Origin of the sequence: Vibrio bivalvicida (assembly GCF_001399455.2) — a bacterium.
GTDB lineage: Bacteria > Pseudomonadota > Gammaproteobacteria > Enterobacterales > Vibrionaceae > Vibrio > Vibrio bivalvicida.
In genome coordinates this window covers 57,672-115,342 of record NZ_LLEI02000006.1, presented here as the reverse complement: position 1 = coordinate 115,342, position 57,671 = coordinate 57,672, and the positions used below count along the sequence as shown (strand labels likewise).

Sequence of the window (57,671 nt, the reverse complement as noted above, 5' to 3'; positions counted from 1 at the left end):
TTCAAATTCCAGTGACGGTACTATTTCTTTGCACATACCCTGAAAGGCAACTACTCGAAGAAAAACTAATATCCAACCAAATTCCTACTAAGCATTTAGACGGTGATAGCAATAGCTATTTCAAAACACTGCTTCATTTCGTTCGCATGCATAGACCTGCCCTTTTACACGCTCATGGATACAAGGCGAGTATTACAACTAAGCTGATTCGTTTGTTAACGGGTGTAAGACAGATTTCAACCTACCATGCGGGCGAGACTCCTTCGGGCAAGGTATGGTTGTATGACTTTATTGACCGCTTCACTTCGTTTGTTTCAAATCACTCGATTGCTGTTAGTGACAAAATTGCTGAAAAACTTGTTTCTAGAACGGTTTGTTTTAATAACTTCATTGATACAAGGGAAACTCAGCATTCAAAAGGAACGCAAATTGCTTTTGTGGGTCGACTCAGCCACGAAAAAGGACCAGACAGATTTATCGAACTTGCAAACGCGAATAGCCTACTTAAGTTCGATATCTATGGTTCAGGCGTTCTCGAAGATGAACTCAAACAACTTGCGACCGATAATGTTCGTTTTCACGGCCACCAGAACAACATGAATGCCATTTGGCCAAATGTTGGTGTTTTGGTCATTTGCTCTCGGTATGAAGGCTTACCTATGACAGCGTTAGAGGCCATGGCACGCAGCATACCCGTCTTCTCTCTCAAGGTCGGCAACATGCCTAGTTTAATTAATCATCAGACAAACGGTTATTTGGTCAATAGCATGGATGAGTTAGGCTTGGTTTTAACCAATTTCCTTTCCCAAGATGAAAAACAAACAGCCCAATTAAAACAACAGGCAGTCGAAACCATAGAGCAGAGCTTCTCTCAATCAGCGGTCATTCCCCAGATACTCGAACTATACTTTCATAGCACTCAATCTGATTGTCAAATTGAGAAATAATCTTCCTCAAATTCAAGAAAGTCATAAAACCCCAACAAAACAACAACTTAAAAAACCCCTCTAATTGGCACTCCATTTGCGTTATCTAACTCAATAAACCTATTAATCCGTTTTATGAGAAAGTTACGTAAGGGGTCAGCCATGAAAAAGAAGATTCTATTTGTACATTATGGTGACGATTGGGTTCGAGGCAGTGAGAAATGTCTGCTTGATCTGATTAAGTACATGCGTAATCGCAGTTACGAAGCATTCGTGTGGACAAACAATCGTGAGCTTTCAAAACAACTAGAACTGTTTAATGTTCCAAACGAACTCGACAGTTTCCCACTGTTGCTCGGTTGGAAAGCGCCTAAGTACAATGTATCAAGCTGGCTCGGTCTCATTGACTATGGACAAGAATTAATCGAACGAGAGGAAATTGACCTCGTTCACATCAACAGCGGCGCTCCATGCCAATGGATGTTAGCGGCTGCGCGTCTGAAAAAAGTCCCTTTGGTGACTCAACTGCACTGCCCTTATCCTGCAAGAGACCGACTTACTCTCGGGTTGCACCTATCCCCGCATATTATCTCTGTAAGCAACTATGTTGCACAATCTATTGTGCGAGACGGATACCCAACGGAGAAAGTCTCAATAATTCACAATGGTATTGATACCGCTGCGCTTACCGCTCAAGAAAAAGTTGATGTACGGCAAGAGCTTAACATTCCAGGTCAAGATTTCATATTCGCTACGGTCGGATCCCTGATCCACCGCAAAGGCGTCGATCGAATCATGACGGCAATGCGCCATGTCGTTCTAGAGTACCCAAACGTGAGCCTTGTCGTCATTGGGGATGGTTCGATGATGGATAAGCTCCACCATCAAGCTGAATATCTACACCTTGCTGAGCGCATTCATTTCGTGGGAGAGCAAACCAATGTCGTTGGATGGTTAAAAGGATGTGATGCTTTCATCAGTGGTGCTCGAAGCGAAGCATTTGGTCTTGCTGTAGCAGAAGCAGTTCTCGCCAAAATCCCTGTTATCGCGCCGTTCGAAGGAGGAATCCCTGAGTTTATCTCACATGGTAAGACCGGCGTACTCTACCCAAATCATGGGGTTGGTCCTATCGCAAAATCTATGCGTATTCTGGTCAACAATCCGCAGCTTTGCAGCAAACTAGGGCTAGCGGGCTACGAGCATATCACTAAGCACTATGATCTCTCTGTCAGTTGCCGAAAAATCATCAATGTTTATCGTGACTTACTTGAACAGCCGTTTGTCTCAGAGCGTTCTATCTTCAGCACTTTTTCACCAATTAAGACCTACGTAGCGAATCGCCTTTCACTAGGAGGTCAGCATGGCTAGCAACAAGAACAAAACATTGATTTTTGACCCTATCACGTTCAAAGGCGGTTCTAAGATTGCGACCAGTGACGCGCTTAATGTTTGCCGAGTCACCAGCAATGAATTTATTGTGCTGACCGTCGATCCAGAGTTCTGGAAAGCGACAGAGTTCTATGCCAAACACAATGTCACTTTACGCAAAGTTTCTGCGGTTTCTTGGCTGATGAAAAAGCATAACGGTGCCTTCTACTGGTTAAACCAACTCTACCTTTTGCTCATTATGCTCAAAACCATGGTGATGGAACGCGGTATAGCCAAAATAGTGGGCGCTTCCGGTCCTGGAATCGACATGCCAATGTACTTTCTTAAAGCTTTCTTAAACATTGAAGTCACCCAATTTATCCACGGTAATGTGGGGCTATCACGCTCTATCGGCTACTGCCTGACAATAGCAGATGCAGTTTTCTATTTGCCATCTACTCGCAAAAGTCTAAAGGTTGCTCTTGAAGCCTATCTTCAACACGCAACAAAGATTGAAGATACCTCGGCCTTAGCTGAAAGCTATTTAAAATCCTCAAGCTATCAGTCATTTGTTAATGGCATCCCTGCGCAGCGTTGGCCTACAGAATGTCAGAAGAGTGTTCCTATCTGCTTCTGGGCCGCTTCGCTGTTAAAGTGGAAAGGTCTCGATACGCTTATTGAAGCCTCCAAACTTGCCGCTCGCTGTAAACCTATCGCGCTTAATGTTTGCTTTATTCGCCCCGTCGACACCTGTCTACCAGTGTCTAAGGCGCCAGTGTTACTAAAACACACAGAATGGTACGAAGATCCTGACAATCTTGATGAAATCAGAGGCCAGTCTAACATCTTTGCCTCTACCAGCTGTAACGAACCCTTCGGTCTTTCAATCCTAGAAGCATTAGCCGCCGGTATGTGCGTAGTGATCCCACAAGACGGCTCCTTCTGGGATCAGCAATTGACGCACAATGAAAATTGCATCAAGTATCAACCAAACAACGCAGATTCATTGTGTGATGCTCTGCTTTACGCAACGAACGATAGCCAAGCATTTGAACGTTGCTGCACAAACGCCCGAGTCGTCGCTGAACAATACAAAGCTGAATACCGCTATCAGAGATTTGCGCAGCATATAAACGGTGACATTGTCACATCAATGATTCGTGCTTGTGACTAGGGTCTTTTGACCGAAAAATGGATAACTGATTGGAGATTCGCTATGAACACAGAACATATTAAAAGCATTAGCCTATACGCCGTCAGCTTGTTCTTAATTAAAGGTGTATCCCTGTTCACATTGCCTTTGATGGCACACTATTTATCGCCATCTCAAATCGGTCACTTAGAGCTACTAGGGGTCACGACTGTGTTTTTCAGCCTCATCGTCGGTCTCGCCATGCATGAAAACCTTTATCGCTTTATCGGCACAGTCAGTAGTAAAGTAGTTAGAAAGAGAAAGGCATCTCAACTGTACAGCGCAACACTTCTTCTCTCTATGTCTCTTAGCGCTTTGTTGCTCATAGGTTACTACTTATTGCCTTTCAAAGCGGATTCGATCACTCATGAACAAGTCCTATTTATGGCGTTGGTCCTCTGCTATGAAGCTCCTTTAGCGATAAGTCTAGCGTGGCTTAGGCTGCACAATCAGGCAGGGTTGTTTTTTAAGATTTGTGTCAGCACTGTTATTGCCCAAGTGTCATTACTTATCATCGCGTTGTTACATAAGCCTGATGTGACGGTGATATTCGCGCTTAACGTCATTTGCACATTCGTACAGTTTCTGTTTCTTCATATCTATATCAACTTCCCGCTTATGCTGCCTAACAAAGAGCGCATTAAACGATACATTCGATACTCGGCACCGTTAATGTTATCTGGGGTTGTTGCTTTCGGATTAAGTGGCGCAGAGAGATGGCTGATTGCAGGAGCAACAAACTTAGAAACTTTGGGTATGTATGCTATCGCAGCTAAGTTTGCGTTGGCTGTCGGTATCCTAATTCAACCTTTCCATATGTGGTGGATGCCAAAAAGATTTGAGGCAATGGACAACAAAGGCGCCGGTTACGTCGCCAACGTCACGACGCAAGGCGTGGTATTGTTGTGCGTCATTTCGGTTACCGTCGCTTGGTTAAGCCAAATTTTTATTACAATCGCCCTACCCGAATCCTACCAACCCGCGGTCGCTTTGGTAGGTATGACCATTACTATGATGCTTTTCAAAGAGCTCGTTGAGCTGACGAACTTCGGTATTTTGTACAAGAAAAATACCACTCAACTGTTATATATCAACGTTACATCAACAGTTTTAGCCTTCATCGTTTGCTTCGCTTCCATAGAATCAGGTATAGAGGCAATACTTTGGGGACTGATTGCCGGGCAGCTTTGCCGTTTCTCTCTTACAACCTGGTTTAGTCAAAAAGCACAATACCTCAACTATCAAACTGCTAATATCATGGCACTGTTGATGCTAACTGCGTTATTTCTACTAACCAGTCGTTACCATCAAAGTCTAGAAATTTCCCTGCTAATGCTACTTCTTCAACCGTTAGGTATTGTTGCTCTTTCGCTGCGTTTTCAGTTGATTTCGGGTGTCTATTTAAAGACCTTAACTCATACTGTGCATCGCTATTTGGGTAAATCACTATGAATAGCTTCCACCGTTCAGCGCCTATAACAATGATGACAATGCTTAGCTTAGGTTTGACAATACTCTGGTATCTGATGCCACACCCTGCACTTGTAGTGGTCTTGTGCTTTATTCCTTTAGCAGCACTATTCGTGCTTAACCAAGCATTTTGGTTGGTCAGTCTGTTTGTGCTGTTTTCGTTCTTTCGTATTCACGAAGCAGTTCCTGCACTTTATTCACTTAAAATTCCTCTACTTCTGTCTTTAGGGGCGCTTTCGGCATTAATGTGGCATACCCTAGTTAGCAGGCAACTGCAAACATTCTGGCACCCTAGCATGACATGGTTAGCCTTGTTTTGGGGCTTGGTAGTCGTCGGAATCGTGCTCTCTTCAAACCCAGGAATCGCAATTACTTATTTTAAGAATATTTACTGGAAAATCATTGTCATGACGCTCGCTATCGCATGGTTAGTGAACACTGAAGATGCGGTTCGTAAAATAGCCACACTGATTATCTTGGCTGGTGGACTCATTGCGGTAGTTGCTTTATACAATTCATCAGCGGGCATAGGGTTAGTCGAAGGCACTAGGGTTACAATCGGTCGTCAGTTAGGTTCAGTACTCGGCGATCCGAATGATTTATCGCTAGTGCTAATGTTCCCTCTCGCGTTCGCTATTAGTTTTGCCTCCACCGAAGGCATTGGCTTTTCACGTGTACTCGGGATAATAGGGCTTGTTCTTTCGATGGCAGCGGTTATCGCTACTCAAAGTCGCGGCGGCCTACTGGGTTCAATAGCCGTGTTTGGCATATTTGGTCTTCGACTTATACGCTCTAAATCACTACTTATTTTCATCGGAGTGATCGGATTAGCCATATTATTTGCAGTCGCGGGCATATCAGATCGCCAATCGGGGGGAGCTGCAGAAGCAGGCATCGACGCATCTGCGATGGGCCGTTTATACGCCTGGGAAGCGGCATTTAAAATGGCACTAGACAATCCCTTTAGCGGCGTAGGATTAAACAACTTTTACTCTAACTATTACTACTATAGTTCGCACTGGGACGGACTTAACCACGCCGTACACAGTACCTGGTTTGGCGTACTTGCTGAAATGGGGTTCCTAGGACTGATCGTATTCATCGGCATTATTTTTTCGTTAGTCAAAACCAGCAGAAAAACTCTTTCACTATTGTCTGAATTGAAGCACTCCGTTTCTCCATACCTAACAGCTACCGCGCTTGCAGTTTATGCAGGTGTTATTGGCACCGTGGTCTCTGGCACCTTTTTAACTCAGGGTTTTACCTGGCCTATCTACATACTCGCGGCTTTATGCATCGCCATTTCTCGAATTACTCAAAACCATTCTCAAATTGAGAATCTTAGCAAAATCACATCCTAACTATCACTATCTAATTGTTTTAATAGATTTTATATTTTGGCACATTACGTGAAGTAGTCCTTAAACAGTTTAAAAGTAAAGGACGAAATCATGTTGGCTCAACAGTTAAACCATTTCAAAGTCTGGTTGCAGCACCACGAAAAACCCGCATATCGCAAATTGTTTCTCATTTTGAAAGCGAGTCGTGCATGCGACATCCCGACGCCAAAGCTATTAAATAAATTCATTGGTGTCGCCTATTCAACTTGTACTTCTATTTGGGGTAACCTCTTACGCGTCTCTGTCCACACACCTGCATTTAAAGGTCGACTGTCTAAATACGGCAGAGGCCTCTATTTGTTTGGTGGCGTGCCTTTTGTTTCTGGCCCTCTTTCTATCTCGTTAGGTGACGATTGTCGTATCTCGGGTCAATCGACTTTCAGCGCTAGGCCCCAGTCGGAGAGCCCGCAACTTCTTGTCGGTAGCAATGTCGATATTGGTTGGCAAAGTACGTTTGCGATAGGTCGTAGGATTGTCATTGGCGACAATGTTCGCATCGCAGGTCGCGCCTTTTTATTTGGATATTCTGGCCACTCTTTAGATGCACACCTTAGAGCCAAGGGCTTTGGAGATTTAGATTGTGATGTCGGTGATATCGTTTTGGAGAAAGATGTATGGCTTGGTACCAACGTTACTGTCTGCCCAAACGTCACGATTGGTGAAGGTACCATTGTTGGCACCGGGAGTGTCGTGACCAAAGATCTCCCTGCACATGTCGTGGCCGCAGGTAATCCGGCAAGAGTCCTACGTACCCTTAACAACGAAGGAGTTCATCATGCGTGATCTTATTGTTTTTGGTGAAGACTTTGGTGGTTTACCATCCAGCACTCAACACCTTGTCACACGATTGGCAAAGCAGCGCAAAGTACTTTGGGTAAATTCTATTGGATTACGCCAACCTAAGCTTACACTGCACGATATCAAGCGTGCATCGAACAAACTTTTGGGTAGAAGTAAGGGCGGGTTCAGCGACCACAACGCTCAATTAGCAAATATCACCGTCGTTAATATTAAAACGATTCCCGCTCCTAGGTCTTGGTTTGCACGCCAGCTAGCTAAAACGATGATATGTTCTCAGTTGATACCAGTGATTAAAAAGCTTGGGTTAAACAAGCCAATACTATGGAGCTCTCTTCCTACCACTGCAGACCTGTGTGGAACACTTGGAGAATCCGCTATTATTTACTATTGCGGTGATGACTTCTCATCACTGGCTGGGGTTGATCACGAAGTTGTTGCAACGCATGAAGGCAAGCTTGTCGAACGCGCTGACCTCATCCTTGCTGCTAGCGCGAATTTGCTAGCAAAGTTCCCTCAAACCAAAACGCACTATCTTCCTCATGGCGTCGATACGCGTCTCTTCAGTACACCAACGGAGCGAGCAATAGATTTGCCTTCTGGAGATAAAAAGATAGCAGGTTTTTATGGCAGCTTATCCAACTGGTTGAATTACGAACTTATTGAACAAGTTTGCTTAGATAGTCCCACTTGGCAATTCGTATTTATCGGTCCAATAGAACTCCCTTCTAATCCGTTGCCTAAATTGCCAAATGTACACTACCTTGGTCCTAAACCACACAATGTGCTACCAAGTTACAGCCAACATTGGGACGTAAGTTTATTGCCGTTTAAGTCTAACGGGCAAATTACTGCATGCAGCCCTTTAAAACTGCTCGAGTATTTAGCCGCGGGTAGCAAGATTATCGCCACCCCATTTCCTGCCCTCTCTCCTTATCGACAGCATGTTACTGTTATTAACAACGATCGGCAGTTTACACGAGCGCTTAACCAATTAGGTTCAAGGTCGGTAAACCAGGGCCAACTGTCAGTTGCCGGAGAAAGTTGGGACGCTAGAGCGCTTAAACTTAATAGTATGTTGGAGTCATTATGAATGAGCTAAAAACGAGGTTTATCGTCATACTCAACTCAGCATGGCGACAGCGCTACACAATCGTAGTACCGATTCTAATTCTTCCTTTTGTCGGCTATTTCATTGGAAAGGTAGCTCCAACAAACTACGTATCACATACCTCAATGCTGATTCAGGAAACTGCCAAGATGAACCCTTTTCTCGAGGATATTGCTGTTTCAACCATGTTAAAGGAACGACTCAATGCGCTAAGCACGCTACTTAAAAGTCGTCATGTCCTAACTGCTGTAGCAAAAGAGCACGGTTTGATAATTGATACGATGCCCCCAGCGGAACGCGATTATATCATCAACAAGCTTTCAAGCAGCCTGACGGTCACTCAACCGGGTAAGGATTTTCTTGAGATCACACTGACAGCATCTCAACCCGACGGAATGAAAGCGCTTTTGGAGTCCATCAGTGAGCACTTTATTGAACAGCTTCTTGCTCCTGAACGCTCTTCAATTCAAGACTCTTCAGAGTTCCTCGCAATTCATATTGAAAAACGCAGAGAAGAACTTGATTTTGCTGAAAATGAACTTGCAGATTTTAAAAACCGCTACGCGTCTGTCACGCCTGAAATGCAAAGTCAGGCGTTAGGTAGACTCGCCTCCTTAAAGCAAAGCTATGCTGAAAAAAAGGCGGAACTTGCAGGTGTCGAACGAAGTTTGGGTTCGCTCGACCAACAACTCTCTAAGACAAACCCAGTGGTGGGCAAAATTGAAGATCAGATCATTGAAATACGCAGTGAACTAACACTGCTGAAAGCAAAATACACCGAGAGCCATAGTGCAGTTCAAGGCAAAGAACGCGAACTGCGACGCTTAGAAAATGAGCGCACCATTCTGCTTCAAATGGAACAACCCAACATCAGCAGTGATCAACTATGGGATATTGCCAGTAGCAATAAACTGAAGGATTTTGGTGAAGTCCAGCCTTTGCTAGTTACCCAATTACAAAGCCTACAGTTGGTTCGAGGTCGCTATGAGTCACTGACAGAAGAGACCAAAAGCCTTAAAGAAATGATCGCCCGACTCGAACAAGAAGCGAATAGATTTGGTGACAATGCAAAAACAATGCACCGTCTGGTACGAAATGCAGAGATTAAACGCGAGCTGTATGACGAATTGATTCAACGTTACGAAATGGCTCAGCTAACCGGATCTCTAGGCATATTTGAACAGAACAAACGCGTCAAGATTATCGATCTCCCATACACCCCAAGTCGCCCTACTAATTTACCTGTGATTATTTTCGTCATCGCGGGTTTAGTTGCTGGAATTGGGTTAGGTGCGGGCATCGCAATCTTGATTGAGCTCTTTGACTCTTCGATTAGACGCAAAGAAGACATCGAAGCAATCACGCGAGCTCCAGTGATTACCCATATTCCTAGGATCAAACCTACTCAATCATAAAGATTTTCAATTTGATATCAGCTTGAGAACCAACCAAACATCACCATAACCCATTGAAATGATAGAACTTAAAACCTGGCATACTATGTGCTTTACTACTCTAAAGGAATTATTCATTTAGGAGCTAGTATGAGCACACCTTGCAAAACTATTATCCATGTGGTTCAACACCTCTCTCCCGGGGGCCTAGAGGCGCTTGCGCTCAATATGCTGGCTTTTTCCAACCCTAAACAGAAAGTAATTATCATTAGTTTGGAAGGAACAAAACAAAAGTCTATCTCCAAGTGGTCAAAGTTAGAAGCAGTGGAAAGCCAACTGATCTTTCTAAACAAGCCTTCTGGCTACAGTATCAAGACATTGGTACAACTGTTCAGACTGTTTCGAACGTTAAAGCCTAGTGTGGTACACACTCATCACATTGGCCCAATCCTTTACGGCTCAATTGCTGCTCGTTTAGCTGGAGTGAAAACCAGAATACACACCGAGCACGATGCGTGGCATTTATCGAATCAAAAACATCGCTCTCTACAAAACTTTGCGTTGAAAATTGCTAAGCCTCGAATCGTTGCCGATGCTGCGTTGGTAAGAAAGCAGATTCATCATCACTTTGACTACCAGGACGTCACAGTAATAAGGAACGGAATCGATTGTGAACAGTTTATGCCAGGCTCGAAACAGTTGGCTCGTCAAGTCCTAAGGCTTCCTGTTGATAACACGATTATTGGCACTGCGGGTCGTCTTGAAAAAGTGAAAGGACATGATGTTTTGATTGATGCGTTGACTTTGCTACCTAATCACATAGAGCTGGTGATTGCAGGAGACGGCAGTCAACGAGCTAAACTAGAAACTCAGGTTAAACAACTAGGTATTAGTCACCGAGTTACCTTCTTAGGTCTCGTCGATGACATGACCCGATTCTATCAAGCATTAGATTTGTTCTGTTTGCCTTCACGGAGCGAAGGCTTTCCACTCTCCACATTAGAAGCTCAATCATGTGACATTGTCACGCTGGCAAGTAACGTTGGCGCGACAAACGAAACACTCTGCCCGAAAACGGGGCAACTTTTTGAAAGTGAAAACCCTCAGGCGCTTGCTGCGAGTGTCAGCTTAGCGATTGAAAAAAAACATACTGACTCTCCAAGATGTTTTGTACTTCAAAACAATGACATCAGAGACATGATGAAAGCTTATGAAATGTTGGCAGAGGAGAAAAGCGCATGATCGATTTAGTACTCACGATTCTATTTGTGGTCAGCTGCCTTTTGGTTATCTATCACCATGTTGGGTACCCAGTGCTACTTTCTTGGTACTCAAAGCAGCATCCTTTTAAAACGATAAATCACCGTAGTCGTGGATTCAAAAGTATTAAAGGGGACAGAGCTTGCGCGACAATCACGATTTTGGTTCCCGCATTCAATGAAGAACAATGGATCGCGGATAAAATTCGCAATTTATCTTCGCTTGATTATCCAAAAAACAAATACAAGGTAATCATCGCCTGTGACGGGTGTACAGACAGTACTGTTGCGATCGCCGAACAAACCATTCAAGAAGCGATCTGTTCGGATACCTATTTTGAAATAAGAGCATTCGAAAACAATCGTGGAAAAGTCGCGGTCGTCAACGAACAGATGAAGACCATAACAAGCGACATCACCGCTTTGAGCGATGTCTCAGCACTTGTTTCTATTGATGCATTGTGGGTTGCCAACAAACACTTTCATAATGAACAGGTTGGCGTGGTCAATGGCCATTACCAGCTGTTTAAACCGGGTAATGAAGGCGAAGCATGTTATTGGCAATATCAGAGTAAACTCAAGATGCGCGAAGCGACCTTAGGTTCAACGCTAGGCGCACACGGAGCTTTTTACCTGTTTAGAACTCACCTGTTTGAATCAATGAGTACTGACACTATCAATGATGACTTTATGATTCCTATGTCGATCGTTCGTCAAGGTTACATTGCAGAGTATGAGCCCCAGATGGTTGCACTAGAGATGGAGGCAACAGACGAGAAAGACGACTTTAGTAGAAGACTGCGAATTTCCGCAGGAAACATGCAACAAGCGATCGAACTTTGTGAGATGTTCTTACCAAAGTACAAAAGCGTTGCGTTTGCATTCCTTTCTGGAAAAGGGTTAAGACTCATCACCCCTTACCTACTGATATTCTGCTTAATCAGCTCAATTGTCATGATGGACAACCCGATCTTTATGGCAGCATTGATCGCCCAAATAGCGCTCTATTCACTAGCAATACTTAGTCATCAATTGCCATACATTTTTAGTCATAAAGCCTGCAAACTGCTGCTTTATATCGTTGCAGGTCACTGTGCAAACTTCATCGGTGGTATGCGTTACCTATTCGGTCTTGAATCAGGAAAATGGTCTCGCGTAGGCCAATAAGGAGATTATTATGAGCAACGTATCAACACACATTTCAATTTGGTTAGCAAAACGTCTGTTTGACCTATTTGGCGCGCTATTTGGCTTGCTACTGCTTTCTCCAGTCATGCCTTTTATCGCACTGACGATAAAACTGAGCTCTCCTGGTCCTGTTTTTTATAAACAATTGAGAGTCGGTAAATCAACACCGGAAAAGATGGTATTTTTTGAAATCATTAAGTTTCGCACCATGTACCAAGATGCCGAGCAACGCACTGGCGCTGTATGGGCGACAGAAAACGATTCAAGAATCACCCCTGTCGGACGCTTCCTGCGTAAAACGCGCCTAGACGAGATTCCACAATTATTTAATGTTGTTATGGGTGAAATGTCCTTAATTGGCCCTCGCCCAGAGCGGCCAAGTTTTTACAGCAAACTAGAGAACGCGATCCCTTACTTTGCTGACAGAACTTACGGTGTAATGCCTGGGATCACAGGTTTAGCGCAAGTAAACCAAGGTTACGATACCTGTATTGATGATGTTCGTAGAAAGGTTGGCTATGACCATAGTTACGCACTTTCATTGTGCTCAATGAAGTCATGGTTAAGCATGGATATGAGCATTATCACTAAAACCATCGTGGTTATGTTTGATGGTCGAGGACAATAGCCATTAACAGACCGAGATATGTACGTGATTTAATGCACATTTTTTAACTGGCAATGCGTAAAACAACAACAATTCGATTAGATATAAAGCAAACGAGTAAAAATCGAAGAAAATGCGCTTGCACGATTGAATAACTCTCGGTAACATCCCTCTCGTTCTTAAGGAATGGGTCCGTAGCTCAGTTGGTTAGAGTACTACCTTGACATGGTAGGGGTCGGCGATTCGAGTTCGCCCGGACCCACCAAATTTAGTCCTTCAGGACGATCGCAAAGCCCGTTTCAAGCGGGCTTTGTTGTATCTGTACCTAGCAAGTTTTCTAGCTAAACCTTTGGGAACTTCAGTGTGATTGAAAGACCCTGCTTATCATATAGATACTCATCCTTTAGCTCTAAGGTGCCTCCCATTCTCTTCGTAGCAGCAGAGACTAGACTTAGCCCTAGTCCATTGCCTTCCGTATTTCTACTACTGTCGCTGCGGTAGAATTTTTGGCATAGGTGCGTTAACTCCTCTTCTCCGACGCCGCCACTTTGATCCGCTACGGTTATTTCTACACTGTCTGCATTCTCTGCTGAAGAGATTCGAATCGTGTTACCCGCTAAGTTGAACTTACATGCGTTATCGATCAAATTGGACACTACCTGCATCATTAATTCTTGGCTGGCGTTAATTTGGTGACTTGGATCAATGTTTAACTCTAGGTTTAAATGATTGTCTTCTACAACGGGCTCGTATAGTTCTGCCGCACACTCAACTAACTGTTGGAGATTGACAGCACTTTGAGTTATCTGCTCTCCATTGAACTCAAGTCGGCTTATTCGTAGCAGTTGATTAAAGGTATTGAGAAGGTTTGCCACCATTTGCTCTACTTCTTCAAGTTCTGAGTGACTCTCAGAAAGTTGCTGAATTCGATGATAAATCGACGTAAGCGGCGTTCTTAAGTCATGCGCGATGTTGTTTGCCTGCTGCTTCGTCATCTCCGTCGACTGAGCTAGGCGATCTAACATCATATTTAGTTCTGAAATGGTCTCTGACAGTGGCCCTTCTAGGTTCTCATTGGGGATTCTAAGATGTAAATCGTTGTCTTTAGTAATACTCTTGCTCGCGGCGTTAATATCTGTCAGCCGAGTTTTAATGCTGTTTATCATGAAGTAAGCGATGACAAACCCTACGATCATCAAAGCTCCAACTGCGTATATGATCCCATTAATCAGCTGGGTTTGTTGAGTAAAGAAGCTATCTTCTACTCGAACCTCTAATTTTCGCCACCCATCCCCTTCAGGAAGGTAAGTCTCAACACTGACGTAATTGGAGTCTTCGTTCTGCTGAACGTAAAGCTCAATACCAAACTCCATTTCACCCAAGGGTTTATATGAGTCTAGTGTTTGCAGTTCTTGGTCTGTAATATGCTCTTTGAAAACGTAGCTAAAAATTGCGTCGTGATCGGCTCGCAGAACCTTCTTGGTTTCCTCTTCCCCTAACTCTTCCCATAGCTCATACACATAGTTAGCTTCAGAAGTCACAATGGGTAAGACACTATTATCAATGAACCAGGCATAGATGCTGGTACGCATCACGATTAACAAGACAATCGCTGCCACGACTAACATCGCATATAAGTTCAGAAAACGGCGAAAAGGATCATTTAACCAGCTCACGATCGCTCCTCCATAACGTAGCCGGCCCCTCTAACGGTATACAATAGCGGCTTGCAATCTTCGAGATCAATCTTCTTTCGTAGTCGACTAATATGGACATCAATGACATTGGTTTGCGGATCAAAATGATGATTCCAAACTTTCTCTAGCAACATAGTACGAGTCACTATCCGCCCTTGATTTTCCATCAAGTAGAGTAAAATTTGATATTCACGAGTGTTGAGTACTACATCTACCTCTCCCCGTTTTGCCTTTCGGGTATATGTATCTAACGATAGAGAATCTAGCTTTAACTCGGTGTTATTTGCATGAGATTGCGATTCACTTGGTCTTCTTGCCAGCACTTCTATTCTCGCCAGCAACTCGGTATAAGCGTAAGGTTTAACTAAGTAGTCGTCTCCCCCACTTCTTAGTCCTCTAACACGCTCCTCAACGCTATCCAATGCGCTGAGCACCAATACAGGAGTTTGGTTACCACCTGCTCTCAACGCCTGAATCATCTGAAGACCATCCATTTCAGGCATCATACGGTCACAAATAATAACGTCGTAGTCATTATGCAGAGCACAAATCAAACCCAATTTTCCGTTCTCGGCTCGATCAGTCTGGTGCCCGGACTGCTCTAAGCTATGACTCAGAAAACGCGATTGTTCTACGTTGTCTTCCACTAATAAAATTTTCATAACTCAAACCCCAAGCGACTAGCCCAATTGCTTCGATTTCATGGCTTCGGTTGTGGACCAACTTCCACTAATTCTAAGTCATTGTCATCACTAATAGAATACGCATTTCCGTATAGATTATCTTTAACCATACCCGAAGCGAATTCCATTTGTTCATACTCTTCGATTAACTCTTCTACTCTGTCGACCTTCTCAGAATCGATCACTTTCAATGTTTTGGCATCTATCACTAACAAGGTTGAAAGTGGCTCATCGTAACTCTCTTTGATCTCCACCACGTAGATGGTTCCCAGTTCTGGCACTAAATCCGAATGCGCAGAGACAATGAGCCCTTGGTGCGTCTTGCCAACTTGTGCAAGGACTTCTTGAAGTGAAAAGTTAACTTTTTTAATCGATAGCGTAACGTCTTTACCACTTGTTGCATCAAAGAAAATGGTGTCTTGTTCTGCTTGTTGTTTTGCAGTGGCAACGTAGAGAAACCGACCATCTTCTTGTTCAATCAATTCGATAGATTCATAGCTAGCAGGCTTGAGCTTTTTAATCTGACTAAGCGCTTTTTCTGCGCTCATAGTAGGCAGAAGATTAGCCTTGTTAGAGTCATTCGTTGAGTTCGCCATAGCGCTAAAGCTAATCATGCTGCCAATCAAGATGCTAAGTGTAGTGAGGTTTTTCATAATCTTATTCCTGCTGTTGGTTAAGTTCGGAACTAGATTAACCAATGGAGCTAAAGCCTTTCTAAACTCAAGATTAAAAATTTGTAATGTTAGTTAGTTCAGCGATCGGTGACAACGCGGTCGGTATCGGTACTGCTGTTAAAGATATATCGGCTCGGGCCAGGGTGATTTTATGGAGTAGTGACAATTTCAGATAGACAAAAGCCTGATTTCAATCAGGCTTTATCGGTCATATATAAAATATATCTAGTACAGCGACTACAGTTCGCTTAGGCGCTTCGTCATAATGTCTTGAATCTCATCAAGCCAAGCATAGCGCTTAGTATATAAACGTCGTTTGGTTTTCTTAAGTGTGCTTGGATCTTTGCGCGGTGGTTGCATAGGTATCTGATAAATATATTTAGACACCTGCTCCGCACCATATTCAGTCCATAGTTCCGCATAGTTGAAAGTGACACTTGAGCGTTTCGAACCCGTATATCTAAGTGCTTGATAGATATGCCCCTTATTGCTTATGCCGAATATCTTCTCAACCTGCCACTCTCGAGCAAGCATCAACAGCACTTCTACCATTAGAGCTTTTGGACGCAAACCATGCATACCACGAGTCAAAGCTTTGATGATCTCACCACGTTCCGTGATATAATCCCCCGGCCCCTGTAGCGCACCAATATGGATCTCTCTATTCGGAGTACTTGAGAGATTAAATGCCAAGGTAAACAAGTCTCGGTTTTGCTCATCGATGAGTTTAAGTGCCAGCGAGCCTTCTCTTTCAGGCCCGGCACACAATAACAATCTGCAGTCTAAAATATCAGCGAGTAACCAGCCATCATTTGAATAGAAATCTAAGAAGCCACGACCGTACATTTCGTACAAAGAGTTAAAATGCTCATAAATTTTCTTTGCTCGCTGCTCAGGGCGCCACTTCAAACACACGTATGGCTTCAATGGTTTTTCCAGCAATCGAGGATTGACCTCGGTGATTTTCTTGAGATCAGGTTGTGCAAAGAGTTCCTGCATCTGTTTTAGGACTCCCGGCTTAAGCATTGACCATAGGCAAAAACGCGCATTATATCGTAACTTTTTAAACCCGCGAATATCTGGGTAAACAGTTTCGGCGACCTTGGGAAGCGACAAAACAAAATTAAGGTAGTTGGCTGACATATAGAATTCTCGGCTTTCTGTATGGGACTTTGCTCATAAAGTCATTGCCTAATAAATGATTAGGCAAGCGTTAGTGCACAGTGTACAAAACCATAAAAATGAGATGTAGATCTACTTTGTCGCTACTTTGTCACGCTTATGTCAGCCTCGATTACAATTTAGGGAATGTCAGGGTGAATTGCGCACCACCTAGCGCGCTTTGCCCAACTTCAATCCTGCCTTGGTGTCTTTTAACAATCAGCTCCACAATTGCTAAACCAAGACCAAATCCACTGCTTTCTTTATTTCTGGACGCATCCACACTATAAAACGGCTGAAAGATTGACGGCCAATGCTCAGGAGGCACTCCTCTACCGTCATCTTCTACTTTAATCACAACCTGTTGCTCACTTTCTATCACAGTTAAATAAACTTCGCTTTCAGCATATTTGATCGCATTTGAAAGTAAGTTGACTATTCCACGCTTTAACAGTGAACGGTCAGCGCTAAGCTCTACATTTTTTTCAATGTTAACGCCAATATTGATATTGCGGCTGTTTGGTATACGTTGAACCACTTCGGATAAAAAACCGATTAGATTAAGCTGTTCTATGTTGAGCTGAGTCTCAGGGCGCTCCATTTTTGCAAAATAAAGTAGCTCATCGACCATTCGCTCCATTTCTTCAGTGTCTTCAATAATGCTTGCAATTTTGTCATGCTGCGCTTGAGACATCTCTTGATCTTGCAACATTTCAGCTTGCCATTGAATTCTGAATATTGGGGTCCTTAAATCATGCGCAACGGCATTGGTTAAAAAGCGGTTACCGGTGATTAAATTAGATATTTTGTCCGCCATATAATTAAAGCTACGATTCAAAGAGCCCAAAGCTTTTCCGCTCTGAAGTGGAGCTCGAACATTAAAATCCCCTTTAGCAAACTTGACGGTTGCGTCCTCCAATAGCCTCACGCGACGACCTAAAAACCAAATAAAACACAGGGAATAAACAAAAAAGCCCGCAAGAATAAACCCGAAGGATGTAATGTCATCAATTTCAATGGCACGCCTTAGCTCCGTTTCTGAGTCGGGCATGATATGAAAAACAACGTCAGGTTCGGCCAGCTTAAACCAGAAAGAACGCTCTACATCAAAGAACACATTAACCTTAGAATCACTGTCGAAGTAGTTTGCTACTTCTTCAGGTACTTCGTCCGCCTTAAATACGATCAATTTTTCCGCAGTTGTCTCTACATAACGCTCGAGTGTATCTAGAGTGTTTTCCTTTCCCTGATTCTCGTAAATACTAAGGATTAACCTTTGAAAGGCTTCCCCTTTTCGCTCTTGAAGAACATTGTCATAGTCGGTATTCAGCTGATATATCACATAATCTATGCTAAAAATGCTTACCATAAACCAGATTAGTAGGCCAACAGACGATTCCAAGTAAATTCGGCGCATACACCCTCTTTAGATTAATTACTATTGCCAGGTATCAGGGACAAATAGGTACCCTTTCCCTCTAACGGTGATGATGCGTTTTGGTGTTGTGGATGTATCGCCAAGCTTCTTACGTAGGCTTACAATCTTGTTGTCAACGGTTCTATCAAGGCCATCATATTCAATGCCTCTTAGCGTCTTAGTAAGTTGGTCACGAGATAACACTTCGTCAGGAGAACATGCCAGAGCCCAAAGCAAATCAAATTCGCTATCAGACATAGAGATCACCTTACCTGCCAATTCGCAAACCTTTCGTGCATCATTCAACTTCAATTGATCAAATTCCAGCACCTTCGAATTGGGCGCCTGAACTGATGACGGTGTGTTCGAACCGCCTCTTCTTAGCAGCATTCGCATTCGAGCTAATAAAACCCGGGGTTTGATTGGCTTAGTCACAAAATCATCTGCACCAATTTCGAGCGCCGCTACATGATCAAAATCATCATCACTTGCTGTCAGCATCAGCACTTTACCCGAGTAGTTTGGTCGGATCTGTCTACAAATTGTCAGACCGTCAATTCCAGGTAGCATTAGATCAAGCAGAACAATATCAGGTTGCTTTTCTACGATAGCATTGATTGCGTTTTCACCCTCTTCAAAAGTTGTGACATCGAAATCTTGGGAAAGAAAATACTCGCACAGCATCTGACGAAGCTTAGCGTCATCTTCGACAATAAATAGAGTCTGATTCACAGAATTTTGCATATAAATTAAAGTATGGTATGACTACATATCATCGATTCTATCTCATCCTACTTCCAATTTCTGCAACTCAAGGGGAGTTACTGGGCTTTTTGTCCGGTGCAAGCATGCGGCTTTTCTGTTAGGATGCGCTTCCCGTTTGTTACTGAGCAGTACCATGAACCGTAAGAAAAAGATCAACCAGATCCTGAAAGCAAAACAAAAAAAGACCAATGCTAAGTTGCACAAAAGCAATAAGCCTCGCTACATCTCGAAAGCAGAGCGAGCTAAGTTAGAAGCGGAAGAGCAAAATCAAAAGGCAATCGATGTAGCTAGTGCTACTGTAGAAGAATTAGATAGTACTGCCTCAGACCAATAAATACCGATTTTCAGATAAAAAAGCGCTACTCGTAATAACAAGTGGCGCTTTTTTATATTCAGTGTGTTTATTCGTTGTGATTAGAGGTAGCGACCATACCATCAAATGAAACCAGTTTAATTTCTAGCTGGGCCCCAAAGTAACTTAACGCCAGTTTCGGGTCTTTATTAGCAGACACTTTCTTTCCAAGCGTCTCTAACAGCTCAGCCATAAAATCTTTAACTGGCTGATCTGCATCTGCCAAATGTTGTTCTAACCTATTGTTGTTCATTATATTCCTAGCCATAACACTACGCTGGATCCCTCCCGAACAGCTCCTTCCACACTACTGATGTGAAAATCCAAAACGGCTCGTTCAAGATAACCCTGTATTTATTGTTTCAATCGCAATTGCTAGGTCTCGTATAAAACTGGCTCAATTACAAAGCTTAAAATTTAGGTCGCTGATAATTACCTAATAAAGCATGAGTTAAAAGAAAACGAAAGCCTGATGCGATGAGAGTCAAAATAAGAATATTAATACCCAAAATAAAGATCAAGAGAGTGTACAAACTGATTTGCCAATTTTCACTCCGCGTTAATGAGTCACATTTCTGGTGTATATTTTCGATAAAGGAGTCAGTATTTCTACCGCGCGAATTTTTCGCTCTCCATCTAAATTTCTTAACGCCTCGATCATCAATGAGTCTCGGACATGCTGCATTTGTCGCAATTGGTGAAATTGCGGAAACTGTCGCATTTCGCAGGTAAAGTTAACATGTGAGCTCAGATTAAATCCTAGCTTGACTCTAAAGCCTATTGCCACAGAGTAGTCTCGTACTTTGTAAACATCTTCTAACTGAATGTACTGTTTCTCAGACAGACCTAGGACTCGGGCCATCGTATTAATGGAGATTTGGTGTGTACGGCGAAAACGCTTCACAGTTATCGCGATCGAACGATAATAGTCAATCGCAAAAGCGTTCATATCGAGAGTTTTAGGTGCAAACAAATCATCATAGCGTATTTCAGGATCTACAAGAGCTGTGGTTTCTCGTCGAAAACGTTCAAATTCATTTCTTGTCGTTGAGCTCATCAAAGATGCAATGAGATCCAAATACAATTCAAACTGTTGTTCTGGTAAGCGACCAATACAAAACAGAGCCTCTATCCCTTTGTCATCCATTCCACGATAATGTTCTCGTAGCTTAACTGCATGGTAAAAGCTCGTCATTGGAACCATCATTATCCATGACAGGGCAGCAACGACATGGATTGGGCGCATCGATCGATAGCTCTGCTGCATGTAACGTCTTAATGTTGAAGCATTCAGACCTTCTAGACGTTGCTGTAGTTCAGCAATAGACATACCTTGAGCACGCCGGGCACACGACATAGAGATCGCCATCTCAGCATCAATGTTATTCAGCAGCTCATCTAGCATGTTTATCTTCTCTTCAGACACCGAAATGGTGATATCATCAGCAGTATTAAACATGTAATTCCTTGATTACTTAAACACTTCGAATGAATCATAACATTAAGAGTTGAAAGTCTGGCTTATTGTTTTATTTGCCTACCTCAACAATAGTGTCTTTTCAATCGGAATGAATCTATCACAAACATCGATCAATGACTGAGCGGTCAAACCAGGCACACCATAGACATCGACTCTAGTATCAAAGCGTTTTTGGATTCGGTCGACTAACATCTCAAAATCTCCATCACCGGAGAGAAGTATGACGCGATCAACCTTTGAGGCCGCTTCATAGACGTCTAAGGCAATCCCTACGTCCCAATCCCCTTTTGAGCTACCATCATGTCGCTGAATATAAGGTTTAAGCTTAACGTTAAAGCCGATACCACGTAGGATATGGTGAAATTGACGCTGCTTAGGATCATGAGAGGCAATCGCATAGGCATTGGCTTCTAACAACTGCTGACCCTCAGTCGCGATGTACCAAAACTGGTTGTAATCAAAATTCGCTCGATACTTATCTCTAGTGGTGTAATAGATGTTCTGTACATCGACAAAAATCGCGATTTTTTCCATGATTGATTACCTTAATTTCGACGCCGAGACTGTATCAGAACAACGCGAAAAATACACCAAAACAAAAAGACCTGAATCACTTCAAGTATGATATCTGGTCTAATTCGTTAACAAACAGGGTTGGATAGTGTTCAATGAAACCACTTCAATTTATTGTGCAGTGATGTCACGCTTCCAACAACAATTAACGCAGGGCTCAACGCCTCTTTTGCCATGTTTGGCAATTCTTTCAGCGCCCCTGTAAACACCCTTTGTTCACATCGGGTGCCATTTTCAATAATGGCGCATGGCATATTCGAATCTAGGCCTGTTTCTAGCAATTTTTCGGTAATATAGCCGCTTTGCTTTAGGCCCATGTAAAACACGAGTGTGTTATTGGACTGAGCTAAAGAGTGCCATTCTATTTCACGGCCATCTTTCTGCACATGACCCGTAATGAACTGAACACTTTGCGCGTGGTCCCGATGCGTCAATGGAATCCCCGCATAAGCCGTCGCTCCAGCAGCTGCGGTTATACCAGGGACCACTTCAAAGCGAATGCCATGTTCGGCAAGCTCTTCTAACTCTTCTCCACCACGACCAAATATAAACGAGTCTCCGCCTTTTAGACGGACAACCTTTTTGCCTTGCTGTGCTTTCTCAACCAGAATCTGATTAATTTGGTCTTGAGGAACACAGTGAAAATCTAACTTTTTTCCCACATAAATCATCTCAGCATCGTTATTGGCTAACGCAAGAATCTCGGGGGAGACCAGACGGTCATAGACCACAACTTCTGCTTGTTGAATCACTCGATAGCCTTTGACGGTTAGTAGGTCTGGGTCGCCTGGCCCTGCACCAACTAATGAAACAAAACCAAGGTTTGATGGAGAGATGGGAGTCATGCTCATAGCTATGCCTATCAACTTAAATTTGGATATAAAGAGTAGTACTCAACGACTACGAAAATGAATGACTACTTTTTATATTCAAATCAAGACTGTATTTGATGGTTAGGAGCCCCACGCGACAACGTGGGGCTGTAAATCATTATTTCGCTAGTACTGGTTTCGCATTAACTTCTTCTTCATCGCTTAGAGAAGGGGCTGTTTTCGCGTGAGTCAGGTATAGCGGAATACATGTCATGATCAAACCACCAACGATGTTACCTAGGATGGTTGGGATAAGGTTGAAGTTCAACCAAGTCGCGATACCAAAGTCCGCACCTAAAATCATACCTAGTGGGAATAGGAACATGTTTACTACTGTGTGCTCGAATACAAGTGCAAAGAAGATGAAGATTGGGAACCACATCATTGCTACTCGACCAGCAACCGTACGTGCCGTCATGTTACCAATCACACCTAAACAAACCATTAGGTTACAGAAGATGCCACGTACGAAACAGGTGATCCATCCGTCCATGCCCATCGCTTCAAAACCTGCACTACGAGCGGTTGAAACAGCGATGAATTTCTTCGCAACCGCGTTCAACTCAAGTGAGAAGTTACCTGTTAGAGAAATAGCCACTAGATACGCAACAATCAGTGAACCAATAAGGTTACCAAGGCCAACAAGACCCCAGCAGCGGAATACTCTGTTCCATGTGATACCCGGACGGCCTTCGAATTTTGCCAGAGGAGCAAGACCAAAAACACCTGTCACTAGGTCATAGCCCATGGCGGATAGGATGACAAAGCCCACTGGGAAAACCAATGCACCAACAACGCCTACACCGGTTTGTACGATTGTTGTAATCGCAACAACCACAGCAAGCGATAAGATGATACCAGCCATTGTACCGCGAAGAAGCAGGTCACGAGCGCTCGTTTTAGTCTTTGCTTCGCCAACGTTAATCATAGTTTGCACGAATTCAGCAGGTTTAAAGTCTGTAGACATGAATGTGTCCTTATCCAAAATTGAAAGTTAAAAGTTGAAATTGAATAGTGAAAGACTCGCTGTTTCTCTGTTCCCCAACTGAGAAACAACGAACCTTTAAGCTATTTAATCTCCATAGCCTTCATATTTGTTGCCGCAGCGTTGTTGCCTGCACCTCTTCACCCTAATCACATAAAACACCTATACTCATAGGGATGAATCGCCTTGTCGCCTAGCTGCAACAACAACTATTTTGGCTATGAAAGTACATTTAAACGAACGTTTAAGCCGCGATTTCAACCTTACCTTTTGCAACGCGTGCTTTGTATGATTTCACGCTCATACGTTCATCTTCCATACACACACCGGTTGCTAGGTTAAAGCGTTGCTTCTTCAGTGGGCTTGCTACCCATAGTTGCTCATCGTGTTCAACAATCAGGCCACGTGACAGTACATTTGACTGAAAAAATGGGTCCATGTTGTTGATTGCAAACACTTCTTCAGTCGCTCGTGGGCGGAAGATAGCCACTTGCTCACCCTCAAATAATGCGACTACGCCAGTGCCTGGGATGATGTCTTCGATGTTGCAAACTTTTGTAAATGCCATGTTGTCTTCTCCCCTTAAACCACTTCTACGTGAAGGATGTCGCCTTTCGCTTCAGGATGTTTTTCTGTGAATGTTGCCGGGCGATGCTGCTCACGACCATCAGTCACAAACATAACGTTATCGTCACGCTCGTCTGAGTTAATGAAATGAGCAAAGCGTTTTAGCTGCGTTTCGTCGTTGATGGTATCCGTCCATTCGCAGCGGAACTCTTCCACTAGCTTGGCAACGTCGGCTTCTAGTTGATCATTGATACCCAGTTTGTCTTCGATGATCACTTCACGTAGGTAGTCGATGCCGCCTTCTAGGTTCTCGAACCATACAGAAGTACGCTGCAGTGGCGCAGCCGTACGGATATAGAACATCATGAAGCGGTCGATGTATTTGATTAGGGTTTCTTGGTCTAGATCACCAGCAAGCAGTGTCGCGTGGCGTGGCTTCATACCGCCATTACCACATACGTACATGTTCCAACCTGCATCAGTAGCGATAATGCCCAAGTCTTTACCTTGCGCTTCTGCACACTCACGAGTACAGCCAGAAACACCAAACTTCATCTTATGAGGAGTACGAATGCCTTTGTAGCGATTCTCAATCATCACACCAAGGCCAACCGAATCTTGAACGCCGTAACGACACCAAGTTGAACCTACACAGGTCTTCGCCATGCGCAGTGCTTTCGCGTATGCCTGACCAGTCTCGTAACCTGCTGCAACCAGTTTCTTCCAGATGGCTGGAAGATCGTCTTTTTGAGCGCCGAACAGGCCGATACGCTGTGCACCTGTGATCTTGGTGTACAGGTTGTATTCTGCTGCTACATCAGCCAGTACTGCTAGCGCTTGTGGCGTTACTTCGCCACCCGCCATACGTGGAATCACAGAGTAGGTACCATCTTTTTGCATGTTACCTAAGAAGTTATCGTTGGTATCGTGCAGTTTAACCAGAGATGGCTTCAGAATATGGTCACCCCAGCAGGACGCAAGGATAGAGCCTGCTAGAGGCTTACACACTTCACAGCCGTAACCTTTACCGTGTTTCTCTAGCAATTCTTCATACGATTTGATTTCGCCAATACGTACTAGATGGAAAAGCTCTTGGCGAGAGTAAGCAAAGTGCTCACATACATCCGCTTTAACTTCAACGCCTGCTTTTTCAAGCTCAGCGTTTAGCACTGACGTGACAAGTGGGATACAACCCCCACAACCCGTGCCCGCACCGGTTACTGCTTTGATGTCGCCAATCGTGTGGTGACCTTGTGCAACGGCTTCAGCGATTTTGCCTTTAGTTACATCAAAACAAGAACAGATAACCGCAGAATCTGGCAGAGCATCGGCACCTAAAGTAGGTTTCTCAGCACCCGCGTGCGCAGGTAGGATAAGTGCATCTGGGTGTTCTGGTAGGTCAATTTCGTTAAGCATAAGCTGAAGAAGATCGCCGTAGTCAGAGGTATCGCCTACCATTACCGCGCCAAGAAGCTTCTTATTGTCTTCAGATACGATTAAGCGTTTGTATACTTCCTGCTCTTCGTTCTGGTAAACGTAGCTCTTACAACCAGGAGTACGACCGTTAGCGTCACCGATAGAGCCAACTTTTACACCTAGCAGCTTAAGCTTGGCAGACATGTCAGCACCTTCGAACTTGCTGTCGTTACCCACAATGTGGTCAACCGCTACCGTCGCCATTTTGTAACCTGGCGCTACTAGCCCGTAGAAGGTTTCATTCCAAGAAGCACACTCACCAATAGCATAGATGTTCTCATCAGAAGTCTGACAGAAGTCGTTAATAGCGATACCACCGCGTGGCGCAACGTCTAGCTGCATGTCACGAGCAAGCTTGTCTTGTGGACGAATACCCGCAGAGAATACGATGAAGTCTGTCTCTAGCTCAGTACCATCAGCAAATCGCATCACGTTACGTGCTTCTTTACCCTCAGGAGCGATTTCAAGTGTGTTTTTACTGGTGTGAACCTTAACACCCATACTCTCGATTTTTTGGCGCAGTTGATTACCACCCGCTTGATCGAGCTGTTCAGCCATTAGCTTAGGCGCAAACTCAACAACGTGAGTCTCAACACCGAGTGCTTTAAGTGCACCAGCGGCTTCAAGACCTAAAAGACCACCACCGATGACCACACCGATTTTGCTCTTTTTCGCACAAGCTTCGATCGCTTTGAGATCTTCGATGGTACGGTAGACAAAACAATCTTTACTTTCACGGCCCTTAATAGGTGGAACAAATGGGAATGAGCCAGTCGCCATGATCAGCTTGTCGTATTGAATTTCACGACCCGTACTAGAATGGACAATGCGTTTCTCACGGTTAACGTTGATCGCACGCTCACCAATCAACATGTTTACACCATGCTTGTCGTAGAAACCTTCTTTAACCAAAGATAACTCGTCCGCTGTGTGGTGAGAAAAGTAAGAAGAGAGGTGGACACGGTCATATGCAACACGCGGTTCTTCACAGAAAACAGTAATGTCATACTGGGATGCATCTGCCTTCTCTACTAGGTCTTCAATGTAACGGTGTCCTACCATACCGTTACCGATAACAACCAGCTTCAACTTGCTCATAATACTTCCTAAGGGTTAGGTTCTTTATCTGAGCCAATTGTTAATTGTGAAAGAAAATTAATACATGATGTAAATCAATTACAGTTTTAAACTACCCTAAAGGGGTAGGAACAGAAAATAACCACTTGATCTATGTAATTATGTTACATTTAAGGTAATCACCTCTCATTCTTGTGTCACATTTCAACTCGCCTGTTTACAACTAGCAAGAATCTCTAATATTGACCGCAAATCGCTAGGATAAAGCTTGTCTTTATGGCTACTTTTCTGAATGGATACTCCCATCAATAACGTAATCCAAACAGTATGAGCAAAACCTATACAACTCATCGACTTACTAGAAACATCCCACACTCTTGTTGTGTACTATGTAACCTCTCATTTGAATAGCGTGATCTCTATTCAATTATTGCCTTGATTCCACCTATAAAAAGCATATGATGAGACTCATATTCAAGCTTTGGCATATTCTCATTTATTAGACAAAGGCAACAAGGATGGATCTAGACATTTTTAATCCTTCTCGGCAATTGCGCCGAGCCGTGTTGTTTTGGCTAAGTACGCTGTTAGCATTCATCTCAGCCTGTGTGACTGGCTATAATCTAGCTGTAGATCAATACAGCCCGCATCATTATATAGAAACTGCATTTGGACTGCTTTCACTCTATATCGCCTATCACACCTACCAAGAATCCATCTCTAAGCCGTTTATTATTGCTTACGTATTTAGCCTGATAGGCGTGACTGGCTTAGCGACCTATGAGTACCCACTTGAGTTCGGTGTTTTTATATGGGCCTGCCTTTTTCCGATAATGTTCTATTTGATTTTAGGCCGACGTGCAGGTGTACTGGCTACTAGCATCGGGTTTATCGCACAGATAGGAATCATCTCTACTAGGCTTTGGAATGACGGAATCGAAGGTAATTCTCAACTTGCCATTAACTTTTCGCTCGCCTTTATTACCATTTGGCTCACTTCCCATGTTCTTGAAGTAAAAAGACGAGTTTCTGAAGCATCTTTAGGGCAGCTTGCTTCTCGCGATGCGTTAACTGGTGTGTACAATCGTCATGCCCTTACCCATAATTTTGAGCGTTATCGCAATGAAAGCATTAAACTCCCCCTTTCACTTTTGATTCTCGATTTAGACTTTTTCAAAGCCGTTAACGATCAATACGGCCATGACGTAGGTGATACTGTATTAATCCAAACAGCAGCGCTAATCGACGGGTTAAGTGAAGAGCATTTGGTCTATAGAATAGGCGGAGAAGAGTTTTGTATCGCTTTGCACAATACCTGTGTAAGAACAGCAAAAGAAAAAGCAGAGCAGATTCGTAATGCAATTGAAGGTTACGAGTTCAATGACAAGTCTGCCCCGATTTCTTTAACTGCAAGTATCGGGGTTTATCAGTGTGACCACTATGCCAACCTAGAAAGTGTCCTGAAAGAAGCCGATAAAGAACTTTATCGCGCCAAACAGAACGGTCGAAACCAAGTCATGGTATGCAACCGTCCATCCGAAACAGCATTGAATTTCTCTTAATTCTTAACTGTCGCTATCTTCTTCAAAAACCACATTATAGTTTTCTGTATACGTACAATGTGGTTGACGGCTACAAGTAAAAAAGCGCCGTCCTTTGTGTTCACCTTGGCTAGCAGTCTTAATCGTCATTGGGCTGCCACAGCGTTTACAAAAACGAATTTCCTTATCAGGTTCAATCAAATCTATGTGCGCAGCGAGAAGACGTCGTAAGCGACCCACTTGATAGCTGTGTTTAATGTTGGCTCCAATCAGTGGAACACCCGCAGATTTAGTTACATGAATCAGTAGTTTTTGTCTGTCGACTTTGCCTTTGTTAAGTTCTTTCCCATCATCTAGTTCAATCGCAACTCTCACCTCTAAGGTGCGCGGGTCACACACAACATAGTCGAAATAGCTTTTAGAAATGCGATTACTCGCAATAAACCACTGCTTTTTGTCCGTCGCGAGAGGCGTAACCACATTGGATAAATTCACCTTACTCATTACCACACCGTGCTGACCAACTGCAGTAATTAGAGCGTTGTAAAAAGCCGATTCTTGGGCATTTAGCAGAGGTCCCTTCTTTTTGTAAGCACTGTCTTTCAACTCATCTTGATTAAGATAGCGTCTTTGAATCACAACAAAAAAAATAACCAATATGGCGACAACAATAAAAACACTTTCCATTGGCGTTTCAAATTACCTTAAATGAGTTCAATTCTTTGATTATTCGGTATTATACACAGAGGGCAATAAACGGTTAGCGTTTTTGAGATGTGTGTTTCGGTAACTCAAGTTTAATGACGACTCTTTCATCGGGTTTAATTTGATTAAAGCTTTCTCCCCAATGCTTCCTAACAAGTTGATCAATCAAGCCTGTCTCTTTGGCTTTTTGTAATGCTCTTTCGATAATGGGCTGATAGCTAGCCATATTTGCTGAGAGGTAAAACTTGAAATCACGGTCGTAAACAAGCAGAAGTCTTTTCTCGATGGCTAAATGTGGATTTTGCTTCGCTTCTGCCCCAATCTCGTTCATACCTCGCGGAAAATAGTTTACATCTCCGGCAGTGCTGAGTTTTCCGTAAAGTGTTCGCCACTCGCCATCTTCTTGATAGACCTTTAATCCATTTTGTTTCCACACATCAACATCAAACCAGTTGACGCCCAAGCCTGCCACCAGCTTGGAACTCTGTAGATCTTTGAGCGTATTAATACCCTTGAGTCTTGCTTGAAGCGCGGGAGGAATGAGCATAACGCGCTTGCCGATAAGCCCGTTGGTAAGGGGAACATTGACTGCAAGGTATTTTTGGTCTCTTTCAGGCGTCGCGAGCAGCCACGTAAGGCTCAGTTGGCCGCTTTCAACCATCCTAATTACCCGCTTTTGCGGTATGTGTTCACTAGGGACGGTAATTGTTACTTTATAACCTTGTTTAGTGAGCGCTTCAAATAGAAGCTCATGATAAAAATGATGCCCATCGTCAAGCTGTGAGGCTAAGTTAAGGGTAATTGACTGTTTGGCAAAAGTTTGACTAGCTAAGACAAATAGCAATAGACTCAGAAATCTCATCCCTCCTCCTTATTTATAGTTAGCCACTATCTCTTGATACAAAGTTCTTCCACTCTCTCCGATAGTTTGTTTGATGGTATCGATACCCTGCTGAAGTTGCTGAACCAAATCACTGTTTGTTTCTAAATTAAATGCAAAATAGAGGTCTCCTTCACTCAGTACATAGACCGCTTCATACTCATCAGTATTGTAACCACCGCGTTTAAGCCACCATTTAGCAACATTTTCTTCATACGCCCATAAGTCTATGCGATCTTTGACAAATTGGTTGGCGAGTGTCTCTGGTACTGAGCTTTCAACCATAGAATCTCTTGGAACTCCCAATTCCAATAGTAGTTGTTCACCCACATCATCGCGAATAACGCCGATACGATATTGGGCAAGAGCCATAGGCTGGCTAACAGTGATATTTCTACTTTTCTTAGCCAATACCACAATTCGAGTTTTGCTGATCGGCCCAGCCCATTGGAAGATATGTTCTCTAAGCTGAGTTCTCGTCGTTGAAAATAGGACGGTGTCTGGTTTAATCAAGGCACTTCGATACGCTCTCGGCCAAGGCTGTACTTGGATTGACTCTAGTTTGACCTGACTCTTAGCTTGCTCACTCGCAGACCTAAGCACATCTATAGCTATGCCTTCGACACCTTCTCCTTGGTCAAAATTATAGGGGGGATACTGTTCCGTCAGATAGCTCAGTTCATTTAGTTCTACACTATGAGAAACTTGTAAAAATGAGCCATAACTGAGTAAAAATAATATTAAAAGTCGCATAAGACGACCTCAAGTCATTAGTTTATAGCCTATAAACAAATGTAGAGGTCGTACACAATTCCGTCTAGCTAATTAGATAGATTAATTAACAGCTTTCCGGTAAGTCCTTTCCGGACGACCTACCGAACCATAGTTTAGGTCGGCTTCAAGTTCACCAGTGCTGATAAGGTATTCTAAATAGCGGCGAGCTGTCGTTCGACTTGCGCCAATCTGCTCTCCCGCTTCGTCAGCAGTTAAGTCTCGCTTATCAACAAACAATGCCTTGATCTTATCTAGAGTTACGCCGTCTATACCCTTGGGTAACCGTTTTTTTGACGATTCACTTGTGCTAGGGGCTTGTAGCATTTTATCAACGATATTTTGATCTAAGTCGTTGGCATGAGTAAGTTGTTGCTTTTGATGTACATACTTTTCTAAAGCAGCTTCTAAGCGAGGAAAAACGACGGGTTTAAGTAAATAGTCAACGACCCCACCTCGCATTGCCTGTTGCAAAGTATCAACATCTCTCGCCGCGGTGATCAAGATCACGTCGCAACTTAGGTTGTTACTCCGGAGATCTTGCAGTATTTCCAAGCCTGTACCATCTGGAAGGTAAACGTCTAACAACAGTAGATCGGGTTGAAGTATGTCTAGTTGTATGTTTGCCTCAAGTTTGCTGGTCGCGATACCTATCACTTCATAGCAGCCTATCTGCTCCAGATAACGTTGATGCAATTGAGCAATGGCGAGATCATCTTCAATGATCATTACCCGAGTTACTCTCGTCATATCTGTTCATCCTTAGGTAGATACACTGTCATTCTTGCACCATGATTTTTGTTATTCGTCATCTCTAGCTCACCAAGGTAACGAGTTGCAAGCTGATGGATTAGAAACAAGCCTACACCACGCGTTGATGCGTCCTTACTCGAAACACCTCGTTCAACCAATGCGGCTGTACTGATGTTGTCAGGCAAGCCGCAGCCTTGATCCACAACTTCTAGTATCACTTCGTTGCCATAATCGCTTATCGAAACTTCAACGACTCTCCGGACGGATGGAAACAGTGGGTCGCCCATAATTGCCTCTCTAGTGGCATCAAAAGCGTTATCGATCAAATTGCCTAGTATCGTCACCAAATCTTCAGGATTTATACGCTTTGGCAATGGTTCCAGACGCGAACCCTCTTCAACTACTAACTGTATACCCAACTCACGTGCTCGCTCCGTTTTTCCGAGTAGCATTCCCGCAATCAAAGGCTCTTTTATCGTCTCTCTCAAAAATTCAATTAATACCTGATAGTGCTCTGTTTCTTGGCCTATGAGATACTGAACTGCTTCAAGTTCTCCCATTTGCACCATGCCGCTGATAGTGTTTAGTTTGTTTCGGTGTTCATGAGTTTGCGAACGAAGCATTTCGGCATACTCTTTCGTTTTCGCTAGCTGTTCTGTCAGCTCTGTAAGGTCATCTCGTCGTCGGAAACTCGATACCGCACCCACTACCTTACCATCAACAATGATCGGGCTTCTGTTGGCAATTAAACGCTGATTGTTTAAATAAAGGTTGATATCGTGATCGGTGCGAGCAGTTGAAATAACAGTATGCAGATCGCTTTCTGGTAGAATCTCACTGAGAGGGCGAGCGAGACTTTGCTCCTTGCTCAAGTTTAGAATTTGACAAGCACTGCGGTTAATCGAACGCAACTTACCTTGGTCATCTATGGTAATGATCCCTTCTTTGAGCGTCTCTAGAGTCACATCAAGCTCTACGTAAAGACGCCCTATCTCTTCAGGTTCAAAGCCTAAAATGGCTCTTTGAAATCGGCGTGAAGCATAGCTAGATACGATCGCATTTGCGCCAACGACAACAAATGTCATCAACACGAGGAAAATGATAAAGGGCTCTATTCGATCCTGCAGGCGGTCTAGCAAATAACCAACGGAAACAACACCTATGATGTCACCTTGGTCGTTGAACACGGCCGTTTTGCCACGTACGGAGTAACCTAGCGAACCTTCAGCAACCGATATATACGCTTCGCCACCAATCAGGGCACGCTCGTTATCACCACCTTTCATTGGCTTACCAATGCGCTCATCCAACGGGTGCACCAAACGAATCCCGTTTTTGTCGCCAATTACAATAAACGCGGCGCCAATCAGGTGAGTTAAACTTCGGTAACGTTGTTGGCTCTCATCATCGACACCGTTTTCAATGGTACTAATGACATAAGGAGACTTAGCAAGAAATGACGCAACACCAAGGGCCTGATTCCCCATTTCATCTTCTTGAGCCTGTTTAATATAGATGAATCCCGCAGCAACCAGAATCAACAGTTCAATCAAGCCTGATAGCGTCATGATAATCAGCATTCTTTTACGAAAGCTGATACTACTCCATTTCATACCTTCTCCTTAACACAAGGCAGAATAACATTCGTATAACATCACCACGATTGCTTGTTGATTAAACTGTGAAGCTTACAAAATTAATTTATTCCCGTCGGTTATTACGCGACCACTGCTTATTCTGCAAACGATTACTTTTAGATCTAGTTAGAAAATCCACATATAAAACCAGTAGAATACTCGACATTGATCACACTAAATTTAGATTATTTTTTGTACTAAATAGTCGTAAATTTCGTATAATTAGTGAACACAGAGAAATGTGTAGAAACGTTTAAACTGACTGCCAAACTCGATATAACAAATACATAATAATTTGGCAGCCTAATTGTCAGAGGGAAATACGATGAAACGGGACGTTTTCGGTATTTGTTTATCTAAGGGTATGCTGTCGAATAACCTATCAAGTACTTTTACGCACGTAAGGGCTTACCAAAAGTCTGAAGAAAGCGAGGATGTTACAGTGCTACATGCATTCCCGCAAATGTCTGGTCAAGAAGTGTTGATCAACATGAAAGAAACACAACGGCTTTTGTGGCGTGCTGAATTCATATGCTCGGGCATGAAATAATTATGCTTTGAATACACCAAAGAGGGAAGCCACTGAGCTTCCCTCTTTTTATCAACTGGTTGTGTGACTTTGTGCTTGTCTCAGTTGAGTCAAATACCTGATCCAGCTCTTTGCTTGCGCTGATGGTTCGACACTGTTAGCGCGCTTGGCTTCGATTAAGGCTTGCTCTAACTTGCCTAACTTATAGAAAGCTCGGGTTTTAACCAGCGCCACCTCCACCTTCCTACCCTTAACTTTATCCAGTACACCCAACGCAGGTTGATAGTAGCCTTGCTGAACCATAAGTTGAGCAACATTCCATTGGTATTTCGAATCATGCTTAGCGGCCAACTCCCATACATCTAAAGCTTTATCCCACTCTTTCGCATGCTGCCAATACGTTGCCTGTTCAGACAGTAACTGGGCATCTGTATCAGCATGTTCAAGCTCACTAACTTCAATCGCAGCACGCTCTGGCACACCTCTCTTAGCATATAATTGAGCAAGCATACGAAGATCACTTTGACTTAATTCGAGCTTGTTTAGCTTAGCCAAAGACAAGGTATCTAGCGCGTCGTGGTCTTTACCAACTCGCAATTGCAAGCTAACCAACTGTCTCCACCAATTAACTTTATTTGGTTGCAATACAATCAACTGTTCCAAAGTAGGAATCGCCTGCTTCCATTTCTTTAACTGGATCTGCGCGCCTAGTTTGAGAGATAAAGGTTGGAGGCGGTTTTGTGAGTTAACCTTTAGATGCGCATTTGCAGCAGGTATAACTTTCGACCATTGTGCTAATTGGTAGTGAGACTGTGCTATACGTAGCCAAATATCGTCAACGTTCTGCGTTTCGGGTACGGATTTTTGCAATACATAGTAGTGATGGAGAGCTTGCTCAAACTGTTGTTCGTTAAGGTAAAGGTCTGCCAGCATTCGCTCTGTAATCCAACCTTGCTCATCTTGTAACAAACCGCTCGCTACTGCCTTTTCTAGATGTTTAATCGCCAGTTTGGTGTCACCATCTTGCCAGTAGAATACACCGAGCATCCGTGCGACAAAAGCTTGGTCATAGTCTCTCGCAACCTCGAGTTCCTTGAGTAAAGTAATGGCTTGTTTAACCTGCTCTTCTTGCACCAGTTCATGCGCCTTTTGGACTCTGGTTGCCGTGTACTGACTAAGCTCTTGACTAGCCGAAGCCCCCGAAGCGAACAGCAGAGAGACAATCAATAATCGTTTAATCATTTCGGTATCTTAAACTCCACAGTCACTGTTTGGCCAGGCTGAGCAACAGCGCTACCATCAACAACTTTAGGTTGGTACTTCCATTTCTTGAGTGCTCGAATCGCCTCGCGTTCAAACATACGCTTAGGATTCGCCTCGGTGACTTCAACATCAACAGGCCTGCCGGTCGGGTCAATAGTAAATGTCATAATTACGTAGCCTTCAGCGCTACGCTTCAATGCTTTTGTCGGATAGCGTGGTTCAACGCGATACAGTGGCATCGCCTGTTGATTGACACCGAAATCACCAAAACTTGGGGCACTGATAGCCAATCCTTCGATAGCAGTATTTAGCCCCAGTACTGATTGTGCGACCGGTGATACCTGAGTCAGTTCAGTATTTGTTTGTGACATTGTCGTCTGCTGTGGAACTTCAGGTGCTTTAGGCTGTTCTGGAACAGAGCGTTGACGACGCTGTACATCTTGTTCGTTTTCCACCATCACCATATTAAAACTAAGCGCTTCGCTAGGTTCAGGTGCACGCCGATGATTTATATCCACCATCCATGCCATGAAGCTAAAAATAGCCACAACACAAGACAGAGCTATCGGAGTGGCAATGAGCAATCGACCCACTAGATTTTCTCCGCCGCCAAAGCAATATTCTTAACCCCTGCCCCTTTTGCAGCATCCATCACTTTCACAACGGTGCCACTATAGGCATGCTCATCAGCTTGTATAACCAGAGAAGCATCGGGATTATCGAGCATAAGATGCTCCAGAGTCGCTTCAACACGTTCTACATCCACCATGCGTTTGTTGATATAGATATCATTGGCTGATGTTATGGCAACAAAAATTCCCGCCTCTTTTTGACTCACAACATTTGAAGCCGTTGGTCTGTTAACTTCAACACCAGATTCACGAACAAATGAGCTAGTGACGATGAAAAAGATCAGCATGATAAATACGATATCAAGCATAGAAGTGAGATCCACTTGAGCTTCATCTTGTTTAGCATGGCGTCGACCGAGTCTCATTGTTGACTCCTTAAAGATTTTTCCAATTTAATTTCTTTCATTTGGCACACCTTGACCAAACGCGCATGACAGAACATGCCTGTTAGCGCTGCGACCATGCCTGCCATTGTTGGTAGGGTCGCCAATGAAATACCTGAAGCCATAAGTTTCGGGTCACTGCTGCCTTGATTGGCCATAACATCAAACACTGAAATCATGCCTGTCACCGTACCTAGCAAACCAAGCATAGGGCAGATCGCCACCAGCACTTTAATAAGATTGAGGTTCTGATTTAGCATGGCATGCGCTTCAGACAGCCAACCTTCACGGATTGAACGTGCATACCAAGAATGTTGATCACTGCGATGCTTCCAAGTATCAACCCACTGGTTTCTTTGTTTTGGAAACTGAAACCACAGAAAAACAATACGTTCAACGATCAACAACCAGCTAACCGCGACCACAGCCGACAACCACCAGAGTACCTGGCCACCTTGCTGCATAAAATCTTGTAGCGAAATCAACCCGTTGCTTGTAGCAATTGCATGAGGAAGAAGCGTGAAGATCGCGTCCATTACGCTGCTTTCTCTAAACTGTTTTCACTCATAGCGTTTTGTTTTTCCGCCTGCTGAGCAACCAGAGCAATACCTTGTTTTTCTAGGATGTTACGAATGCTCTCGGCTTGAGAGCTAAGAATATTGTGTGCCAGCAACAATGGCATTGCAGAAATCAGACCGAGTACAGTCGTCACCAGTGCCATGGAGATCCCCCCAGCCATCACTTTAGGGTCACCATTACCAAACTGGGTGATCACTTGAAAGGTTTCTATCATGCCAGTCACAGTGCCAAGCAAGCCCAACATTGGAGCCAATGCTGCAAGCAGCTTCAGCATAGAGAGACCTTTTTCTAGGCCCGCTTGCTCATCAACGATCGCTTCCAGAAGACGAAGCTCTAGTGCTTCAACTGTCTGTTTTTTCTCTTTACTGTACACGGCTAAAACGCGACCAAGAGCGTTATCGGCCGGCGTTAGAGGCGTTTGCAATTGTTTACGAATCTGCTGTCGCGCAATAGACAAACTCACACCACGAACCAAGGATATAATCAGACCGATAGTCAGAAGCCCAAGAATAATTTTTCCTACAACGCCCCCCGCCTGAAGCCTATCCATCAGGCTTGGAGTGAGCGCCAATTGTTCAAGCATAATGCCACGCGAAGGGTCGACAACAAGGTTTGTTCGCTCGCCACTTAACAATCCCGCGATAGACGATGTTGTTGGCCCATTTTCTGGCTGCTTGATGTAAGCCGTTGCGTCTTGTTTAGTTCCGTTCCAATTTAGGTAGCCTTGCTCGCCAACCAAACCGAAAGCACCAAGGCGTTGCGCTGTCACATCTTGAGTGAGTCCTTCACCATCGACAAATTTAACTTGAGTCGACTGTATCTGACCGGTCGCCTTAATTTGTTCTTCTAAAGCAGACCATAGTCCTGTTAGTTGAGCCAGAGAAGGTAGCTTGGTTGCAGCAACAATCTCTTTAATGACACCAGAGTAGGTTTGAGCACCCGCTCCAGTTACTGAATGAGAAAGCTCAGTTTCAAGCTCTTTGGCATGCTGGCGTACAACACCAAAGACTTCACCTAGGCTTCCCGTTTCAAGACGCAGCTTTTCTTCAAGTCGCGCTAGTGTGTCTTCGTTTTGGCTAAACTGGGTAGCCAATCGATCGTTTTGTTGCTGCAACGTTTCTCTTTGTTGAATCAGTTGAGCTTTTAAAGCGGCCAGTTCACGCTCGGTTTGCTTAAAACCTGATTCACGTTGAATGTTATGCTGTTTTTGAACTTTCGCGTCAGCTTTGGCCGGAGAAGCTAAATCAGCCGCAACGCTGTTAAACGAAATAGCGCTAAATGCAATTAAAGAAGTAATCAGTGTACGTTTCATTATTTTGCCTCCGCGACTTTTATGGAGACAGGAAGAGTAATCAGGCTTGGTGCTGTTTGTTTCGCCGCTATACTAAACGCTTTGTCTAGATCCGCCTTAAGAGAACCATCTACATCTAACCATTGCTCAGACTTTTGATCCCAAGACCAGAACTTAGTGCCGTTTAAGCTACGTGCGACTAACGAAATACGACCTAAATACAGAACATCTGCCTCTCTGTTTTCACCGTTAAGCGCAATTTGGCCCTGATACAAACCGAGCTTGGTGCCGTAATCTAATTCGATTTGATAGGCCTCTAAAATGCGGCGATACTTTTCAGCATCACTGACGTCTGCTCTAGTCATCATTGAGTCAAGCTTAGCGATCCGTTGTTGGCGTTGTTCGAACTTGATCGGTGCATCATCAGCAAGGCTCTCTTTTAGCCCATCGACCATTTGATACATCAAGGGAACAATACCTTGGCGTGTAGACTTAATCTCTTCTATCTGGCTATCTAAACTTGCGACCTCTTTAGCTTGGCTTGTAACCAAGGCTGTCAGGTGATCGCGATACACTTTTAGATTTTTCACTTCTTCTTCAAGCTGTTCAATTTCCGCTTTTAAAGTCAGCGTTTTTTCAGCGCTGAAGTCAATACGCTTTTGGCTTGAAGCTGAAGCTGCATTAGTTTTGTTCTGGATAGATTGAGCTGAATCAAGGCTGTTCGACAGGGTGTTCGATGCTGAAGTAGCAAGGAGAAGTGCCAAGCTAGTTTTAATTAAATTCATAACGGCTATTGTTCACTGATGCGATATACGATTGAGAAACACTCTCATTTACACTCGCGACATAGTACCGCGATTGAGCAAAATTGCAATTGTCCCTACACTTTATACAAAAACTGGGGAAAGGCTAAGCCCTTCCCTTAATATAACTCGAGTCATTTGTCGACTTTCGTTGTTAGTATTTGATTTGTAACGTTGCCATGTAATTACGGCCTTCACCAATGACGACACCCTGAGCGTAGTTGTGCTTAGAAGAGGTTGTACCGCCACCACCTAAATATTCAGTATCGAACACGTTTGCAACCGTTAAGCGCGTAATCATATCTAGGTTTTCATCGTATCTATACGTGTATGCCACTCCCATATCTATCCGAGTGTAACCTTCTTTTTTGAACGTGTTGGCATCATCACCGTAACGAGAACCTTCGTATATAACCCCTACATTGAGGTCTACGTCATTCGTCGCAGCGTAGTTAGACCATACACTTGCTGCAAACTCTGGCACGTCTACAGGACGGTTACCTGCGTAGTTTTCGTGGTTTTCTATCTTAGCATCCAGGTACATTGCCGACCCCGTTAGCGATAGTTTATCTGTTACAAATCCTTGTGCTGCTAGTTCAGCGCCGCGATGAACCTGTTTACCGCTTTGAGTTTTTGTCCAGTCGCCAGAGCTTGCATCTTCTACGTCCATACTTATGTTGTCTTTAGTGATGTCGAATACTGCACCAGAAACAAATAGACGATTATCTAGCAATTCCCACTTAGTACCTAGCTCATAAGATTTACCAAGTGCGGCATCGAGCATTGCGCCATCATTAGTATAGGTTCGACTTCCGCTTGAAACGACGCCCTGAGGCTCGAAGCTCTCAGAATATGAGACATAAAGACTACCGTTGTCCGCTGGATGGAAGATCACCGCAAATTTAGGTGACACATTCTCTTCGACAACACCATTTTCGACTTTGCGATCAAATCGGAGTCCTGCTAGTACCTGCCATTGCTCACTAAGGGTGACTAAATCTTGTGCATAGAAGCCCCAAGTATCGTAGCTTGAGTGGCTAACTTTGTCCTTACCACTATACGTAGGCACACCGACTGACTCACCTGGTGATACATCTTGGCTGTTAAAACCTTTTTGATTACGGTCGTAGCTATAACCTAGCCAATTTGAACCTAATAGAAGTTGATGACTCATACCCGCAAGCTCAAGGTTACCTACGAGATCGACGTAACCGGTTCTAAAACGCCACTTGTCGTTACGGTTGCTTCCTCCGTGCCCTACTGTTCCATTTGAGTCTAGCTCCGAAAAGTCAGGGTAGCTCTCGATATCGGTACGTTCAAAGTCTTGATAATTGAACCCTGTATTAACTGCCCACACATCCGAAAGGTTAGCACTAACATTGAAACCGATATTTTCAACATCATTTTCAATCTTTGACCACTGCGCATCCCAAATATGCTCTGCACTACCTACACGCTGGCCGTCGAGATTATAAAGCGCGCCAGAGTCAACGCTGCCATTGTCATTGGTTTTATCGTAGTGGAACGAAACCGTAACATCATCATTGATGTCATAGTCTACAAACAAGCCAGCAACTAAACGTTCTGTTTGAGGTTTTGAACCGTCACCATATGTTCGCCATGAGCTGTAACTCTCTTTTGAAACCACAGTGCGCGCTCTTAGTGATTCGTCATCATTAAGGGCACCACTTACATCAACCATAGTACGTGAACGGTCATTGGAGCCTACGTCTTGACTAACGTTGACTTTGGTATCATAAGTTGGCTTCTTCGCCACCATGTTTATCAGGCCGCCAGGTGCTGACACGCCATATAGCAAACCAGAAGGCCCTTTAACCACTTCTACCCGCTCAAGCAGTTCAACTGGTTGGCGGTAATGTGACCAGTGCTGGTGACCGTCACGTAGAAACCCCGAAGAACTTTGTACTTCGAAACCGCGCAACGAGAAGCGCTCACGGTTGCGACCAGTACCACCAGCACTTACGCTGGCATCATTCTTTAAAACTTCGCCAAGAGTACTTGCACGTTGCTCATCAATAAGCTGCTCATCAATAACAGCAATCTGCCCCGGAGTTTCTAACTGTGAAGCTTCCATGCGCATTGCTGTTGAGTTAGTGTCAGCCTTGTAGCCGTAGTCACGTCCCTCTATCATCATGTGCTCATCAGTATTGATCTTCTTCGCTACCACTGCAGGAGCCGCCAACACAGCGCCGATTACTAACGCCAACTGACTCTTAGTGAACATATTTTTCTCCGAATATTTCTTACAGAGCCTCATCGCTCTGTTGAGTTTTTTATAACGAAGCGAAATATAAGCGATAACCAATATCATTTGCATTATATTTACATTCTTTGCATTCCTAATCGGTCAACCAATAAAAAAGCGAACACCTAGGATGTTCGCTTACAATCTTGCGGGATTTAAAACTCAAACCGGGACAATCAACTCAACTCTTAAGCCCCCTTGCTTACGATTCGAAGCACTCACTTCCCCTTTTAGTAGGTTGATCGCCTCTTTTACTATCGCGAGGCCTAGGCCGTATCCGCCACTCTGTTTATCTCGTGCTGCTTCTAATCGGGTGAAAGGTCTGAATATCTCTTCAAGTTGAGCCTGAGCAATTCCAGGACCGTTATCTGCAACTTCTATACACACCGAACGATCAGATTGATCAGCGCGTTCATAAATCGACACCTCTATTCGTGCATTCTCGCCAGCATATTTAATCGAGTTAGAAATTAGATTGCTAACACAACGCATCACCAAGCGTTCGTCTGTCATCACCACTGGTATCGCTGAGCCAGTATAGATAGTTAGTTTTTGTCCATTTCTTAGCTCAAGACGGCTCTGATCAACCTGAGTTGATAACAAGCTCTCTAAACAGATTGGGCTTACCTGCGCTTCGTAACGAGAGTTCTCTAGGCGGCTGAATTCAAGAATTTCTCCAACTAACGCATCCATCTCATCGACTTCTTTTTCTAATCTTTCAACCAGCGGTATTTCTGACTCAGAAGATTTCGCACGCAGTAAATGGAGAGCCAGATTTTGCCTTGCTAACGGAGTTCTCAATTCATGAGAGACATCTCGAATAAGTCGGCGCTGCCTTTCTGCTATAGCGTGAATTTCATTAGTCATATTATCGAAGTCATGGGCAAGGTCATTAAACTCACGGGTGTTTGATTGAAGCTCTTCGACAACCTTTACCTTAAAATCTCCCGAGGCGAGACGACGGCTTGCTTCCCGAAGACGATCAAGGGGCATCTGCAATTTTCTGGCAAAGATCAACGAAAACAACAGCAATATCGCAATCACGATAATGACCTTACTGATCGAAAAATAGGCGATAAATCGATGGGCTGGGTGCAATTGACTGGGCAACTGTACAACCAGTGTGTTTCCCTTACCTAGTCTGACTCCGATAAGAGGTTTATTCACCCTTTCATCTAGAAGATCATCCATTTCTCTGAGGAACCTTAGTTTAAATTCGAAGTGCGGATGCATCTGACGATGGGATAACGGTTGCTTTTCGTCATTTAGCACAAACAAGTAATAAGGCTGCGCATTTGCCCAATCGGCTAAATCGTCCATGTCTCCATCTTCGATTAGCACCTTGGCTTGGTGCGCTAGATTCTGAATATCTTGCTTTACCTCTAGCGGCACTTTTAGCATCGTCTTGATCAGTGCTTGCTCAGCCAAGGCTTGCAAAATCACTATTGATATAATGACGGTGGACATATAACTAAACAGTTGAAAAACCAGGGTATCTTTTCGCTTAACGAGGCTTGGTACGCGTACAGGCCCAATCATAGAACTACCCTACATTTTCGACAAAGCTATACCCTTTGCCTCTGATTGTTTTAATGTGCTGTTTTGACAATCCCGCTTCCACAAACTTGCGTCTCAAATTGCTGACGTGCATATCGAGATTGCGATCAAACGGACTCAATTCTTTCTTCAGCACTTCTATTTGCAGCTCGGCTTTAGAGACAACAATGCTCTCTCGATTAATTAAATAGTTGAGTAAATCTGCCTCTGTACTTGTCAGAGGCAAATTTGAGACTTTCGATGCCGAACCAGCAAAGGTGATACATTGGTTTTGGCGCTGTTTTTCTAATCCAACCCGACGGAAGATTGCCTTGATTCGTGTAAGGAGTTCAGGAACTTTGAACGGTTTTGCAATGTATTGATCGGCACCCGACTGGTATCCATCCAAAATAGATTCTTCGTCATTGAGCGCCGTAAGCATTAAGATTGGCGTAGCAAAGCGTTGGCATATCTTGCGTGCGACTTGCATACCGCTTAACTTCGGAAGCATGACATCAAGTAGTACCAAATCAACAGGCTTTTTCTCTATATATTTGAGTGCCGTTTCACCACAATGAACGCTTTCAACACTATAACCTTCTGCGTTCAGCACATCTGAAAGCAATTCACACAACTCAATATCATCATCTACAACTAAAATACTCGACATGAGAACAACAGTACAATTGAAAAGTGTTCGCATTCTAATCTGAACCCCATAACAACACAACGTTCCCTTGTTTAATTGGGGGTAAAAAGTGCCTTACTTTCGCTTGGCAACTCCCAAATGCCAAACGGCGCCTAACAGGCTTTTAAGTTTTACCTTAGTTGCACGCCAATGTGTTGAAGGCGTTCTAGGAGCAGTGTCCATCAAGTGCTGGTAAACTTGCTCATTGAATTCAACTTGGCCACCGTGGGCAACCAAAAGGACTTTGGGGTTTAGACGATAAACACGCTTTAGTGAAGCTTTGTATTTGTTCGGGTGAAAAATCGGGAAAGGAGAAATAAGTTTTTGCTTAACTTCGACCATAAGGTCAGCAACGTACAAGATATCTCGCTCAACATTGTGTAACGAAAGATCTCGGTCTGTATGACCAGGAGTTTCTAATACTTTCCAATCTTCAAAATTGGGGATGGCATCGCCATCGCTGAGCTCAACATCCGCATTGAGCCTTCTCGAATACCATAAGTTGCGCTTAGGTTTGCGTTTACGATTTGCCACCCATCGTGCTAGCGCTATGTCAGTTAGATGCATCAAAAAGCCATCTACCCCGGAATACCAATCTTTCTCTCTTTTTGCAGAAATTATCTTGCATCCGGTGAATTCACGAAGTTTATGAGCTGCCCCCGCATGGTCTGGGTGCATATGAGTCACTACTACCGCAGACAAATCTGTGAAGGGTCTTTGAAGTTCATGAGTGATAAACTTCTTGATATAAGAAATATCAGCTCTAGATGCCCCATCAAGCAGCATCAGTTTATCTGTATACTCAGCTAAGTAGATCTTTTGAATATAGCCATCAAGGGAGTGGATTTTCACAGCGCAATTCTTTTAACAAATCATTTACATTCCAATGTAACAAGGTTTGCCTACATTAGCAGAGTATTGACTCTAAAATGTGAACTTTGATTTCCTACGCGCTGTTAAACTCGAGCAATATAGTGTAACAGGATTATAAATGAGCGCTATCTGACGTCACTCATTCATTGCATTCAACTGTTTCAATGCCCTAGGGTTTAAGCATAACAAGTCCCGTTTTTTCAGAAACCTGCTTAACGACCTTATTCACTTCAGTCGCAATGAATGACAAGGCTTCCATCTCTTGCTCAGTAAAAGGGTGAAGAAGAATCGACTCCGCACCATTTTTTCCTACCACAGTAGGTAGACTTAATACCACGTCTTTGAGACCGTACTCCCCTTGAAGTAAAGTAGCAACAGGTAGAACAGAGCGCTCATCAATCATAATCGACTGGATAATACGAAAAACACTGGCCGCTATGCCGTGAGTAGTATTGTGCTTTCGCTTAAAGATCTCATAGCCAGCTTGTTTCACTAATTCAAGTAGCTCATCAGCACAGATCCTTTCTATATGATGCGTATCGCAGTAGAAGTCAGCGGGTTGACCCGCAATCGAAATAAGGCTTTTAGGTGTGAAACAATGGCTACCGTGCTCACCGAGTACATAGCCAAAAACGTTTTTGGGATCGAGGTTGACACGATTTGCCACAATACTCATCAGACGGGCTGTATCAATCACACAACCACTGCTGATCACTTTAGAACGAGGGAAAGTTGTGTTTGTCGCAACGAAATGAGCAACCACATCACATGGGTTACTGACGATAATAAGTGTTGCATTAGACGCTACGCGCTCGACTTGTTTTGCAATATCTACACCGATGCGACTATTAATTTCCGCAAGATCAATACGAGTCTGACCCTGCTTAATTTGTGCACCGGCAGTAATAACAACGATGTCTGCACCAATCAGAGTCAAGTAATCATCGGTTGGTATTAAATGTGTATTTTTTGAAAATGTCAGGGCTGAAGTATGTCGAAAATCAAACACTTCTCCCTCTGCGCGTTGCAAGTCTTTGTCAAGCAATACCAATTCACTCACACTGCCGAGTGTGAGGAGATAATTACACACTCCTACACCGACTGAACCTGCACCAATAACACCGATCTTCATTTATCTTTCCCTGTAAGCATTACCTCTTAACTTTGGATTGTACTAACAACTTCATCAATAATTCCAATTTAATTTCGCACTCAAAATAAATATTAGCATATACTGCCATTGCAATTTCGAAACCTAGTTTCTTCCTTTAAACAATCGTCCATCGGTTCGATAGAAAATCAGCGCAAGCAAAATGAGGCTGCAACCAATCAATTTATTGCGCGACAGTTGTTCTCCGTACCAAAGAATACTGAGAATGACCGTCCAGATTGGCTCTAGCAACATGATCAGTGCGGCATTGGCAGGGTTGCACCCTTTCTGCCCCAAAGTTTGCATGACATATCTAAGGCTTGTCGCAAGCAGTGCGCTTAACGCAAACCATCCCCATATGGAAGTTTCAACGCTTTCCGGGATGGTTTCAAATATCAAGGAGGCGACCAGTGCAAGCACTCCGGTCACGAACAGTTGAATGCATGTCAACATAAGAACAGGGACTTTTTGCGCCAACTTACTATTTACATTAAAGTGAAGCGCCAACAGACAGGCATTGGCTAAAAACCACAGCTGTCCTGCAGAGCTTTTCCACCCATCCGTTAACGACAGCATTGCTAAGCCCGCAATGGCTATAGGCATAGAAACCCAAAAAGCCCTTTTAGGACGCTCTTGATAAAGAACCCAGGCAATAATCGGCACGATAATCATAGACAGGCTAACGATAAAGGCACCTTCACCTAGGGTCTCGCTAATAGAAATCGCATAGACCCAAGTAAGCAGAGCCAAAGCAAGAATGCTCCCACCTCCTATCGCCTGCAATAAAAGTTGAGTGGTCAGGTCTCTAAAGCGCTTGTAGCATAAAGGTAATAGACATATCGAAGCCACAAGAAAGCGCAGCCCAACAAAACCAAATGGAGGGAGACCTTGTATTGTCTCTTTAGAGAAGATCCACCCTAACCCAGCGAGAGCGGTAGTTATAAATAGGATCCAAGCAGCTTTACGTTCAGCGTTCAATTTAACTCTCTCTATGGTCTATCGACCTATCTATTTTATTATTAATATCTGACTGATAGTGTCAGATTTGGACTACAATGGCTATGAATTATCTATCCAAAATTCTCGCTAAAGAGTAATCTGTTCCCTTTCCATCATAGAGAATAACCATATGATTATTGTTGGGCATCGAGGTGTCGCAGGACACTACCCTGAAAACACTAGATCGAGTATTGAAGCAGCAATTAAGCTTGGTTTGGAATGGGTTGAGGTTGATATCCAGCCAACAAAAGATAACCACTTAGTTATTTGTCACGATCATACTATTAATAGATGCAGCGATGGTGTTGGACGTTTGGATTCATTAACGCTAGAGCAACTTAAGCAGTATGATTTTGGCCAGTGGTTTGATAAGCGTTTTAGCCATGAGTCAATTTTGAGCTTATCAGAATTGCTGCAAATGAGCGCCGAGCACAACTTAAAGCTTAATCTTGAGATTAAAATCGATAGACACGACCCACAGTTCGTATGCCAACGACTTAAGCAGCAACTCAAAGAGGCAAAGGTTGATCCCCACCAGATTGTTATTTCAAGCTTTAGCCATCAAATCATCCATCAACTTTATCAACAGTTGCCGCAATACAAAATTGGTGTTCTTTGCAATCGCCTTGATAGCAAGACTAAACAGCTGCTAAAGCAAGTAGGCGCGTTCAGCTGTAATATCAACTATCGTTGGGCCAACAAACGACTGGTAGAACACTTAAAAGCGCAGGGTTACCAAGTGTGGAGCTATACCGTCAACAACCCAGGCTCGTTAAAACACCTGCCAAACCTTGATGCTATTTTTAGTGATTACCCTGAACGATTCCTTTAGTCTCCTCTCCTTCTTTATCCAGTGTTATTCGAAACTACTGTATAACACTGGATAACTTATTCTGTTCTAGCTCACATTTTTGTCGATTCCCTCTCTACATCAAATTTCGCCTAAAAACGAATAAAACCCATAAATACAACGTATTACACCAGAAACATCAGAAGTGCCAGCAATTTTCTGCTTAAAACCTGCACAAAAATGCTTGCTATCGCCATCAATAAAAACTACTGTATATACATACAGCATGTACGTAAGGACAGTAATTATGATTCAGGCACATACTCAAGCTCACACGTTCTCTAAATACAATGTTTTGGCTCAACCTACGGTACCAATGAGCATTGATAACACAACGCTAAGTCGCCTAGCTGGTCTTTCAGGGCAGCAACAATGGATCTTGTTTACTGCAGAGTGCCCTCGTCCAGATTATGAGCAATTTGCTTCTTATCATGTTAGCTGTAAAAAGATCATTCAAATGAAGCCATCGCAAAAACAGTCTGAGTTTGAGATCGTCAAAAAAGCGATTGAATCCGGTAACGCAAGTGCCGTAATCGCATCTAACAATATCCCTATGATCGAGCAAAGCCTGCTGCGCGTTCATGGCAAACAGTTCCAGTGCGAAGTCTTTTTCGTTGAGGGCAGATTCAACCAGTACCACTAATAAGCTCAACAAATTCACTGTCTTTTCGCCCCTCTTTAACCGAGGGGCCTTTTCTTTTTTGCATCCTATTGAGCTGTTTTCCACCATATAGAGAAAAATCAAAGCAAACGTTTGCTTTTTCTGTGGCAGCACAAAATAGTTCTGGTATTATGCGAAGCAAATAAATTATCTGCGTAGATAATTTCACCACCTTGCTAAAGTATAGGAATGTCAAAATGAGTCTCGCTGATCAAGTTCTCGCTGTTAACGATGATCTTCCAATTCGCACCGATAAACCCGTCCACAGCGGAAAAGTTCGCTCTGTTTACTGGCTCACTGAAGAAGACAGCAAGCGTCTTATCCAAGAAAAAGGTTATGACGTCGCCCCAGACGCGCCGCTAGCCATTATGGTTATAAGTGATCGTATCTCAGCATTCGACTGTATTTGGCACGCCGAAGGCGGACTTAAAGGGGTTCCTGGTAAAGGCGCAGCGCTCAATGCTATTTCAAATCATTGGTTTAAGCTTTTTAAGGACCACGGCTTAGCTGACAGCCACATCCTTGATATTCCCCACCCTTTCGTTTGGATCGTTCAAAAAGCGAAACCAATTATGATCGAAGCGATCTGCCGCCAGTACATTACTGGCTCAATGTGGCGCTCTTATGAGAAAGGCGAACGAGAGTTCTGTGGTATTGAGTTACCAGAAGGACTAGAAAAGGATAAAGCGCTACCAGAGCTGCTGATGACACCTTCAACGAAAGGCATTTTAAAAGGTATTCCGGGCGTGCCTGAAGCCGATGACGTCAACATCACGCGTCAGAACATCGTAGATAACTTCGCCGCATTTAACTTTTCTAAGGCAGAAGACATCGATCAGTACGAGAAGTTACTCCGCGAAGGCTTTGTTGTCATTAGTAACGCTCTCGCACAAGTTGAGCAAATCTTTGTCGATACTAAGTTTGAGTTTGGTTATGTGCATGATGCTGCGGGTAACGAGAAGCTTATCTACATGGATGAGGTTGGTACTCCAGATTCATCACGCATTTGGGACGAGCTAGAATACGATACGGGTAACATTGTCGAAAATTCAAAAGAAGGCTTTCGTCAGTTCCTACTTAACCACTTCCCTGAACCAGATATCTTACTTAACAAAGAGCGCATGGACGAGCGTGCAGCATTAGCGTGTGATAACGCACTACCGCTAGAGGCACTAATGGACATATCTAAAACTTACTTAGGCATCGCAGAGAAGATCACAGGTGGCAAGATTGAGTTAAGCAATAACCCAAAACAGGAAATCATCGATATCCTTAGCCGCGATTACGGCCTGATCGATTAACCTCCCCTGCCGAATCGAATGCCTTCACTTTTGAGGGCATTTTTGATTTCACCGCAATTATCAAATTGGCAATTCAAAACAGAGCATAATTAAACCAGCATTTTCTCTGTAGGTCAGCGAATATACTCAAAGGAGTCTGACATACATTAGTAGAGGTTGCTTCCTGAATACCAGGGTTTCACTTTTGTACGAGCGAGAAAAAACTAGCTCTGTGCTTCGCTATTTATTCTTACCACCTTTGTTCCCCCCACCGCTGTTACCACCTCCGCGATTACCGCCCCCTTTGTCGCCTCCGCCTTTGTTGCTATTACCGCTATTGCCTCGGCTTTCGCTACTATTACCCTTTCCTTGGCTCCGCGAGCTCGAAGAGTTTGTGCGGGCGTCTGGTGATTGTTTATTTGTTTTCAACTCACCAGTACCATTACCCGGATTCGAGTATTTGGCATGCGCTTCTAGCTCTTCTTGAGTAACAAAACCATCGCGATCTTTATCGAATGAGGCAAACGCACTGAGTCCATCTCCTTTTTGTACAGACTCATCGCCCTCTTCCTCCTCGTCACCATCATCACCTCCAAAGCGGAACTGATTAAACTCCTCTCGCGATACCAGCCCATCACCATCGGTGTCCATCGCTTCGGCACTTGGCGGCGTTTTGGAACTATTGTTGCTCTCCTCACTCTCCTCTTCCTCTTGTGCATTAACATGAAAAGAGCTTATTGCGATGATAAACGCGATCAACTTAATTAACTGACTCATAACCACTCCTAATCATTCTATCAATTAGAGTTTAGCCAAACTCGGCCAAGTCGCTTATTTGATCTCTTCCTCTATCAATTGTTAGGGCGAAAAGGTATAAGTAGCAGACCGTAATCAACTCTCGTTATCTATGGATTACCCAGCCCTTTCTCGAATCAGCCTTAAACACCTTACCGTGTTACATGTCCTTCTCAGTACTCATAGCGTGACCAATGCCGCCAAGGTCCTATGCGTTACCCCGTCAAGTGTGAGTAAAACTCTCAATCAGCTGCGGGATCAACTTAAAGATGAGCTGTTCTACCGTGAGGGAGGCCAATTAATTCCAACGCCATTTGCGCTTAGTATTGGTTCTGAAGTTCATAAAATATTGTCGAGCATGAATGGTATTTTGCACCAAGGTGCTTTCAAACCAGCGGAATTTGAGGGAACAATTTCTCTCTCTATGCGCGAAAGTACCTTTGAACTGTTCGCGTCAAAAATCGCACTCATCGTAAAACAGCTTGCCAACGCGAGAGCTATCAATGTTTATGCGAAAGAGCAGTTAAGTTTTGATGCATTAGTGCGGGGGCAAGTCGATTTTATGATCTTACCGCATGATATTAGCCAACCGCCGACTCGTAGCCGAGAGCTAATGTGGAAGCAGATTCATTCAGATGAGATGGTGTGCTTGATGTCAGAGCAGCATCCACTCTCAAATAGCGATTTGGATATACACGGATACCTCTCGTATCAGCATATCGGTATTCTGGACAAAGATCTCGCTGAGCCCTACTTCGAGCAAAACCTGACACAAAAATACGGCGCTCGTAAAGTGGCAATGTCCGTTGCGGATTTCGGCGCTGCCGCGATCATGTGTCACCATTCAGAGCACTTACTGACCTGCTCTAAAATGTGGGCTGAAAATGCAGCGCAAGCAAAAGGCTTAGTCTCTAAACCTCTTCCTTTTGAGTATGGCAAGGTCGCCTATAGCTTAGTGTGGAACCAAGCAAGCTTAAACAACCCTGCACTACACTGGCTCCACCAGCAATTGACTACCGCTGGCTAAGTATAAATAGCAGGGGTAAGTATCGGTTGGACAATTCTATCTGCAATAAGTGAGTGAAACCGATTCATCTCAACTTCACTACATTTTGCCCACTCTAGTGCTTGCCCACTCACCCCATGATGCTGAAACGCATTAAGCCGAACTATCACGTCGGCCGGCAGTGAGCGAATCAATTTAACAACCTCATCGATTTCACTATCCAGATCGCTTTTACCCGGAATATGTAACAGCCTAAGCTCATGTAGTTTTTTGGCGCTTGCTAGATAGCGAATCGAATCTATTACTCTATGATTGTCTCTTCTCGTTAACCATTGATGCGTTTCGCTCTGCCATGATTTTAAATCGAGCATAACACCGTCAAGAACAGGTATAACTTTTTCCCAGGCGTGAATAGGTAAATAGCCGTTACTATCAATGAAACAAGTTAGGTGTCCTAGCTCTCGGTCTGCTTTGATGGCACTAAATAGTGCTATGATAAACGGGAGCTGAAGGGTGGCCTCTCCACCCGAAACCGTGATACCGGATATAAAGAAGTGTTGGCTACGGATGACCTCCAAGATCTGAGTGACATTGTAACGCCTAATCTTGGGGCTCGATTTGTGACCACAGATATCGATACATTTATCGCAGTGAGTACAAAGCCCTTCATCCCAAACCACTTTGTTATCAGTCATAGCTAACGCTTGTGTAGGACATGAGTCAACACAATCACCACAGTGATTACAATGATTGATCGTATGTGGGTTATGGCAATTTAAGCAATCGAAGTTACACCCTTGTAGAAAGATGACCAGGCGATTGCCCGGCCCATCAACACAAGAGAAATTAAGAATGCGGCTAACTAACGCTGACTTCTCACTCACTGCTGTGCCCTACTACTTGTAAACTGGCTCTGTTTCCATGCTTACCACGCGAGGTGAACGGTCTAGTATTCCAGTGTTCTTTGCCGCCTCAGCTCCCAAGAAAGTAGTGTTTTTACGTGAGCCTTCCTCGGCAAACTTATTGATATCAGAAAGCTTAATCATGTAACCCGTAACACGGACTAAATCATTAGACGCAACGTTCGCGGTAAACTCCCTAAAACCTTGCTTCAAAGCGCCTTTACACAAATTGAACATAGCTTCGGGGTTGGATTTCACCGTTTCATCTATGGTCAAAATATCACTGATGCCAGAGGTGTAATATTTGTGCTGCTCAGCGGTTGCTTGAACATAAGACACAGGATCTGGCTCGGTGCCATAAGGGATACGAACACCAGGTGTCACATCTTCATCCAAGCTGATCCCGCCCTGAGCATGAAGCAGTGCCTTGCCCTCTAAGCCATATTTCACTGGGCTACTATCGACGAGGTGAGCGAGCTTTTCAGATATTGCGAGTGCGAGTCGATTTGCCTGATGACTATGCCCGTATTTTTCATTGATACCTTCTTTATCAAGCAAGATATTGACCGCTTCGGCCATACCATAAATGCCATACATCGGTGCAAATCGATTCTCTTCAACCAAGCCCTCTGTTGTTAAGAAGCCTTTGAAGAAGTTCGATTTCTCGTGCAGGTGACTGCTGCGCGCATCCATGAGCTCAATCATTAATTCACTATAAGATGGCAAGACATAATCTAGAAAATCTGTTCTGTCTTTTGAACGCAATGCAACTTCTTTTAGGTTCATTCGCACTAGGGTATTCGACCCACCAGCAAGAGGCAGAGAATTGTAACAACTAACAATGCCGAATTTCTTTTCACCATAAGCGGCCGCATGCATTGGGTAATTGGCGATATGAGGCTTACTGCACTCGCAAATATTTGCCGTCGCTTGTCTGAGCAAGTCATCTGGGGTGACGTTCGCCTCGTACATAAAGGTTAAGTTCGGAGCGATTTGCTTTAACTCTGAGTCGACTCGTAGGATGGTTCGGCAAATGATATTATCTGTTGGACCAATGTTTACATGCATAAACGCATCTGGCAGTGTTCTATCTAGCATAATCCAGAATCGTTTAAGCTTGGTATAAAGCTCCTCTTCACTGAGATTTCCAACGTACGGCAGTAGAACATCATCTAATTGCCCTAAGTAGACGGGGATGTTGGTCACCGATGGGACATGATGGTAGAGAATGGTCAGCAAGTTGATAGCATCATCAAAATCTTTAGCGGCTTCCAGCTCTAAATACTCAGAGCCGCGCTTTAAGAACTTTGCGTAATCTGGCAAAACATAACGTGGTTTAAACGGTGCATGGCCTTCAAACATGTCACACAAAATGCCTGCCTCCATAGCATCAACGACATCCTTTGATACCTTCATGTAAGGCAGACTTGCCTCTGCTTCGAGCGCTAAAAATTGATTCTTCTGTTTTGGAGAGAGCTTGGCATCGGTAACGATATTGGTTACACGTTGTTGGAATGCATTATGAGTTTCAGACATGGCTATAATCCTTATTAATTATATGGATTTTAACCCATGCCATTAATGTCCACTATTGATATTATGTTTAGGTCTATTTTCCAATTTGGAAATAAACACATAAAAAAACCCCGATTTCTCGGGGTTATCACGTATTGCTTTATAGCTTAAAGCGTTGAATTTCCTGCTCTAGCTCATGAGACAGCTCGGATAGCTGAGCGGCTTGTGACGCCGCGTCATGAGCTTCATCTGCCAGTTCATTTGACACATCTCGAATGCCCACTGTGTTACGAGTAATTTCAGAGGTCACGGATGCCTGCTCTTCTGCTGCTGAAGCAATTTGAGTCGCCATATCGCTGATGCGCTCTACTGCTGTTTGGATTTGCGTCAAGCTAACAGCAGCTGCATCTGAATCTGATACGCTGGTATCTGCCAGTTGACGGCTATCACCCATGATACCTACCGCTTTACCCGTCGTACCTTGAAGCATTTCAATCATCTGCTGAATTTCTTGAGTCGAAGCATGAGTGCGTTGGCTTAGTACGCGAACTTCGTCAGCAACAACCGCAAAACCTCGCCCTTGCTCACCGGCTCGTGCGGCTTCAATTGCTGCATTAAGTGCAAGTAGGTTAGTTTGTTCAGCAATCCCCTGAATGGTCGAAAGAATTGTATTGATACTGTTGCCGTGAACTTCAAGCTCTTGGATGACTTCAGTCGCTACCTGCACTTCAGTCGCTAGGTTTTGGATAGAAGTTTGAGTTTGGACAACTTGCTCGCCACCGTGAACACACGCAGTAACGGCTTCTGTTGAGTTCTGGGCAGTGTTGTCTGCATTGCCTGCAATCTCTTGAGTCGCTGCCGCCATCTCATTGATTGCGGTCGCCACCATGTTGATTTCATCTTGCTGGAGACGAATACGAGCACTACGCTCTTCAGCTTGCTGCGCAGTTTGCTTGGATTGCTCTGATAACGAAGCTGAAACCACACTAAGTTTAGACACCATAGTATGCATGTTGCCAACGAACGTGTTGAAGTTTGTTGCTAGTTGACCCACTTCATCATCACTACGTGGTTCAAGGCGTTGAGTAAGGTCACCTTCACCTGAAGCAATCTCCTCTAGGGCGTTAGAAACACGAACCAAATCTTGGAACAAGAAGCTAACTAGCCAAGAAACGACAGCAATAACAATCAAGGTAATTACAACGGCAGTAATGATTAGGCTTTGAAGAAGCTCACTATGGGCAGCTTCTTCTGTCGCACGATCCATTTCAATAGCAAAAATCCATTGAGTATCCGGGACCTTAGTGAAAAAGTAGAACTTCTCTTGCCCGTTACGTTCGATCATCTTAATTGAACCCGCATCGGCCGCCTCTTCGATTGCTCGAGGAGTAAACTCTTTTGAAAGCGTAGTAACAGGCTTAAGAGATAGAGACTTGTCTGGGTGCGCTAAGAAAGTACCATTTTGTGTATCAATTAGCATAGCGTAGGCATTCTTACCCGCATCCAAGTTGATGACATCATTGATAAGCTGGTCAATGAGTACGTCTGCACCTACGACTCCCACAAACGCACCATTACGACGAATAGGTTCAGCTATAGTCACAAGTAAAGCATTGGTAATGGCGTCTTGGTAGGCAGTCGTGATGATTTGGCGACCAGCAGCATTGGCATCGATGTACCAAGGACGTACACGAGGATCGTAGTCCGCACGATTACGTTCCGGGTGAGAACGATACATACCCCCTTCAGGTGTACCTAAAAAGATGTCATCAAAGCCACCCGCCTTTCGAGCTTGCTGCAAATAAGGGACAACATCAGTTTCGCCACTGTAATCGTTAAATGCAGAGGCGATATCTTTACGAATATTGATCCAATCTTTAATCCCCGACGAAGCCGTCGTCGCGAGACTTTCTGCACGAGCGTAAACGCCATTTTGAGTTTGCTGTTTAAGCTGATCAGCCGATAGCCAGGTCAAAGCACTTGCCATAAGCACCACTGCTATCAGGCTTGCACCTATAAGTTTTTGTTTTAGTGATATATTCATAATTAATTATTTTGGTTGTGGAACAGACAGAGGTTGCGAATTTTATAGCCAAATACGCTTCTATGCACGCAATATTCTTAAGTTCGTGGCTCAACATAACTAATTGTAAACACGATATTTTTATGGCGTCAGAGAGTCGTCGAATTTTCTGGTTGCGTCTGCATTGCTTGTGGATTATCTCGGTAGTATTTTTCGATCAACTCTTTACCGTAGATAACTTCGGTTTGCATGTGCAAAGCCATTAGAATCAAAGCAACGGTTGCAGATATGATATTTAACCATTTAGTGACACGTTTTCTTTTCTTTGGAGAGTAAACCGCGATATTAACCGTAACCAATACAAATGGGTAAGTAATTAGAATAACGAGAAAAACACCTAGATAGTTTGAAATTGCCATTGGCGTATCGTAGCCCACAAGCACCTCTTTCCGTGAAGTAGAGGCTCTAATCTAACGCTGAATGGTGTCTAATATTGAGGAATCATCTATTTACATTATCGTTTATTCTAATAACTTGAAGTCACTCGTAAAGAACTTGATTAGAGGTTTATTCCATCGTTTTGAGACATAAAAAAATGCCAGACACTACGGTCTGGCATTTTCTTTTATTTCACTGAATTACTCTTCAGTGTCGTTGTTTTCGCTTGGCGCTTCGACGGAATCAGTAGCTTGAGTAGCCTCGCCTTCGGCAGTATCTTCGCCTTCAACTAGCTCTGCTTCTTCTACTTCGTCGATACGTTGGAGGCCGACAACATTTTCGTCTTCAGCAGTACGGATCAACGTGACACCTTGCGTGTTACGACCAACTTGGCTAACTTCCGCAACTCGAGTTCGTACTAGAGTACCAGCGTCGGTGATCATCATCATCTCGTCGCCTTCTTCTACTTGTACCGCACCTACAACAGGGCCATTGCGCTCAGAAACCTTGATAGACACAACGCCTTGAGTCGCACGACCTTTAGTTGGGTACTCTGCAAGCTCAGTACGCTTACCGTAACCGTTTTGCGTTACCGTCAGAATGTCACCTTCATTTGCAGGAACAATCAGAGAAACAACTTGATCATCTTCAGCAAGTTTCATACCACGAACACCCGCCGCAGTACGTCCCATTGCGCGTACTTTATCTTCTGCAAAGCGAACCACTTTACCCGCTTTCGAGAACAACATGATATCGCTTTGACCATCGGTAATATCAACACCGATCAGCGAATCGTCGTCACGTAGGTTAACTGCAATTAGACCATTTGCGCGAACATTCGCGAATTGGTCAAGTGAAGTCTTCTTAACCGTACCGTCACCCGTTGCCATGAAGATAAACTTCTCAGCACTGAACTCGGAAACCGGTAAGATCGCAGTAATACGCTCACCTTCTTCTAGAGGAAGAATATTGACGATTGGCTTACCACGAGCAGTACGACTTGCTAGTGGTAGTTGGTAAACTTTCAGACGATAAGTCTTACCGCGAGTCGAGAAACATAAGATGTTGTCGTGAGTATTCGCAACAAGCAAGCGCTCGATGTAATCCTCTTCTTTCATCTTCGTTGCACTCTTACCTTTACCACCACGACGCTGTGCTTCGTAATCGCTTAGAATTTGGTACTTAACGTAACCTTCGTGAGATAGCGTCACAACAACATCTTCACGAGCGATCAGCTCTTCCATGTCAATGTCGTGGCTTGCTGCTGTGATTTCTGTGCGGCGAACATCGCCGAACGCATCACGAACAGTTTCTAGCTCTTCACGAATCACTTCCATCAGACGCTCAGTGCTTGCAAGAATATGCATTAGCTCTTTGATTTCGTCCAATAGTGCTTTGTACTCGTCTAGAATCTTCTCGTGCTCAAGGCCAGTCAGCTTGTGTAGACGTAGATCTAGAATTGCTTGTGCTTGTGTTTCAGTCAGGTAGTACTGCCCGTCACGGATACCATATTGCTCTTCCAACCAATCAGGGCGAGCAGCATCGGTACCTGCACTTTCAAGCATAGCTGCTACGTTGCCAAGGTCCCAACCACGAGCCACTAAGCCCGCTTTTGCTTCTGCTGGCGTTGCTGCGTTACGAATCAATTCGATGATTTCATCGATATTCGCTAATGCAAGGGCAAGGGCTTCAAGGATATGGGCACGATCACGCGCTTTTTTAAGTTCGAAAATAGTACGGCGAGTTACCACTTCACGGCGGTGATCAACGAAGCACTTCAACATATCTTTCAGGTTGAATAGCTGAGGCTGGCCATTATTTAGCGCAACCATGTTGATACCGAAAGTCGTTTGCAGTTGAGTTTGTGCGTATAGGTTGTTTAGAACCACTTCGCCCACTGCATCACGCTTACATTCAATAACAATACGCATACCGTCTTTATCAGACTCATCGCGCAGCGCACTGATACCTTCAACTTTCTTATCTTTAACTAGCTCTGCGATCTTTTCGATCAAGCGTGCTTTGTTAACTTGATAAGGGATTTCGGTAACAATAATGGTCTCTTTACCATTCTTGTCTGCTTCCACATCCGCTTTCGAACGCATGTAGATCTTACCACGGCCAGTCTTGTAAGCATCGACGATGCCTTTACGGCCGCTGATTAGCGCTGCTGTTGGGAAGTCTGGACCAGGAATGTAGTCCATTAGTTCATCAATAGTGATCTCTTCATCATTGATGTATGCAAGACAGCCATCAATTACCTCAGTCAAGTTATGCGGAGGAATGTTGGTTGCCATACCTACTGCGATACCAGAAGCACCGTTCACCAATAGGTTAGGAATTTTAGTTGGTAGAACTGCAGGGATCTGCTCAGTGCCATCATAGTTAGGCACGTAGTCTACAGTTTCTTTATCTAGGTCAGCCAAAAGT

54 protein-coding genes and 1 tRNA gene (2 of these 55 cut by a window edge) are annotated in these 57,671 nt (G+C 43.8%); 19 read left to right on the top strand and 36 right to left on the bottom strand.

Annotated elements, in window-relative coordinates; all coding sequences use genetic code 11:
- The 12 genes from APB76_RS00545 to APB76_RS00490 all read left to right on the top strand — a co-directional run.
- Nucleotides 1-947 carry the 3' portion of a glycosyltransferase family 4 protein gene (locus tag APB76_RS00545; protein WP_054963049.1) on the top strand. 103 nt of this gene lie to the left of the window's left edge, so 947 of the gene's 1,050 nt are visible here — the last part of the coding sequence; its start codon lies beyond the left edge, outside the window; it ends in the stop codon at nt 945-947.
- Between the two features lie 141 nt (nt 948-1,088).
- Nucleotides 1,089-2,294: a glycosyltransferase family 4 protein gene (locus tag APB76_RS00540; protein ID WP_054963048.1), complete on the top strand. Its 1,206-nt coding sequence runs from the start codon at nt 1,089-1,091 to the stop codon at nt 2,292-2,294.
- Complete coding sequence (locus APB76_RS00535; RefSeq protein WP_054963047.1) at nt 2,287-3,468, top strand: glycosyltransferase family 4 protein; 1,182 nt, start codon at nt 2,287-2,289, stop codon at nt 3,466-3,468. Before APB76_RS00540 ends, APB76_RS00535 begins: the two co-directional genes overlap by 8 nt.
- A 42-nt stretch (nt 3,469-3,510) precedes the next feature.
- On the top strand, nt 3,511-4,938 hold the full coding sequence (locus tag APB76_RS00530) for a lipopolysaccharide biosynthesis protein (protein WP_054963046.1): 1,428 nt from the start codon (nt 3,511-3,513) through the stop codon (nt 4,936-4,938).
- Entirely contained in the window at nt 4,935-6,317 is a 1,383-nt protein-coding gene (locus tag APB76_RS00525; RefSeq protein WP_054963045.1) for an O-antigen ligase family protein, read from the top strand. Before APB76_RS00530 ends, APB76_RS00525 begins: the two co-directional genes overlap by 4 nt.
- A 90-nt stretch (nt 6,318-6,407) precedes the next feature.
- Nucleotides 6,408-7,139 carry an acyltransferase gene (locus APB76_RS00520; RefSeq protein ID WP_054963044.1) on the top strand — a complete coding sequence of 244 codons (732 nt, stop codon included), beginning with the start codon at nt 6,408-6,410 and terminating at the stop codon, nt 7,137-7,139.
- Entirely contained in the window at nt 7,132-8,247 is a 1,116-nt protein-coding gene (locus tag APB76_RS00515) for a glycosyltransferase family protein (protein ID WP_054963043.1), read from the top strand. Before APB76_RS00520 ends, APB76_RS00515 begins: the two co-directional genes overlap by 8 nt.
- Complete coding sequence (locus APB76_RS00510) at nt 8,244-9,680, top strand: GumC family protein (RefSeq protein WP_054963042.1); 1,437 nt, start codon at nt 8,244-8,246, stop codon at nt 9,678-9,680. Before APB76_RS00515 ends, APB76_RS00510 begins: the two co-directional genes overlap by 4 nt.
- Nucleotides 9,681-9,809: 129 nt before the next feature.
- Nucleotides 9,810-10,901, top strand: coding sequence for a glycosyltransferase (locus tag APB76_RS00505; RefSeq protein ID WP_054963041.1), 1,092 nt, complete (start codon nt 9,810-9,812; stop codon nt 10,899-10,901).
- Nucleotides 10,898-12,085: a glycosyltransferase family 2 protein gene (locus tag APB76_RS00500; protein ID WP_054963040.1), complete on the top strand. Its 1,188-nt coding sequence runs from the start codon at nt 10,898-10,900 to the stop codon at nt 12,083-12,085. The genes APB76_RS00505 and APB76_RS00500 overlap by 4 nt, the downstream gene beginning before the upstream one ends.
- 10 nt (nt 12,086-12,095) lie before the next feature.
- On the top strand, nt 12,096-12,734 hold the full coding sequence (locus APB76_RS00495) for a sugar transferase (RefSeq protein ID WP_054963039.1): 639 nt from the start codon (nt 12,096-12,098) through the stop codon (nt 12,732-12,734).
- Nucleotides 12,735-12,901: 167 nt separating this feature from the next.
- Nucleotides 12,902-12,978 (top strand) — tRNA-Val (locus APB76_RS00490).
- Between the two features lie 76 nt (nt 12,979-13,054).
- Here the strand turns inward: APB76_RS00490 and APB76_RS00485 are convergent.
- From APB76_RS00485 to APB76_RS00460, 6 genes are all read right to left on the bottom strand, one after another.
- Complete coding sequence (locus APB76_RS00485; RefSeq protein WP_054963038.1) at nt 13,055-14,389, bottom strand: HAMP domain-containing sensor histidine kinase; 1,335 nt, start codon at nt 14,387-14,389, stop codon at nt 13,055-13,057.
- A complete protein-coding gene (locus tag APB76_RS00480; protein ID WP_054963037.1) occupies nt 14,386-15,072 on the bottom strand; it encodes a response regulator transcription factor in 687 nt (228 codons plus the stop codon). The genes APB76_RS00485 and APB76_RS00480 overlap by 4 nt, the downstream gene beginning before the upstream one ends.
- A 38-nt stretch (nt 15,073-15,110) precedes the next feature.
- Nucleotides 15,111-15,746: a PepSY domain-containing protein gene (locus APB76_RS00475; protein ID WP_054963036.1), complete on the bottom strand. Its 636-nt coding sequence runs from the start codon at nt 15,744-15,746 to the stop codon at nt 15,111-15,113.
- A gap of 258 nt (nt 15,747-16,004) precedes the next feature.
- On the bottom strand, nt 16,005-16,910 hold the full coding sequence (locus tag APB76_RS00470; protein ID WP_054963035.1) for a VirK/YbjX family protein: 906 nt from the start codon (nt 16,908-16,910) through the stop codon (nt 16,005-16,007).
- A gap of 151 nt (nt 16,911-17,061) precedes the next feature.
- Nucleotides 17,062-18,345 (bottom strand): ATP-binding protein, encoded by a 1,284-nt coding sequence (locus APB76_RS00465; protein WP_054963034.1) that lies wholly within the window; start codon nt 18,343-18,345, stop codon nt 17,062-17,064.
- Between the two features lie 21 nt (nt 18,346-18,366).
- Nucleotides 18,367-19,089, bottom strand: a complete 723-nt coding sequence (locus tag APB76_RS00460) for a response regulator (protein WP_049845220.1) — start codon at nt 19,087-19,089, stop codon at nt 18,367-18,369.
- Between the two features lie 154 nt (nt 19,090-19,243).
- On the opposite strand from APB76_RS00460, the gene APB76_RS00455 reads away from it, so the two are divergent.
- Nucleotides 19,244-19,444 carry a DUF2986 domain-containing protein gene (locus APB76_RS00455; protein WP_054963033.1) on the top strand — a complete coding sequence of 67 codons (201 nt, stop codon included), beginning with the start codon at nt 19,244-19,246 and terminating at the stop codon, nt 19,442-19,444.
- A 67-nt stretch (nt 19,445-19,511) separates the two neighbouring features.
- Here APB76_RS00455 and APB76_RS00450 read toward each other — a convergent pair whose 3' ends face one another.
- The 7 genes from APB76_RS00450 to nirB form a co-directional block, all read right to left on the bottom strand.
- Nucleotides 19,512-19,715, bottom strand: a complete 204-nt coding sequence (locus APB76_RS00450; protein ID WP_054963032.1) for a hypothetical protein — start codon at nt 19,713-19,715, stop codon at nt 19,512-19,514.
- A gap of 306 nt (nt 19,716-20,021) precedes the next feature.
- Nucleotides 20,022-20,921, bottom strand: a complete 900-nt coding sequence (locus tag APB76_RS00445; RefSeq protein ID WP_049845217.1) for a hypothetical protein — start codon at nt 20,919-20,921, stop codon at nt 20,022-20,024.
- A 78-nt stretch (nt 20,922-20,999) separates the two neighbouring features.
- A complete protein-coding gene (locus tag APB76_RS00440) occupies nt 21,000-21,476 on the bottom strand; it encodes a LabA-like NYN domain-containing protein (protein WP_054963031.1) in 477 nt (158 codons plus the stop codon).
- A 131-nt stretch (nt 21,477-21,607) separates the two neighbouring features.
- Complete coding sequence (gene cobA, locus APB76_RS00435; protein WP_054963030.1) at nt 21,608-22,366, bottom strand: uroporphyrinogen-III C-methyltransferase; 759 nt, start codon at nt 22,364-22,366, stop codon at nt 21,608-21,610.
- A gap of 139 nt (nt 22,367-22,505) precedes the next feature.
- Nucleotides 22,506-23,354: a formate/nitrite transporter family protein gene (locus APB76_RS00430; protein WP_054963029.1), complete on the bottom strand. Its 849-nt coding sequence runs from the start codon at nt 23,352-23,354 to the stop codon at nt 22,506-22,508.
- 262 nt (nt 23,355-23,616) lie between these two features.
- A complete protein-coding gene (gene nirD / locus APB76_RS00425) occupies nt 23,617-23,940 on the bottom strand; it encodes a nitrite reductase small subunit NirD (protein ID WP_004745192.1) in 324 nt (107 codons plus the stop codon).
- A 14-nt stretch (nt 23,941-23,954) separates the two neighbouring features.
- Nucleotides 23,955-26,513, bottom strand: coding sequence for a nitrite reductase large subunit NirB (nirB, locus tag APB76_RS00420; protein WP_054963028.1), 2,559 nt, complete (start codon nt 26,511-26,513; stop codon nt 23,955-23,957).
- A gap of 497 nt (nt 26,514-27,010) precedes the next feature.
- On the opposite strand from nirB, the gene APB76_RS00415 reads away from it, so the two are divergent.
- Nucleotides 27,011-28,054, top strand: coding sequence for a GGDEF domain-containing protein (locus APB76_RS00415; RefSeq protein WP_054963027.1), 1,044 nt, complete (start codon nt 27,011-27,013; stop codon nt 28,052-28,054).
- Between the two features lie 3 nt (nt 28,055-28,057).
- On the opposite strand, the gene APB76_RS00410 is transcribed toward APB76_RS00415, so the two are convergent.
- The 5 genes from APB76_RS00410 to APB76_RS00390 form a co-directional block, all read right to left on the bottom strand.
- The gene (locus APB76_RS00410) at nt 28,058-28,720 is read right to left on the bottom strand and encodes a DUF2726 domain-containing protein (protein WP_049845211.1); all 663 of its coding nucleotides are present in this window, start codon (nt 28,718-28,720) and stop codon (nt 28,058-28,060) included.
- Nucleotides 28,721-28,793: 73 nt separating this feature from the next.
- Nucleotides 28,794-29,600 carry a hypothetical protein gene (locus tag APB76_RS00405; RefSeq protein WP_049845210.1) on the bottom strand — a complete coding sequence of 269 codons (807 nt, stop codon included), beginning with the start codon at nt 29,598-29,600 and terminating at the stop codon, nt 28,794-28,796.
- Between the two features lie 9 nt (nt 29,601-29,609).
- Nucleotides 29,610-30,371, bottom strand: coding sequence for a substrate-binding periplasmic protein (locus tag APB76_RS00400; RefSeq protein ID WP_049845209.1), 762 nt, complete (start codon nt 30,369-30,371; stop codon nt 29,610-29,612).
- A gap of 81 nt (nt 30,372-30,452) precedes the next feature.
- A complete protein-coding gene (locus APB76_RS00395; protein ID WP_054963026.1) occupies nt 30,453-31,139 on the bottom strand; it encodes a response regulator in 687 nt (228 codons plus the stop codon).
- Nucleotides 31,136-32,755, bottom strand: coding sequence for an ATP-binding protein (locus tag APB76_RS00390; protein WP_054963025.1), 1,620 nt, complete (start codon nt 32,753-32,755; stop codon nt 31,136-31,138). The genes APB76_RS00395 and APB76_RS00390 overlap by 4 nt, the downstream gene beginning before the upstream one ends.
- 349 nt (nt 32,756-33,104) lie before the next feature.
- Between APB76_RS00390 and APB76_RS00385 the strand changes: the two genes are divergently transcribed.
- Entirely contained in the window at nt 33,105-33,329 is a 225-nt protein-coding gene (locus tag APB76_RS00385) for a hypothetical protein (RefSeq protein ID WP_049845206.1), read from the top strand.
- Between the two features lie 51 nt (nt 33,330-33,380).
- On the opposite strand, the gene APB76_RS00380 is transcribed toward APB76_RS00385, so the two are convergent.
- The 12 genes from APB76_RS00380 to APB76_RS00325 all read right to left on the bottom strand — a co-directional run bounded on the left by APB76_RS00380 (nt 33,381) and on the right by APB76_RS00325 (nt 45,750).
- On the bottom strand, nt 33,381-34,550 hold the full coding sequence (locus APB76_RS00380; RefSeq protein WP_054963024.1) for a tetratricopeptide repeat protein: 1,170 nt from the start codon (nt 34,548-34,550) through the stop codon (nt 33,381-33,383).
- Nucleotides 34,547-35,164, bottom strand: coding sequence for an energy transducer TonB (locus tag APB76_RS00375; protein ID WP_049845204.1), 618 nt, complete (start codon nt 35,162-35,164; stop codon nt 34,547-34,549). Before APB76_RS00375 ends, APB76_RS00380 begins: the two co-directional genes overlap by 4 nt.
- Nucleotides 35,164-35,568 (bottom strand): ExbD/TolR family protein, encoded by a 405-nt coding sequence (locus APB76_RS00370; protein ID WP_054963023.1) that lies wholly within the window; start codon nt 35,566-35,568, stop codon nt 35,164-35,166. The genes APB76_RS00375 and APB76_RS00370 overlap by 1 nt, the downstream gene beginning before the upstream one ends.
- The gene (locus APB76_RS00365) at nt 35,565-36,122 is read right to left on the bottom strand and encodes a MotA/TolQ/ExbB proton channel family protein (protein ID WP_049845202.1); all 558 of its coding nucleotides are present in this window, start codon (nt 36,120-36,122) and stop codon (nt 35,565-35,567) included. The genes APB76_RS00370 and APB76_RS00365 overlap by 4 nt, the downstream gene beginning before the upstream one ends.
- Nucleotides 36,122-37,477 (bottom strand): MotA/TolQ/ExbB proton channel family protein, encoded by a 1,356-nt coding sequence (locus APB76_RS00360; RefSeq protein ID WP_054963022.1) that lies wholly within the window; start codon nt 37,475-37,477, stop codon nt 36,122-36,124. Before APB76_RS00360 ends, APB76_RS00365 begins: the two co-directional genes overlap by 1 nt.
- Nucleotides 37,477-38,241, bottom strand: coding sequence for a DUF3450 domain-containing protein (locus APB76_RS00355; RefSeq protein ID WP_054963021.1), 765 nt, complete (start codon nt 38,239-38,241; stop codon nt 37,477-37,479). The genes APB76_RS00360 and APB76_RS00355 overlap by 1 nt, the downstream gene beginning before the upstream one ends.
- Before the next feature lie 172 nt (nt 38,242-38,413).
- A complete protein-coding gene (locus tag APB76_RS00350) occupies nt 38,414-40,504 on the bottom strand; it encodes a TonB-dependent siderophore receptor (RefSeq protein ID WP_054963020.1) in 2,091 nt (696 codons plus the stop codon).
- A 183-nt stretch (nt 40,505-40,687) separates the two neighbouring features.
- Complete coding sequence (locus APB76_RS00345) at nt 40,688-42,064, bottom strand: histidine kinase sensor domain-containing protein (RefSeq protein ID WP_049845198.1); 1,377 nt, start codon at nt 42,062-42,064, stop codon at nt 40,688-40,690.
- 4 nt (nt 42,065-42,068) lie between these two features.
- Nucleotides 42,069-42,731 carry a response regulator transcription factor gene (locus APB76_RS00340; protein ID WP_054963074.1) on the bottom strand — a complete coding sequence of 221 codons (663 nt, stop codon included), beginning with the start codon at nt 42,729-42,731 and terminating at the stop codon, nt 42,069-42,071.
- A gap of 93 nt (nt 42,732-42,824) precedes the next feature.
- Entirely contained in the window at nt 42,825-43,601 is a 777-nt protein-coding gene (locus APB76_RS00335) for an MBL fold metallo-hydrolase (protein WP_054963019.1), read from the bottom strand.
- Between the two features lie 190 nt (nt 43,602-43,791).
- Nucleotides 43,792-44,754 carry a lactate/malate family dehydrogenase gene (locus APB76_RS00330; protein ID WP_054963018.1) on the bottom strand — a complete coding sequence of 321 codons (963 nt, stop codon included), beginning with the start codon at nt 44,752-44,754 and terminating at the stop codon, nt 43,792-43,794.
- A 123-nt stretch (nt 44,755-44,877) separates the two neighbouring features.
- A complete protein-coding gene (locus APB76_RS00325; RefSeq protein WP_049845195.1) occupies nt 44,878-45,750 on the bottom strand; it encodes a DMT family transporter in 873 nt (290 codons plus the stop codon).
- Nucleotides 45,751-45,901: 151 nt separating this feature from the next.
- Between APB76_RS00325 and APB76_RS00320 the strand changes: the two genes are divergently transcribed.
- The 3 genes from APB76_RS00320 to APB76_RS00305 all read left to right on the top strand — a co-directional run bounded on the left by APB76_RS00320 (nt 45,902) and on the right by APB76_RS00305 (nt 48,583).
- On the top strand, nt 45,902-46,603 hold the full coding sequence (locus tag APB76_RS00320) for a glycerophosphodiester phosphodiesterase family protein (RefSeq protein WP_049845194.1): 702 nt from the start codon (nt 45,902-45,904) through the stop codon (nt 46,601-46,603).
- A 265-nt stretch (nt 46,604-46,868) separates the two neighbouring features.
- Nucleotides 46,869-47,264, top strand: a complete 396-nt coding sequence (locus tag APB76_RS00315) for a hypothetical protein (protein WP_049845193.1) — start codon at nt 46,869-46,871, stop codon at nt 47,262-47,264.
- 215 nt (nt 47,265-47,479) lie between these two features.
- Nucleotides 47,480-48,583, top strand: coding sequence for a phosphoribosylaminoimidazolesuccinocarboxamide synthase (locus APB76_RS00305; RefSeq protein ID WP_054963016.1), 1,104 nt, complete (start codon nt 47,480-47,482; stop codon nt 48,581-48,583).
- A 219-nt stretch (nt 48,584-48,802) separates the two neighbouring features.
- Here the strand turns inward: APB76_RS00305 and APB76_RS00300 are convergent, their stop codons facing one another.
- Nucleotides 48,803-49,339 carry an EF-hand domain-containing protein gene (locus APB76_RS00300; protein WP_054963015.1) on the bottom strand — a complete coding sequence of 179 codons (537 nt, stop codon included), beginning with the start codon at nt 49,337-49,339 and terminating at the stop codon, nt 48,803-48,805.
- Between the two features lie 130 nt (nt 49,340-49,469).
- Here APB76_RS00300 and APB76_RS00295 point away from each other — a divergent pair, with 130 nt between their 5' ends.
- The gene (locus tag APB76_RS00295; protein ID WP_054963014.1) at nt 49,470-50,384 is read left to right on the top strand and encodes a LysR family transcriptional regulator; all 915 of its coding nucleotides are present in this window, start codon (nt 49,470-49,472) and stop codon (nt 50,382-50,384) included.
- Here APB76_RS00295 and APB76_RS00290 read toward each other — a convergent pair.
- The 5 genes from APB76_RS00290 to gyrA form a co-directional block, all read right to left on the bottom strand.
- Complete coding sequence (locus APB76_RS00290; protein ID WP_054963013.1) at nt 50,381-51,247, bottom strand: YjjW family glycine radical enzyme activase; 867 nt, start codon at nt 51,245-51,247, stop codon at nt 50,381-50,383. The two genes, APB76_RS00295 and APB76_RS00290, sit on opposite strands and share 4 nt — an antisense overlap.
- Nucleotides 51,248-51,259: 12 nt before the next feature.
- Entirely contained in the window at nt 51,260-52,801 is a 1,542-nt protein-coding gene (locus tag APB76_RS00285) for a YjjI family glycine radical enzyme (protein WP_054963012.1), read from the bottom strand.
- Between the two features lie 139 nt (nt 52,802-52,940).
- Nucleotides 52,941-54,824, bottom strand: coding sequence for a methyl-accepting chemotaxis protein (locus tag APB76_RS00280; protein WP_049845186.1), 1,884 nt, complete (start codon nt 54,822-54,824; stop codon nt 52,941-52,943).
- A 128-nt stretch (nt 54,825-54,952) separates the two neighbouring features.
- Entirely contained in the window at nt 54,953-55,240 is a 288-nt protein-coding gene (locus tag APB76_RS00275; RefSeq protein ID WP_054963011.1) for a hypothetical protein, read from the bottom strand.
- Nucleotides 55,241-55,441: 201 nt separating this feature from the next.
- Nucleotides 55,442-57,671, bottom strand: the 3' portion of a protein-coding gene (gene gyrA / locus APB76_RS00270; RefSeq protein ID WP_054963010.1) for a DNA topoisomerase (ATP-hydrolyzing) subunit A. 398 nt of this gene lie beyond the right edge of the window; only the last 2,230 of its 2,628 coding nucleotides appear in the window; its start codon lies off the right edge, out of view — the gene reads right to left on this strand; it ends in the stop codon at nt 55,442-55,444.

Excerpts from the sequence above, each read along its gene's own strand:
- APB76_RS00540 (WP_054963048.1), top strand. The coding sequence starts at position 1,089 with ATGAAAAAGAAGATTCTATTTGTACATTATGGTGACGATTGGGTTCGA.
- APB76_RS00535 (WP_054963047.1), top strand. The coding sequence starts at position 2,287 with ATGGCTAGCAACAAGAACAAAACATTGATTTTTGACCCTATCACGTTC.
- APB76_RS00530 (WP_054963046.1), top strand. The coding sequence starts at position 3,511 with ATGAACACAGAACATATTAAAAGCATTAGCCTATACGCCGTCAGCTTG.
- APB76_RS00525 (WP_054963045.1), top strand. The coding sequence starts at position 4,935 with ATGAATAGCTTCCACCGTTCAGCGCCTATAACAATGATGACAATGCTT.
- APB76_RS00520 (WP_054963044.1), top strand. The coding sequence starts at position 6,408 with ATGTTGGCTCAACAGTTAAACCATTTCAAAGTCTGGTTGCAGCACCAC.
- APB76_RS00515 (WP_054963043.1), top strand. The coding sequence starts at position 7,132 with ATGCGTGATCTTATTGTTTTTGGTGAAGACTTTGGTGGTTTACCATCC.
- APB76_RS00510 (WP_054963042.1), top strand. The coding sequence starts at position 8,244 with ATGAATGAGCTAAAAACGAGGTTTATCGTCATACTCAACTCAGCATGG.
- APB76_RS00505 (WP_054963041.1), top strand. The coding sequence starts at position 9,810 with ATGAGCACACCTTGCAAAACTATTATCCATGTGGTTCAACACCTCTCT.
- APB76_RS00500 (WP_054963040.1), top strand. The coding sequence starts at position 10,898 with ATGATCGATTTAGTACTCACGATTCTATTTGTGGTCAGCTGCCTTTTG.
- APB76_RS00495 (WP_054963039.1), top strand. The coding sequence starts at position 12,096 with ATGAGCAACGTATCAACACACATTTCAATTTGGTTAGCAAAACGTCTG.
- APB76_RS00480 (WP_054963037.1), bottom strand. The coding sequence starts at position 15,072 with ATGAAAATTTTATTAGTGGAAGACAACGTAGAACAATCGCGTTTTCTG.
- APB76_RS00475 (WP_054963036.1), bottom strand. The coding sequence starts at position 15,746 with ATGAAAAACCTCACTACACTTAGCATCTTGATTGGCAGCATGATTAGC.
- APB76_RS00470 (WP_054963035.1), bottom strand. The coding sequence starts at position 16,910 with ATGTCAGCCAACTACCTTAATTTTGTTTTGTCGCTTCCCAAGGTCGCC.
- APB76_RS00465 (WP_054963034.1), bottom strand. The coding sequence starts at position 18,345 with ATGCGCCGAATTTACTTGGAATCGTCTGTTGGCCTACTAATCTGGTTT.
- APB76_RS00460 (WP_049845220.1), bottom strand. The coding sequence starts at position 19,089 with ATGCAAAATTCTGTGAATCAGACTCTATTTATTGTCGAAGATGACGCT.
- APB76_RS00455 (WP_054963033.1), top strand. The coding sequence starts at position 19,244 with ATGAACCGTAAGAAAAAGATCAACCAGATCCTGAAAGCAAAACAAAAA.
- APB76_RS00450 (WP_054963032.1), bottom strand. The coding sequence starts at position 19,715 with ATGAACAACAATAGGTTAGAACAACATTTGGCAGATGCAGATCAGCCA.
- APB76_RS00445 (WP_049845217.1), bottom strand. The coding sequence starts at position 20,921 with ATGTTTAATACTGCTGATGATATCACCATTTCGGTGTCTGAAGAGAAG.
- APB76_RS00440 (WP_054963031.1), bottom strand. The coding sequence starts at position 21,476 with ATGGAAAAAATCGCGATTTTTGTCGATGTACAGAACATCTATTACACC.
- cobA (WP_054963030.1), bottom strand. The coding sequence starts at position 22,366 with ATGAGCATGACTCCCATCTCTCCATCAAACCTTGGTTTTGTTTCATTA.
- APB76_RS00430 (WP_054963029.1), bottom strand. The coding sequence starts at position 23,354 with ATGTCTACAGACTTTAAACCTGCTGAATTCGTGCAAACTATGATTAAC.
- nirD (WP_004745192.1), bottom strand. The coding sequence starts at position 23,940 with ATGGCATTTACAAAAGTTTGCAACATCGAAGACATCATCCCAGGCACT.
- nirB (WP_054963028.1), bottom strand. The coding sequence starts at position 26,513 with ATGAGCAAGTTGAAGCTGGTTGTTATCGGTAACGGTATGGTAGGACAC.
- APB76_RS00415 (WP_054963027.1), top strand. The coding sequence starts at position 27,011 with ATGGATCTAGACATTTTTAATCCTTCTCGGCAATTGCGCCGAGCCGTG.
- APB76_RS00410 (WP_049845211.1), bottom strand. The coding sequence starts at position 28,720 with ATGGAAAGTGTTTTTATTGTTGTCGCCATATTGGTTATTTTTTTTGTT.
- APB76_RS00405 (WP_049845210.1), bottom strand. The coding sequence starts at position 29,600 with ATGAGATTTCTGAGTCTATTGCTATTTGTCTTAGCTAGTCAAACTTTT.
- APB76_RS00400 (WP_049845209.1), bottom strand. The coding sequence starts at position 30,371 with ATGCGACTTTTAATATTATTTTTACTCAGTTATGGCTCATTTTTACAA.
- APB76_RS00395 (WP_054963026.1), bottom strand. The coding sequence starts at position 31,139 with ATGACGAGAGTAACTCGGGTAATGATCATTGAAGATGATCTCGCCATT.
- APB76_RS00390 (WP_054963025.1), bottom strand. The coding sequence starts at position 32,755 with ATGAAATGGAGTAGTATCAGCTTTCGTAAAAGAATGCTGATTATCATG.
- APB76_RS00385 (WP_049845206.1), top strand. The coding sequence starts at position 33,105 with ATGAAACGGGACGTTTTCGGTATTTGTTTATCTAAGGGTATGCTGTCG.
- APB76_RS00380 (WP_054963024.1), bottom strand. The coding sequence starts at position 34,550 with ATGATTAAACGATTATTGATTGTCTCTCTGCTGTTCGCTTCGGGGGCT.
- APB76_RS00370 (WP_054963023.1), bottom strand. The coding sequence starts at position 35,568 with ATGAGACTCGGTCGACGCCATGCTAAACAAGATGAAGCTCAAGTGGAT.
- APB76_RS00365 (WP_049845202.1), bottom strand. The coding sequence starts at position 36,122 with ATGGACGCGATCTTCACGCTTCTTCCTCATGCAATTGCTACAAGCAAC.
- APB76_RS00360 (WP_054963022.1), bottom strand. The coding sequence starts at position 37,477 with ATGAAACGTACACTGATTACTTCTTTAATTGCATTTAGCGCTATTTCG.
- APB76_RS00355 (WP_054963021.1), bottom strand. The coding sequence starts at position 38,241 with ATGAATTTAATTAAAACTAGCTTGGCACTTCTCCTTGCTACTTCAGCA.
- APB76_RS00350 (WP_054963020.1), bottom strand. The coding sequence starts at position 40,504 with ATGTTCACTAAGAGTCAGTTGGCGTTAGTAATCGGCGCTGTGTTGGCG.
- APB76_RS00345 (WP_049845198.1), bottom strand. The coding sequence starts at position 42,064 with ATGATTGGGCCTGTACGCGTACCAAGCCTCGTTAAGCGAAAAGATACC.
- APB76_RS00340 (WP_054963074.1), bottom strand. The coding sequence starts at position 42,731 with ATGTCGAGTATTTTAGTTGTAGATGATGATATTGAGTTGTGTGAATTG.
- APB76_RS00330 (WP_054963018.1), bottom strand. The coding sequence starts at position 44,754 with ATGAAGATCGGTGTTATTGGTGCAGGTTCAGTCGGTGTAGGAGTGTGT.
- APB76_RS00320 (WP_049845194.1), top strand. The coding sequence starts at position 45,902 with ATGATTATTGTTGGGCATCGAGGTGTCGCAGGACACTACCCTGAAAAC.
- APB76_RS00315 (WP_049845193.1), top strand. The coding sequence starts at position 46,869 with ATGATTCAGGCACATACTCAAGCTCACACGTTCTCTAAATACAATGTT.
- APB76_RS00305 (WP_054963016.1), top strand. The coding sequence starts at position 47,480 with ATGAGTCTCGCTGATCAAGTTCTCGCTGTTAACGATGATCTTCCAATT.
- APB76_RS00300 (WP_054963015.1), bottom strand. The coding sequence starts at position 49,339 with ATGAGTCAGTTAATTAAGTTGATCGCGTTTATCATCGCAATAAGCTCT.
- APB76_RS00295 (WP_054963014.1), top strand. The coding sequence starts at position 49,470 with ATGGATTACCCAGCCCTTTCTCGAATCAGCCTTAAACACCTTACCGTG.
- APB76_RS00285 (WP_054963012.1), bottom strand. The coding sequence starts at position 52,801 with ATGTCTGAAACTCATAATGCATTCCAACAACGTGTAACCAATATCGTT.
- APB76_RS00280 (WP_049845186.1), bottom strand. The coding sequence starts at position 54,824 with ATGAATATATCACTAAAACAAAAACTTATAGGTGCAAGCCTGATAGCA.